Source organism: Sphaerisporangium sp. NPDC051011, assembly GCF_040653595.1.
Classification (GTDB): domain Bacteria; phylum Actinomycetota; class Actinomycetes; order Streptosporangiales; family Streptosporangiaceae; genus Sphaerisporangium.
Genome location: NZ_JBFAGG010000002.1, coordinates 457,955 through 514,311, shown reverse-complemented (window position 1 = coordinate 514,311; position 56,357 = coordinate 457,955). Strand labels below are relative to the sequence as shown.

General features: G+C 71.0%; 52 protein-coding genes, 1 tRNA gene and 1 pseudogene (2 of these 54 running past the window's edge). 17 read left to right on the top strand and 37 right to left on the bottom strand.

Annotated features, from left to right (window positions below; genetic code table 11):
* The 12 genes from AB0H21_RS06475 to AB0H21_RS06420 form a co-directional block, all read right to left on the bottom strand.
* Window positions 1-678: the 5' portion of a hydrogenase maturation protease gene (locus tag AB0H21_RS06475; RefSeq protein WP_358512676.1), read on the bottom strand. Its footprint begins 57 nt before the window's first position; only the first 678 of its 735 coding nucleotides appear in the window; its start codon is at window positions 676-678; the stop codon falls past the left edge of the window.
* Entirely contained in the window at window positions 675-2,084 is a 1,410-nt protein-coding gene (locus tag AB0H21_RS06470) for a hypothetical protein (protein ID WP_358512673.1), read from the bottom strand. Before AB0H21_RS06470 ends, AB0H21_RS06475 begins: the two co-directional genes overlap by 4 nt.
* Window positions 2,081-2,779 carry a DUF6084 family protein gene (locus AB0H21_RS06465; RefSeq protein WP_358512670.1) on the bottom strand — a complete coding sequence of 233 codons (699 nt, stop codon included), beginning with the start codon at window positions 2,777-2,779 and terminating at the stop codon, window positions 2,081-2,083. The genes AB0H21_RS06470 and AB0H21_RS06465 overlap by 4 nt, the downstream gene beginning before the upstream one ends.
* Window positions 2,772-3,497: a DUF5947 family protein gene (locus AB0H21_RS06460; protein ID WP_358512667.1), complete on the bottom strand. Its 726-nt coding sequence runs from the start codon at window positions 3,495-3,497 to the stop codon at window positions 2,772-2,774. The genes AB0H21_RS06465 and AB0H21_RS06460 overlap by 8 nt, the downstream gene beginning before the upstream one ends.
* The gene (locus AB0H21_RS06455) at window positions 3,494-4,036 is read right to left on the bottom strand and encodes a NifU family protein (protein ID WP_358512664.1); all 543 of its coding nucleotides are present in this window, start codon (window positions 4,034-4,036) and stop codon (window positions 3,494-3,496) included. Before AB0H21_RS06455 ends, AB0H21_RS06460 begins: the two co-directional genes overlap by 4 nt.
* Before the next feature lie 121 nt (window positions 4,037-4,157).
* A complete protein-coding gene (locus AB0H21_RS06450) occupies window positions 4,158-5,942 on the bottom strand; it encodes a nickel-dependent hydrogenase large subunit (RefSeq protein WP_358512661.1) in 1,785 nt (594 codons plus the stop codon).
* A 1-nt stretch (window position 5,943) separates the two neighbouring features.
* Window positions 5,944-7,020, bottom strand: a complete 1,077-nt coding sequence (locus AB0H21_RS06445; RefSeq protein ID WP_358512658.1) for a hydrogenase expression protein HypE — start codon at window positions 7,018-7,020, stop codon at window positions 5,944-5,946.
* A gap of 84 nt (window positions 7,021-7,104) precedes the next feature.
* Window positions 7,105-7,860, bottom strand: a complete 756-nt coding sequence (locus AB0H21_RS06440) for an SIS domain-containing protein (protein WP_358512655.1) — start codon at window positions 7,858-7,860, stop codon at window positions 7,105-7,107.
* Window positions 7,853-8,143: a hydrogenase assembly protein HupF gene (locus AB0H21_RS06435; protein WP_358512652.1), complete on the bottom strand. Its 291-nt coding sequence runs from the start codon at window positions 8,141-8,143 to the stop codon at window positions 7,853-7,855. The genes AB0H21_RS06440 and AB0H21_RS06435 overlap by 8 nt, the downstream gene beginning before the upstream one ends.
* Complete coding sequence (locus AB0H21_RS06430) at window positions 8,140-8,808, bottom strand: SIS domain-containing protein (RefSeq protein WP_358512649.1); 669 nt, start codon at window positions 8,806-8,808, stop codon at window positions 8,140-8,142. Before AB0H21_RS06430 ends, AB0H21_RS06435 begins: the two co-directional genes overlap by 4 nt.
* Window positions 8,809-8,988: 180 nt before the next feature.
* On the bottom strand, window positions 8,989-9,669 hold the full coding sequence (locus AB0H21_RS06425; RefSeq protein WP_358512646.1) for a hydrolase: 681 nt from the start codon (window positions 9,667-9,669) through the stop codon (window positions 8,989-8,991).
* A 16-nt stretch (window positions 9,670-9,685) separates the two neighbouring features.
* A complete protein-coding gene (locus tag AB0H21_RS06420; RefSeq protein WP_358512643.1) occupies window positions 9,686-11,698 on the bottom strand; it encodes an erythromycin esterase family protein in 2,013 nt (670 codons plus the stop codon).
* Window positions 11,699-12,374: 676 nt separating this feature from the next.
* Here AB0H21_RS06420 and AB0H21_RS06415 point away from each other — a divergent pair.
* The 3 genes from AB0H21_RS06415 to AB0H21_RS06405 all read left to right on the top strand — a co-directional run bounded on the left by AB0H21_RS06415 (window position 12,375) and on the right by AB0H21_RS06405 (window position 16,579).
* Window positions 12,375-13,790 (top strand): family 2B encapsulin nanocompartment shell protein, encoded by a 1,416-nt coding sequence (locus tag AB0H21_RS06415; protein ID WP_358512640.1) that lies wholly within the window; start codon window positions 12,375-12,377, stop codon window positions 13,788-13,790.
* 133 nt (window positions 13,791-13,923) lie between these two features.
* Entirely contained in the window at window positions 13,924-15,336 is a 1,413-nt protein-coding gene (locus AB0H21_RS06410) for a family 2B encapsulin nanocompartment shell protein (RefSeq protein ID WP_358512637.1), read from the top strand.
* Between the two features lie 208 nt (window positions 15,337-15,544).
* Entirely contained in the window at window positions 15,545-16,579 is a 1,035-nt protein-coding gene (locus AB0H21_RS06405; protein ID WP_358512634.1) for a family 2 encapsulin nanocompartment cargo protein polyprenyl transferase, read from the top strand.
* A gap of 475 nt (window positions 16,580-17,054) precedes the next feature.
* Here AB0H21_RS06405 and AB0H21_RS06400 read toward each other — a convergent pair whose 3' ends face one another.
* The 5 genes from AB0H21_RS06400 to AB0H21_RS06380 all read right to left on the bottom strand — a co-directional run bounded on the left by AB0H21_RS06400 (window position 17,055) and on the right by AB0H21_RS06380 (window position 22,099).
* A complete protein-coding gene (locus AB0H21_RS06400; protein ID WP_358512631.1) occupies window positions 17,055-19,034 on the bottom strand; it encodes a glycoside hydrolase family 6 protein in 1,980 nt (659 codons plus the stop codon).
* Window positions 19,035-19,377: 343 nt separating this feature from the next.
* A complete protein-coding gene (locus tag AB0H21_RS06395; RefSeq protein WP_358512628.1) occupies window positions 19,378-19,869 on the bottom strand; it encodes a MarR family transcriptional regulator in 492 nt (163 codons plus the stop codon).
* Window positions 19,870-20,071: 202 nt separating this feature from the next.
* Window positions 20,072-20,251: a hypothetical protein gene (locus AB0H21_RS06390; protein ID WP_358512625.1), complete on the bottom strand. Its 180-nt coding sequence runs from the start codon at window positions 20,249-20,251 to the stop codon at window positions 20,072-20,074.
* A gap of 124 nt (window positions 20,252-20,375) precedes the next feature.
* Window positions 20,376-20,675, bottom strand: coding sequence for an alpha-isopropylmalate synthase regulatory domain-containing protein (locus tag AB0H21_RS06385; RefSeq protein WP_358512622.1), 300 nt, complete (start codon window positions 20,673-20,675; stop codon window positions 20,376-20,378).
* A 164-nt stretch (window positions 20,676-20,839) separates the two neighbouring features.
* A complete protein-coding gene (locus AB0H21_RS06380) occupies window positions 20,840-22,099 on the bottom strand; it encodes an alpha/beta fold hydrolase (RefSeq protein ID WP_358512619.1) in 1,260 nt (419 codons plus the stop codon).
* A gap of 172 nt (window positions 22,100-22,271) precedes the next feature.
* Here AB0H21_RS06380 and AB0H21_RS06375 point away from each other — a divergent pair, with 172 nt between their 5' ends.
* The 5 genes from AB0H21_RS06375 (at window position 22,272) to AB0H21_RS06355 (ending at window position 27,607) form a co-directional block, all read left to right on the top strand.
* Window positions 22,272-22,898, top strand: a complete 627-nt coding sequence (locus AB0H21_RS06375; RefSeq protein WP_358512616.1) for a TetR/AcrR family transcriptional regulator — start codon at window positions 22,272-22,274, stop codon at window positions 22,896-22,898.
* Between the two features lie 296 nt (window positions 22,899-23,194).
* Window positions 23,195-23,581, top strand: coding sequence for a hypothetical protein (locus AB0H21_RS06370; RefSeq protein ID WP_358512613.1), 387 nt, complete (start codon window positions 23,195-23,197; stop codon window positions 23,579-23,581).
* Window positions 23,582-24,075: 494 nt separating this feature from the next.
* Window positions 24,076-25,416 carry a M1 family metallopeptidase gene (locus tag AB0H21_RS06365; protein ID WP_358512610.1) on the top strand — a complete coding sequence of 447 codons (1,341 nt, stop codon included), beginning with the start codon at window positions 24,076-24,078 and terminating at the stop codon, window positions 25,414-25,416.
* Between the two features lie 185 nt (window positions 25,417-25,601).
* A complete protein-coding gene (locus tag AB0H21_RS06360; protein WP_358512607.1) occupies window positions 25,602-26,417 on the top strand; it encodes a helix-turn-helix domain-containing protein in 816 nt (271 codons plus the stop codon).
* Window positions 26,414-27,607: a cytochrome P450 gene (locus tag AB0H21_RS06355; protein WP_358512604.1), complete on the top strand. Its 1,194-nt coding sequence runs from the start codon at window positions 26,414-26,416 to the stop codon at window positions 27,605-27,607. The genes AB0H21_RS06360 and AB0H21_RS06355 overlap by 4 nt, the downstream gene beginning before the upstream one ends.
* 27 nt (window positions 27,608-27,634) lie before the next feature.
* On the opposite strand, the gene AB0H21_RS06350 is transcribed toward AB0H21_RS06355, so the two are convergent.
* From AB0H21_RS06350 to AB0H21_RS06335, 4 genes are all read right to left on the bottom strand, one after another.
* Window positions 27,635-28,309, bottom strand: a complete 675-nt coding sequence (locus tag AB0H21_RS06350) for a UdgX family uracil-DNA binding protein (RefSeq protein ID WP_358512601.1) — start codon at window positions 28,307-28,309, stop codon at window positions 27,635-27,637.
* 49 nt (window positions 28,310-28,358) lie between these two features.
* Window positions 28,359-29,036 (bottom strand): hypothetical protein, encoded by a 678-nt coding sequence (locus AB0H21_RS06345; RefSeq protein WP_358512599.1) that lies wholly within the window; start codon window positions 29,034-29,036, stop codon window positions 28,359-28,361.
* A 723-nt stretch (window positions 29,037-29,759) separates the two neighbouring features.
* Window positions 29,760-30,521 carry an SDR family oxidoreductase gene (locus tag AB0H21_RS06340; protein ID WP_358512595.1) on the bottom strand — a complete coding sequence of 254 codons (762 nt, stop codon included), beginning with the start codon at window positions 30,519-30,521 and terminating at the stop codon, window positions 29,760-29,762.
* Entirely contained in the window at window positions 30,514-31,404 is an 891-nt protein-coding gene (locus AB0H21_RS06335) for an NAD(P)-dependent oxidoreductase (protein ID WP_358512591.1), read from the bottom strand. Before AB0H21_RS06335 ends, AB0H21_RS06340 begins: the two co-directional genes overlap by 8 nt.
* A 267-nt stretch (window positions 31,405-31,671) precedes the next feature.
* Between AB0H21_RS06335 and AB0H21_RS06330 the strand changes: the two genes are divergently transcribed.
* The 3 genes from AB0H21_RS06330 to AB0H21_RS06320 are packed head-to-tail and all read left to right on the top strand — an operon-like array spanning window position 31,672 to window position 33,849.
* On the top strand, window positions 31,672-32,307 hold the full coding sequence (locus tag AB0H21_RS06330; RefSeq protein ID WP_358512588.1) for an SgcJ/EcaC family oxidoreductase: 636 nt from the start codon (window positions 31,672-31,674) through the stop codon (window positions 32,305-32,307).
* A 50-nt stretch (window positions 32,308-32,357) separates the two neighbouring features.
* Window positions 32,358-32,909: an SgcJ/EcaC family oxidoreductase gene (locus AB0H21_RS06325; protein WP_358512585.1), complete on the top strand. Its 552-nt coding sequence runs from the start codon at window positions 32,358-32,360 to the stop codon at window positions 32,907-32,909.
* A 4-nt stretch (window positions 32,910-32,913) separates the two neighbouring features.
* Window positions 32,914-33,849: an NAD(P)H-binding protein gene (locus AB0H21_RS06320; protein WP_358512582.1), complete on the top strand. Its 936-nt coding sequence runs from the start codon at window positions 32,914-32,916 to the stop codon at window positions 33,847-33,849.
* A gap of 137 nt (window positions 33,850-33,986) precedes the next feature.
* Here AB0H21_RS06320 and alaS read toward each other — a convergent pair whose 3' ends face one another.
* The 4 genes from alaS to AB0H21_RS06300 all read right to left on the bottom strand — a co-directional run bounded on the left by alaS (window position 33,987) and on the right by AB0H21_RS06300 (window position 39,594).
* Window positions 33,987-36,656 (bottom strand): alanine--tRNA ligase, encoded by a 2,670-nt coding sequence (gene alaS / locus AB0H21_RS06315; RefSeq protein WP_358512579.1) that lies wholly within the window; start codon window positions 36,654-36,656, stop codon window positions 33,987-33,989.
* Window positions 36,657-36,910: 254 nt separating this feature from the next.
* The gene (locus AB0H21_RS06310; protein ID WP_358512576.1) at window positions 36,911-38,086 is read right to left on the bottom strand and encodes a zinc-dependent alcohol dehydrogenase; all 1,176 of its coding nucleotides are present in this window, start codon (window positions 38,084-38,086) and stop codon (window positions 36,911-36,913) included.
* A gap of 10 nt (window positions 38,087-38,096) precedes the next feature.
* On the bottom strand, window positions 38,097-39,017 hold the full coding sequence (locus tag AB0H21_RS06305) for an SRPBCC family protein (RefSeq protein WP_358512573.1): 921 nt from the start codon (window positions 39,015-39,017) through the stop codon (window positions 38,097-38,099).
* Between the two features lie 367 nt (window positions 39,018-39,384).
* A complete protein-coding gene (locus AB0H21_RS06300) occupies window positions 39,385-39,594 on the bottom strand; it encodes a hypothetical protein (protein WP_358512570.1) in 210 nt (69 codons plus the stop codon).
* Window positions 39,595-39,863: 269 nt separating this feature from the next.
* On the opposite strand from AB0H21_RS06300, the gene AB0H21_RS06295 reads away from it, so the two are divergent.
* From AB0H21_RS06295 to AB0H21_RS06285, 3 genes are all read left to right on the top strand, one after another.
* Entirely contained in the window at window positions 39,864-40,799 is a 936-nt protein-coding gene (locus AB0H21_RS06295) for a cysteine synthase family protein (protein WP_358512567.1), read from the top strand.
* A gap of 99 nt (window positions 40,800-40,898) precedes the next feature.
* Window positions 40,899-41,024, top strand: coding sequence for a hypothetical protein (locus AB0H21_RS06290; protein WP_358512564.1), 126 nt, complete (start codon window positions 40,899-40,901; stop codon window positions 41,022-41,024).
* 1 nt (window position 41,025) lies between these two features.
* On the top strand, window positions 41,026-41,289 hold the full coding sequence (locus AB0H21_RS06285; RefSeq protein WP_358512561.1) for a transposase: 264 nt from the start codon (window positions 41,026-41,028) through the stop codon (window positions 41,287-41,289).
* 86 nt (window positions 41,290-41,375) lie between these two features.
* Here AB0H21_RS06285 and AB0H21_RS06280 read toward each other — a convergent pair whose 3' ends face one another.
* From AB0H21_RS06280 to AB0H21_RS06250, 7 genes are all read right to left on the bottom strand, one after another.
* Window positions 41,376-41,525, bottom strand: a complete 150-nt coding sequence (locus AB0H21_RS06280) for a hypothetical protein (protein WP_358512558.1) — start codon at window positions 41,523-41,525, stop codon at window positions 41,376-41,378.
* Window positions 41,526-41,669: 144 nt separating this feature from the next.
* Window positions 41,670-42,923 (bottom strand): MFS transporter, encoded by a 1,254-nt coding sequence (locus tag AB0H21_RS06275; protein ID WP_358512555.1) that lies wholly within the window; start codon window positions 42,921-42,923, stop codon window positions 41,670-41,672.
* A gap of 26 nt (window positions 42,924-42,949) precedes the next feature.
* Window positions 42,950-44,212 (bottom strand): hypothetical protein, encoded by a 1,263-nt coding sequence (locus AB0H21_RS06270; RefSeq protein ID WP_358512552.1) that lies wholly within the window; start codon window positions 44,210-44,212, stop codon window positions 42,950-42,952.
* The gene (locus tag AB0H21_RS06265; RefSeq protein WP_358512549.1) at window positions 44,209-45,507 is read right to left on the bottom strand and encodes an ATP-grasp domain-containing protein; all 1,299 of its coding nucleotides are present in this window, start codon (window positions 45,505-45,507) and stop codon (window positions 44,209-44,211) included. The genes AB0H21_RS06270 and AB0H21_RS06265 overlap by 4 nt, the downstream gene beginning before the upstream one ends.
* Window positions 45,504-46,208 (bottom strand): serine O-acetyltransferase EpsC, encoded by a 705-nt coding sequence (epsC, locus tag AB0H21_RS06260; protein WP_358512546.1) that lies wholly within the window; start codon window positions 46,206-46,208, stop codon window positions 45,504-45,506. The genes AB0H21_RS06265 and epsC overlap by 4 nt, the downstream gene beginning before the upstream one ends.
* The gene (locus AB0H21_RS06255; protein WP_358512543.1) at window positions 46,208-46,432 is read right to left on the bottom strand and encodes a tautomerase family protein; all 225 of its coding nucleotides are present in this window, start codon (window positions 46,430-46,432) and stop codon (window positions 46,208-46,210) included. Before AB0H21_RS06255 ends, epsC begins: the two co-directional genes overlap by 1 nt.
* A 46-nt stretch (window positions 46,433-46,478) precedes the next feature.
* On the bottom strand, window positions 46,479-50,351 hold the full coding sequence (locus tag AB0H21_RS06250; protein WP_358512540.1) for an amino acid adenylation domain-containing protein: 3,873 nt from the start codon (window positions 50,349-50,351) through the stop codon (window positions 46,479-46,481).
* Between the two features lie 493 nt (window positions 50,352-50,844).
* On the opposite strand from AB0H21_RS06250, the pseudogene AB0H21_RS06245 reads away from it, so the two are divergent.
* Window positions 50,845-51,007, top strand: a pseudogene (locus tag AB0H21_RS06245) (winged helix-turn-helix domain-containing protein); the annotation flags it as partial.
* 241 nt (window positions 51,008-51,248) lie between these two features.
* Here AB0H21_RS06245 and AB0H21_RS06240 read toward each other — a convergent pair.
* Window positions 51,249-51,325 (bottom strand) — tRNA-Lys (locus tag AB0H21_RS06240).
* 239 nt (window positions 51,326-51,564) lie between these two features.
* Here AB0H21_RS06240 and AB0H21_RS06235 point away from each other — a divergent pair.
* Window positions 51,565-51,711 (top strand): hypothetical protein, encoded by a 147-nt coding sequence (locus AB0H21_RS06235; RefSeq protein WP_358512537.1) that lies wholly within the window; start codon window positions 51,565-51,567, stop codon window positions 51,709-51,711.
* Window positions 51,712-51,744: 33 nt separating this feature from the next.
* Here the strand turns inward: AB0H21_RS06235 and pdhA are convergent, their stop codons facing one another.
* Entirely contained in the window at window positions 51,745-52,842 is a 1,098-nt protein-coding gene (gene pdhA / locus AB0H21_RS06230; RefSeq protein ID WP_358512534.1) for a pyruvate dehydrogenase (acetyl-transferring) E1 component subunit alpha, read from the bottom strand.
* Between the two features lie 188 nt (window positions 52,843-53,030).
* Window positions 53,031-53,795: a nuclease-related domain-containing protein gene (locus AB0H21_RS06225; RefSeq protein WP_358512531.1), complete on the bottom strand. Its 765-nt coding sequence runs from the start codon at window positions 53,793-53,795 to the stop codon at window positions 53,031-53,033.
* A gap of 227 nt (window positions 53,796-54,022) precedes the next feature.
* Here AB0H21_RS06225 and AB0H21_RS06220 point away from each other — a divergent pair, with 227 nt between their 5' ends.
* Window positions 54,023-54,655, top strand: a complete 633-nt coding sequence (locus AB0H21_RS06220; protein WP_358512528.1) for a TetR/AcrR family transcriptional regulator — start codon at window positions 54,023-54,025, stop codon at window positions 54,653-54,655.
* Window positions 54,656-54,725: 70 nt separating this feature from the next.
* Here AB0H21_RS06220 and AB0H21_RS06215 read toward each other — a convergent pair whose 3' ends face one another.
* Both AB0H21_RS06215 and AB0H21_RS06210 read right to left on the bottom strand, forming a co-directional pair.
* The gene (locus AB0H21_RS06215; RefSeq protein WP_358512526.1) at window positions 54,726-55,880 is read right to left on the bottom strand and encodes an acyl-CoA dehydrogenase family protein; all 1,155 of its coding nucleotides are present in this window, start codon (window positions 55,878-55,880) and stop codon (window positions 54,726-54,728) included.
* Window positions 55,877-56,357: the end of an acyl-CoA dehydrogenase family protein gene (locus AB0H21_RS06210; RefSeq protein ID WP_358512523.1), read on the bottom strand. Its footprint extends 698 nt past the window's final position; the window shows 481 of its 1,179 coding nt (coding positions 699-1,179); its start codon lies beyond the right edge, outside the window; it ends in the stop codon at window positions 55,877-55,879. Before AB0H21_RS06210 ends, AB0H21_RS06215 begins: the two co-directional genes overlap by 4 nt.

Below are 56,357 nucleotides of genomic sequence, written 5' to 3'. Positions count from 1 at the left end.
TCGAGTTTCGGGAGTGGTTCGAGTTTCGGGAGTGGTTGGTCCTGCCGAGCTTCGCCGGAGGCCGCCCGCCCGGCCGGTCACATGCTCCTGATCTGCATGTACCGCTTGATGTCCGGAATCGACTGGTAGACCATGACGCCCGCCACCACCATCGCCGAGAGCATCACCAAACGCTTCATCGTGATCGTTCTCCTTCCGGCCGGCGCCGCGCGGCGCCGGGGTCATCTGTTCCCGGACCAGGTCGAGCACCAGGTCCGCAGCGGCGCCCACCGCCTCGGCGACGGGCGGGCTGAGCTCCATGCCGGGCGAGAGGTCCGCGGGCTCGCACCCGAGGACCAGCACCCGGCCGGGCCCGCCGCCCAGCGCGCCGGTCAGCGCCAGCACCGCGTCCGGGGTCATGTCGTGGGCGTCCGCGAAGACCGGCGGGGCCTCCCCCGGCTCCGGCCGCAGGACGTACAGCGTCCCCGGCGCGCCGCCCCGGGAGACCGCGTCGAGCAGGATCACGCCGTCGTAGGCGCCGCCGGTCAGCTCGTAGGCGAGGTGGACACCGCGGATGCCGAAGTCGCCGACCACCACCCCGTCCGGCAGGTCCGCCCCGGCCAGGCGGCGCGCGACCGCCACGCCGAAGCCGTCGTCCCCCAGGAAGACGTTCCCCACCCCCGCCACCAGGACGTTCACGCGCCGGCCTCCCCGTCCGGCGCCACCGGCTCCACCTCGTCGGGCGCGAAGTACAGGTAGCGGCCGTGGGAGCGGTGCAGGTCGGCCCCGAGGTCGTCCTCCAGCGTGACGGCCAGGTGACGCGCGCCGTCCACGTCGAGCAGCACGGCCTCCACACGGGCGGTCCTGCCCGCCAGGAACATGTCGTGGGCGTCGGCCCGCCGCCTGCCGGGGGAGAGCCGGACACGGCTGCCCCGGGCGACCTCGACGCCGGCGACGGTCACGCTGTCGGAGCCGGGCGACACCTCGGCCTCCGACATCGGATCCCACCACGGCAGGGGCTCGCGCCGCGCGGGCTCGCCCAGGTGCCGGATCGCGCCGTGCAGCCGTTCCATCATCTCGGGCGGCAGGTCCCCCGCCATCCGGATGATCTCCGCCGCCCGGGGGTCGGTCGCCCGCGCCTCCCGCTTCTCGTCCTCGGTCAGCGTCCGGGTGCGCAGGTGGAGCATCTCGTCGATCTCCGTCGCGTCGAACAGGTCGCCGGGGCTCTCCGGGGCCACGCGCGGGTGGTCGTACAGGATGATCGGCGAGGACAGCACCACGTCGCGGTGCCCCGGCTCGCCCACCAGCACGGGCCAGGTGTTCTCGTTGACGCAGCCCGCCGCGGCGGCCCGGGCCCACTCGGGCGGGTCCGACAGCGAGACGAACCTCCCGGCGGTGACGCCGATGAGCAGGTGCGCGGCCACCAGCGAGCGCAATAGCGCATGTTCGCGCGTGCCGTCGCCGGTCCACGCGGTGGCGTTCTCCAGCCGGACGCGCAGCCGCGTCAGGCCGTACGGACCGGCGCCGCTCTCGGCGGTCACGCGCAGCACGGCCCGCAGCGGCCGGTGCTCGGTCACCACCCGTCCGAGCGGCGCGGCCCCGTTCCCCGTCGGGATGGGCTCCTCGGCGTGGTCCCCGGGGATCGCGACCGGCACCGTGCGCTCCACGCCGAGCAGGGCCGGCATGGCGAGCACGACCTCGACCTCGCGCTCGGTGGCCTCGTCGAAGGTCAGGTACGTCGTGCCGCCCGCCTCCAGGCGGGGCACCGGCACGAAGCCGTCCCCCTCCGCGAGCTCGACCCTGCGCTCCTTGACGTGCAGGAACCGCAGGCGCACCCGCACCAGCGCGTTCGAGGCCCCCTCGACCAGGCACTCGGTCACGCTCGCCGACGGCTCGGCGGTCTCGACGTACGCGGGCGGGACGAGCACCCCGAACTGCCAGCGCAGCCGGTTCTTGGCCGCCGAGGCGCGGTAGGGGTACAGCAGGTACCCCTCGTACAGGACGGCGTCGGCGACCTTGCGGGCGGTGTCCATGGCCGTGCCGGCCGCCGTGCCGGCCGCCATGCCGGCCGCCGTGCCCGGCCCCGCACCCGTCCGCGCGCTCATCCGCGCGCCTCCTCGAGCAGGACCTCGACCGTCTCGTCCCAGGTCGCCAGGGCGCGGCGGGACTTGAACCGCTGCAGCGCCCGCAGCGTGTCGCGGTGCAGCCGCAGCCAGCCGCCGCCGGGGAAGTAGCGGTCCATCAGCTCGCGCCACACCCGCACGGGCAGCGACGCGCGGGCCTCGCAGTGCCACGGGATCTGGCGCACGACGAAGCCGTCCCCGGACCTGGCGAATATCGTGCCGCTGAACAGCAGAAGCATCGGCACCTCGCCGTCGTCCAGCGAGGCGAAGTACTTCCCTGCCGCGACCTCCAGGTCGTAGCCGCACGGCACCGGCAGGTCGACCTCGGTGGAGCCGGTGAACCTCGGCACCATGACCGACACGTCCGCGAACCGCAGCGGCCTGACCGTCTCGCCCCACCGGGACGGGTCCCCGAACAGGTCCGCGAGCAGGGCGCTCTCGCCGACGTCGTAGCGGCGGCCCTGCGGCTCGATCCGGATCTGTGTGTGCAGCGCGATGGCGTGCACGGACTCGCCCACGGGCTCGGTGACGCCGATGCGGAAGCACAGCGTCGGGAACACCGCGTGCGGGTCGGCCCGCACGCCCAGGCATCGGAAGGCGATCTCGGGCCCCGCGCCCGGGGCCGCCCCGGCGCCCGTCCCGTTCGCGAAGTTCATCCCTGTGCCGGTCTCAGACACGGTCGTCCTCCCTGGCCTCTCCCCCGGCGCGGGCGCGCAGCTTCGCGAAGAAGCCGTCGATGGCCTGCCACGCCTCACGGCCACCGTCGAACCCCTTCCAGTGCAGCCTTACGAGGCCGACCAGCTCGTAGCAGGCGTCGATCGGCACCAGATGGCAGACGAAACCCTCGGGACGGCGGTCCACCAGGTACGCCTCGACGTCCGGCTGCGGGCGCGCGGCCTCCGGGTTGGCGTCGAGCACGCGGTCCCAGGCGCCGAGCGGCAGCGGCGACTCCGTGGCCCCGGCCGGGCTCGGGTAGAACCCCACGTACCGGTCCAGCGCCGAGTTGCGGAAGAAGAAGGCGGTGCGCACGGGGATCCGCATCTCGTCCCAGTCCGCCGGGGTCAGCCGGAACGCCGGGAAGTACAGGTAGCGCTCGGGAACGCCCCGGTACCGGGCACCTGGGCCGCCGCCCCTCGGCATCAGCAGGGAGCAGCCCCGGCAGGTGCACAGCAGCGCCCGGGTCTCGACGTTCACGACGTGGCCGTGCCGCTCGTCCAGCGGCTCGGCGCACATCTCGCACCGCGACACGCCCTCCGCCGCGGGCTCGCGGAAGCGGCGCAGCCCGGCCATGCTCGCCATGCTCGCCGGGCCCGCCATGCTCGCCGGGCCCGGCGCCCCCGCGTGTGCGGGCCGCTGTGGGGCGCTCCCGGGCGCCGTCTCCCGGTCGGCGGTCATGGCGCGGCCTCCTCGGGCACCGGGCACGGCCCGGGCGGCCTGCGCCCGATCTGCAGCAGCGGCGACGGGGCGTCCGCCACCCCCTCGACCTCGACCCGGGACACCTCGGGCGCGGCCCCGAGCACCGCGCGCTCGATGGAGTCGCTCACGGTGACCCGCGAGGACGCGCACCCGTGACAGCTCCCGGACAGGCGCAGCCGCACCACCCCGTCGTCCACGCCGAGCAGTTCCACCCCGCCCTCGTGCAGCCCGAGATAGGGACGGACGCCGTCGAGCGCGGCGCGGACGCGCTCCTCGGCGCCCAGCGGGTGCAGGTCGTGCAGGACGAGCAGGCCGGACACGACGTCGTCGGCGGTCAGCCGGCGCAGCACCTCGCCCGCGTCGCAGTCCACGACGACGTCCATCACCCGTTCGAGGCCCGCGCCGTACAGGCCGACGAGCAGGCGCACGAGCTCCTCGGCCTTGCCCCGGGCGGCAGGGTCGGCGAGCGCGCCGAGCTCGTCGATCAGCGCCTCGGCGCGCTCACCCGCACGGCGCACGTCGAAGGCGGGCGCGCCGCCGGCCCCGGGAGCCGGCGACGTGCCTGCAACGACCGGGCCTGCAACAACCGGGCCCGCAGCGACCGGGCCTGCGGTGACCGGGCGGGGGGCGCCCGGCGGGTCAGCTCGCACCGAACGCGTGGGGGCTGTGCAGCTTGCGCACTTCCCTGCCCCCACCGAGGTACATGTGCACCCCGCACGGAAGGCAGGGGTCGAAGCTGCGGACCGTGCGCATGATGTCGATGCCCTTGAATCTCTCCGGCGGGTTCTCCTCGAAGATGGGCGTGTTCTGCACGGCGTCCTCGTACGGGCCCGGCACGCCGTTGCTGTCGCGGACGCTGGCGTTCCACGGCGTCGGCGGGTACGGGTGGTAGTTGGCGATCCTGCCGTTCCTGATCACCATGTGGTGGGACAGGGCGCCGCGCACCGCCTCGGTGAACCCGCAGGAGATGGCCTCCTCGGGCACCTCGAACGGCTCCCAGGTCTGGGTGTGCCCGCGCCGGACCTCGTCCAGCGCCTGCTCGGCGAAGTACACCGCGCACGCGGCGGCGTACGCCTGGAAGTAGGACCTGGCCCGGTTGCGCTCCAGGGCGTTGGACAGCGGCTCGCCGTTCCAGTGCGGGATCTTCCACTCCAGGGTCTTCTCCGGGAGGGTCGCCGTCTTCGGCAGGGTGATCCGCACGCTGGTGCCCGTGGCCTTGACGAAGCCGATGTCGACCTTGCCGTTCAGCGCGGTGGACCACAGCCGCGCGAGCGGCCCGCCGCCGGTGTCCAGCGGCAGCAGGTTCTTGCCGTCGAACCAGCGGGGCGACATGACCCAGCTGTACTTGTCCTTGAAGTCGCGTTTCTGCGGCCGCGGAATGGTGTGCTGGTTCCACGGGTGCCGCATGTCGACCGGGTTGCCGAGCGGGTCGTGGGTGACGAACGGCTCCTGGTCCTGCCAGTCGTCGTAGTACGAGCTGCCGAGCAGGATGCGCATGCCGAGGTTGATGTCGACCAGGTCGTTGGTGACGAGGTTCCCGTCGACGATGATGCCGGGGGTGACGAACATCCGGTGGCCCCAGGCGTTCATGTTGTCGTAGGTGTAGTCGCAGTACGCGGGGTCGTTGAGCGAGCCCCAGCACCCGAGCATCACCCGCCGCCGTCCCACCTGCTCGTACCCGGGCAGCGCCTCGTAGAAGAAGTCGAACAGGTCGTCGTGCATCGGCACGACCTTCTTCATGAACTCGACGTAGCGCATGAGCCGGGTCAGGTAGTCGGTGAAGACCTGCACCGTCGCGACCGTGCCGACCCCGCCGGGGTACAGCGTGGAGGGGTGGACGTGGCGGCCCTCCATCAGGCAGAACATCTCGCGCGTGAGGCGGCTCATCACCAGGGCCTCGCGGTAGAACTCGCCCTCCAGCGGGTTCAGCGAGCGCATGATGTCGGCGATGGTGCGGAAGCCGTGCTCGCCGGCGTGCGGGCACTCGGTGCGCTGGGCGAGCTCCCAGACGCCGGGGTTGGTCTCGCGGACCATCTTCTCGCAGTAGTCGACCCCCACCAGGTTCTCCTGGTAGATGGTGTGGTCGAACATGTACTCGGCCGCCTCGCCCAGGTTGATGATCCACTCGGCGAGCGCGGGCGGGCGCACCCCGTAGGCCATGTTCTGCGTGTACACCGAGCAGGTCGCGTGGTTGTCCCCGCAGATGCCGCAGATCCGGCTGGTGATGAAGTGCGCGTCGCGCGGGTCCTTGCCCTTCATGAAGATGCTGTAGCCGCGGAAGATCGACGAGGTGCTGTAGCACTCCGCGACCTCCTTCTTGGCGAAGTCGATCTTGGCGTAGATGCCCAGGCTGCCGACGATCCGCGTGATCGGGTCCCAGGCCATCTCGACGAGGTCGCTGTTGCGCTCCGGTGAGGTCGTCATGTCAGCTCCACGGGGCCTTGTAGCCGGTCAGCAGCGCGCGGCCCTTGGCCCGCCACCTCGGCTCCTTGTCGACTGTCCTGAACGTGATGTCGCGCAGCCTGCGGACGACGCCGCCGTACATGGCGCTGACCGTCGAGGACACGCGGGCCCCGGGCGGCTCGTCCATGAACGGCATGAACTTGTCGGGGAAGCCGGGCATCGTGCAGGCGATGCAGATGCCGCCCACGTTCGGGCAGCCGCCGATGCCGGCCATCCATCCGCGCTTGGGGACGTTGCACTTGACGACCGGACCCCAGCAGCCGATCTTGACCAGGCACTGCGGCGCGCCGTACTCGAGGGTGAACTGGCCCTGCTCGTAGTACCCGGCCCGGTCGCAGCCCTCGTGAACGGTCTGACCGAACAGCCAGGTCGGGCGCAGCGCCTCGTCCAGCGGGATCATCGGGGCCTGCCCGTTGAGCTGGTAGAGCAGGTACAGCATGGTCTCGGACATGTTGTCCGGCTGGATCGGGCAGCCCGGCACGTTGACGATCGGCACGCCGGCCTTCGACCGCCACTCCCAGCCGAGGTAGTCGGCCACGCCCATCGAGCCGGTCGGGTTGCCCGCCATGGCGTGGATGCCGCCGTACGTCGCGCACGTGCCCGCCGCGATGATCGCGGTGGCCTGCGGCGCGAGGCGGTCGAGCCACTCGGGCAGGGTCATCGGCTGGCCGGTCTCGGGATTGTTGCCGAACCCCGACCAGTAGCCCTCCTGCTTGATCGACTCGTTCGGAACCGACCCCTCGACGACCAGCACGAACGGCTCCAGGCCGCCCTCGGCCGCCATGAAGTACCACTCGATCATGGCGTCGGACCCCTGCATCGGCCCGCTGTGCATGTCCAGCAGCGGCCAGTGGACGTCGACCTTCGGCAGCCCGGGAAGGGTGCCGAGGAAAATGTCCTCGATTGCCGGCTGCATCGCCGCGGTGAGCGCGACGGAGTCGCCGTCGCAGCTCATCCCCGCGTTCAGCCAGAGGATGTGGACGACGGGCTCGTCCTGTTCGCGCGCCGCGCCACCCGCTGCCTTCGCCGTCGTTGCCATATCGCCTCCCCGTTCTTCCCGATCTCCCGGCCCCTCGGCCGGACTTGGACGAGGCCGAGGCCTCACCCCGGCGCCTCCGGGCGGTCACCCTCCCGGCGGCCCCGCCCCGTCGCCGGGGTCCAGCAGCCGCTGGGTGATCTCCCAGAGCACGTGGTAGACCGTCGTCTGCGCCTCCTGGATGCGGTGCACCGACGACGACGGGATGACGAACAGGTGGTCCAGCACGTCGAGCTCGGCCAGCTCGGCGAGCCGCCCGCCCTGGTAGCCGGCGAGACCGACCGTCAGCATGCCGACGCGGCCGGCCTCCTGGAACGCCTGCACGAGGTTGAGGGAGCCGCCGCTGGTCGACAGGCCGACGGCCATGTCACCGGGCCGGCCGTAGGCGGCGATCTGCCGGGCGAAGACGACGTCGAACCCGACGTCGTTGGACAGGGCGGTCACCACGGCGACGTCGGCGGTCAGCGACAGCGCGGGCAGCGGGCGACCGTACGGCGGGTTGAGGTAGCAGGTCGCCATCTCCTGCGCGTCCGTGCTGCTGCCGCCGTTGCCGAACGTGAAGAGCCTGCCCCCGGCGGCGAACCGCTCCGCCATCTCGGCGGCGCACACGGCCAGCCGCTCGGCGTACATCTCCCCCACCTGGCGGCGCAGCCGCACGATCTCGTCGGCCTTCACCTCGGTGGACCAGACCGCGTGCCCGGCCGTCCGCCGCGCCGGGTCTGTGCCGCCGGCGGTACGCCCCCGGCAGCCGTCCTCCGCGGGCGCGCGGCTGTCCGCGTCCCCGCCGCCGTACAGGAACGGGTAGAGACGCCGCACCGCCTCGGCGCGCGCCTCCTCAACCATGGCCCTGTCCATCATCGGCGCCGCCGCCCTTGGCGATCACGGCGATGGCCTCCTTGGCGTGCACGAGGACCGTGTCGCCGGGCCCGCAGTCGACCAGGGCGACGCTCACCTGCTCCTCGACCTCCTCGGCCTCTCTGGCCTCCTTGGCGCCCTCCGCGCACGCGGTTCCCCGGACCCGCACGACCGCGAGGCCGGAGCCGGTCAGCCGGAGCACGAGGGCGGGCAGCGCCTCGTCCGAGCAGGTCAGGCAGGCGTCCGCGCGCGGGTCCTGGCGCTCGCTCATCTCACCGCCTCCGCGCCACCGCGCGCGGCGGCCTCGGGCTCGACGGCCGGGGTCCTGGCGGGCCCGGGCGGGACGGTCTGGGCGAAGAAGACATGAACCAGCTCCCACAGCACGTGGTAGGTGGTGACGTGGATTTCCTTCACCACCGCCGGGTCGCAGGACCTGGCGATCAGCGCCTGGTCGACGGCCGGGCTCCGCGCCACCGCGCCGCCGTCGCCGCCCACGAGGCCCATCGTGTACAGACCCAGCTCGCGGGCCGTCTCCAGCCCGCGCAGAACGTTGGCACACCGGCCGTCGGGCGAGATCCCGAGCGCGATGTCCGCCGGGTCCGCCCAGTGCCGTATCTGGTGGGCGAAGACCTCGGAGAACCCCTCGCGTGCGCTCACGCCCGTGACCGTGGCGGCGTCGTTGCCGAGGGCCATCGCCGGCAGCGCCCGCTTGCCCACGACGACCGGATGCATGAACTCCACCGCGACGTGCGAGGCGTCCGTGCCCGCGCCCCCGTTGCCGAAGACGATCAGCTTGCCGCCCTGGTGGAATCTCGCCGCCATGTCGCGACACGCTTGCGCGATGCGCTCCGCGTCCTCCGCCAGGCGGCGGCCCGCGGCTTCCCGCCGGGCGAACGCCTCGCCGACGGCCAAGCGCGTGCTGGATGTCACAGGCATGTGTACGCTCCGTTATGTACCGTAGTCGCCAGGCTACGGTGCGTACGCACGGGACCGACACCCTAAGCGGGACAACATGAAGCAAAGGGTTGATCGCGGCACCTAGGCGGTCTCACCCCGATACGCCCTGCGTCGTCCGATCAACGATCTTCCTGCACGCCCGTCCGAAGTACCGGGCGGCTACGTCAGGGGATGGATCTGGCGGTGCGGCACGCTCTTCAGGCGCCGGCGGAACCAGTCGCGGGCCAGGTGCGCCACCTGGTCCAGGGCTCCGGGCTCCTCGAACAGGTGCGTGGCGCCGGCGACCACGGCAAAGGCCGTCTCGCCCTTCAGCAGTTCCATCGCCTCGCGGTTCAGCTCGATCACCACCGGGTCGAGCTCGCCGACGATCAGCAGGGTCGGCTGGCGTACCCGGTGCAGGTGGTCGCCGGCCAGATCCGGACGGCCGCCCCGCGACACGAGCGCCTGCACCGAGACGGGCCGCTCCGCCGCGGCGACCAGCGCCGCCGCCGCGCCCGTGCTCGCGCCGAAGAGCCCGATGCCGAGCTCGGCCAGCGGCCCGTGCCGCCCTGCCCAGTCGACCAGCGCGACCACCCGCTCCGCCAGCAGGCCGATGTCGAACCGGAGCGCCGCCGTGAGGGAGTCCACCCGCTCCTCCTCGGGGGTCAGCAGGTCCACCAGGACGGTCGCCAGCTCCGCGACCTGGAGCTCGACCGCCACATGACGGTTGCGGGGGCTGCGCCGGCCGCTGCCGCTGCCGTGCACGAACAGCACCACACCATGGGCGGGGCGCGGCACCACGACATCCGCGTCGAGCGAGACCCCGGCCGCGGGAATCGAGACGGTTTCGGTGACTGTCATCGCGTCCTCCTCACACTCAGACGCCTGCGGGGTAGGTCTCGGGAAGCTCCCCGGCCGCCCAGCGCGCCGCGTCGTCCAGGGGCTCCACGGCCCGGGTCTCGTCCACGTGGACGACGGCGTCGAACTGGTCGGCCAGCCGGGCGCGGAAGTAGTGGCTCCTGCGCTCCGAGCGCGGGCGGTAGACGGCGCCCACCATGCGCTCCAGCCGCGCGGAGCCCAGCACGTCGCGCGTGCGCGGCGCCGTCCTGAACGCGGCGAGGAACTCCTTCTCCCCCACCTCGTGGAAGAGCTCCTCCACGCTGTCGGACAGGGCCGGCCTCAGCCACTTGCGCCCGGCCGGGCCCTCCCAGCGGTCGGCGGCGGTGACCGTGCCCGTGTAGGTGGTGAGGCCGACGATGCGGCAGTCGTCCCCGTGCCGTTCGCGGACGAGCCCGCCGAGGTCGATCTCCCCGCGGCAGGCCGCCTCGGTGGCGCGCGCGTCGCCGACGTGCGCGTTGTGGGCCCACACCACGATCTTCGCCGGGCGTTCCCGGTGACGGCCCAGGTGCTCCAGCAGGGCGTCCAGCGTGTCGGCCATGTGCCGTTCGCGCAGGTTCCAGGACGCGATCCGCCCGGAGAACATCGAACGATAGTGCTCGTCCGCCGACTTCACCGCCAGCGCGTTCAACTCGGCGACGAACAACTCGTCCTCGGGGAGCAGCCCCTGGCGCCGCACCGACCGCATCGCATCGCGCCGCCGGCCCACCAGGAGTTCGACCACCTCGTCCTCGCAGTCCTCCCCGGCCCCGCAGGCCGCCGTGAAGCCGTACGCCTGGGCCTCGCCGCTGCCGAGGTGGTCGAAGCAGGCGTAACGCTCGCGCGCGCACGCGGCGGCGGCCGGGTCCACGCCCTCCAGATGGGCGACGATCTCGCGCATCGCCTGGTGCATCCCGAACATGTCGAGCCCGTAGAAGCCGGTCTTGTGCGGGTGCTCCCCGAGGATCCGGTCGTTGTGCTCGCGCAGCCAGGCGACGAAGCCGAGCACCACGGTGTTGCGCCACATCCACACCGGGAAGCGGCGGAAGCCGCGCAGCGCCTCCTCGGGCGTGGCGTCGTGGCCGTGCCCGAGGCCGTACCGGTTGACCCGGTAGGCGTCGGGCCAGTCGGCCTGCACCGCGACGGCGCAGAAGCCCTTCTCCTCGATGAGCCACCGGGTCATGGCGGCGCGGGCCGCGTGGAACTCGTGCGTGCCGTGGGAGGCGCCGCCGACGAGCACCAGGCGCGCGTCCCCGACCACGTCGGCGAGCACGTCCGGGTGCGGGACGCCGTCCGCCGTCGGCAGCGCCTCCGCGCGCACGGCCGCGACCTCGCCGGAGCCCGGCGGCCCGGCCCGGGCGGGCAGCGCGGCCGCCGACGCGCGCAGCAGGTCCCGGACGTCCTCGACGGTGATCTCGGTGAAGTCCCAGTAGGACTGGTCGACGGCGAAGAACGGCGAGGGCGTGGTGGCGTAGACGACCTCGTCCGCCTGCGCGGTCAGGTCCTCGCAGGTGGCCTGGGCGACTGCCGGGAGGGCGACCACGACCCGCGCAGGGCCCGAGCGGCGCAGCGCCTTGACGGCGGCGCGCAGGGCGGCCCCGGTGCTCAGGCCGTCGTCCACCAGGATCACCACCCGGCCCTCGATCGGGCGCGGCGGGCGGTCCTGCCGGAAGTGCCGTTCCCAGCGGGGGATCTCGCGGCCCTCCCAGTCGGCGACGTGCTCCACCACCTCGGCGGGGATGGCGAGGCCGCGGATGACGTCGTCGTCGAGCGCGATCACGCCGTCGCCGGCGACCGCGCCCATCGCCAGGTCCTCCTGGCCGGGCACGCCGAGCTTGCGGGCGAGGAAGACGTCGAGGGGCGCGCCCAGCGCTCTGGCCACCTCGAAGCCGACGGGGACTCCGCCGCGCGGCAGGGCGAGGACGAGGACGTCCGGCTCACCTCGATATCGGTCGAGCAGCCCCGCCAGCGCGCGACCGGCGTCTCTGCGGTCGCGGAACAGGTGGTCGGACATGGCTGGCCCCTAACGTGCTCGGAGGCGGACCACCCTGCGCGCACGACGCCGCCGGCGACTCCGGCGTCTGTGCCGGTGCCGATGTCGCCACCGGGCGGACCTGGGCCCTCTACAGAGCCTACGCTGCCCGCCCGCCGGGCCCCTCGCCCGCCGGACACCGGGCGCCCGGTGGGGTTAGAGACACCGACCGGTGGGGCATAAGTGGCATTTGACCAAGCTATTCGGAAACGACCCCTCTGTTCCGAAATATCTGGCGTCAGCCTTCTTTTCCGTAGATTCGCACTATCGCAAACCACCGGGTCAACCAACGCGGACCAGCAATTGACACGCGAAAGATCGGCACCGCATAATTGCAGCGGCCCGGCGACCATGAACAACACGCACAACGGCAGAGCGTCCGCACGTCAACCCCCGCGACAAACCGACGACTCCTCTCACGGCGAACAGCCCACGTAGCGTTCGACCATTCACGCACGACATTCTTACGACAATTCCGATGAGCGGTCAACGGCGACAACGGATTCGCACCCGTCGATCGGCGGTCAACCGCGCCCGGAATCAGGTACACGCTCAAGCACGCCGACGACACGAACTCACTGCGCACGGCCTCCCGGGCCGGACTAATCCAGGCGATCGTATCCCCCGTTCAAGGCTCTACGGATTGGTGGTGTGGGTTGTGACCGAGACAACCGATATAACGCCCGGCGGCGACCAGGCCCAGGCACAACAAGCCCTGGCCACCGCGGCCGCACGCAACCTGGCCACGACGACCAAGTCGCAGCCACAGATGCAGAACATCTCCTCCCGATGGCTGCTCCGCATGCTCCCCTGGATCCACACCAGCGGCGGCACCTTCCGCGTCAACCGCCGCCTGTCCTACGCCATCGGAGACGGACGCCTCAGCTTCACCAGCCAAGGCACCGACATCCGCGTCATCCCCCCAGAACTCCGCGAACTCCCCCTGCTACGCCACTTCGACGACGACTCCACCCTCGAAGCCCTCGCCAACCGCTTCACCCAAACCACCCACGACCCCGGCGACACCATCACCCAAACCGGCCAGCCCGCCGACCGCCTCATCCTCATCGCCCACGGCAAGGTCAACAAAATCGGCACCGGCCCCTACGGCGACTCCACCACCCTGGCCGTCCTCGCCGACGGCGACTACTACGGCGACCACACCCTCACCACCACCACACCCACCCCCACCTGGGACCACACCATCCAGGCCGTCACCCCCACCACCACCCTCACCCTCACCCGCCAAGCCTTCAACGAACTCCTCGCCCAATCCCAAACCCTCCGCAACCACCTCCAAACACAACAAGACACCCCCAAACCCCCACAAAACAAACACGGCGAAGCCCTCATCCAAATCACCTCAGGCCACCAAGGAGAACCCCACCTCCCCGGCACCTTCGTCGACTACGAAACCACCCCCCGCGAATACGAACTCTCCGTCGCCCAAACCATCCTCCGCATCCACACCCGCGTCGCCGACCTCTACAACCAGCCCATGAACCAAACCCACCAACAACTCCGCCTCACCATCGAAGCCCTCCGCGAACGCCAAGAACACGAACTCATCAACAACCCCGAATTCGGCCTCCTCAACAACGCCGACCTCAAACAACGCATCCACACCCGCACCGGCCCACCCACCCCCGACGACCTCGACGACCTGCTCGCCCAGGTGTGGAAGGAGCCGGCGTTCTTCCTCGCCCACCCGCTGACGATCGCGGCGTTCGGGCGCGAGGCCAGCCGCCGGGGCGTCTACCCGCAGAGCACCGACCTGCACGGCCACTCGATCCCGTCCTGGCGCGGCGTCCCGATCCTGCCGTGCAACAAGATCCCGATCAGCGAGAGCCGGACCAGCAAGATCCTTCTCATGCGTACCGGCGAGCACAACCAGGGCGTCATCGGCCTGCACCAGACCGGTCTCCCCGACGAGTACGAACCCGGCCTGTCGGTGCGTTTCATGGGCATCAGCGATCAGGCGATCATGTCGTACCTCATCTCCACCTACTACTCCGCCGCCGTCCTGGTCCCCGACGCGCTCGGCATCCTGGAGAACGTCGAAATCGGCCACTGAACCGGCCATCGCGTACACCGCCCCGCGGACCCGCCACGGCCTCCCGGCCCGGCGGGTCGCCGGGGTCTCGTATTTCTCCTCCCGATACCGCGCCGACCGGTGGTTCGCGGCGCCTCAGTGATTGGTGTGGGTTGTGACCGAGACAACCGATATAACGCCCGGCGGCGACCAGGCCCAGGCACAACAAGCCCTGGCCACCGCGGCCGCACGCAACCTGGCCACGACGACCAAGTCGCAGCCACAGATGCAGAACATCTCCTCCCGATGGCTGCTCCGCATGCTCCCCTGGATCCACACCAGCGGCGGCACCTTCCGCGTCAACCGCCGCCTGTCCTACGCCATCGGAGACGGACGCCTCAGCTTCACCAGCCAAGGCACCGACATCCGCGTCATCCCCCCAGAACTCCGCGAACTCCCCCTGCTACGCCACTTCGACGACGACTCCACCCTCGAAGCCCTCGCCAACCGCTTCACCCAAACCACCCACGACCCCGGCGACACCATCACCCAAACCGGCCAGCCCGCCGACCGCCTCATCCTCATCGCCCACGGCAAGGTCAACAAAATCGGCACCGGCCCCTACGGCGACTCCACCACCCTGGCCGTCCTCGCCGACGGCGACTACTACGGCGACCACACCCTCACCACCACCACACCCACCCCCACCTGGGACCACACCATCCAGGCCGTCACCCCCACCACCACCCTCACCCTCACCCGCCAAGCCTTCAACGAACTCCTCGCCCAATCCCAAACCCTCCGCAACCACCTCCAAACACAACAAGACACCCCCAAACCCCCACAAAACAAACACGGCGAAGCCCTCATCCAAATCACCTCAGGCCACCAAGGAGAACCCCACCTCCCCGGCACCTTCGTCGACTACGAAACCACCCCCCGCGAATACGAACTCTCCGTCGCCCAAACCATCCTCCGCATCCACACCCGCGTCGCCGACCTCTACAACCAGCCCATGAACCAAACCCACCAACAACTCCGCCTCACCATCGAAGCCCTCCGCGAACGCCAAGAACACGAACTCATCAACAACCCCGAATTCGGCCTCCTCAACAACGCCGACCTCAAACAACGCATCCACACCCGCACCGGCCCACCCACCCCCGACGACCTCGACGACCTCCTGTGCAGGCGCCGGCGGTCACACCTGTTCCTGGCCCACCCGCTCACCATCGCCGCGTTCGGCCGCGAGTGCAGCCGCCGGGGCATCTACCCCCAGACGAGCGAGCTGGAAGGCCAGACCGTCGCCTCCTGGCGCGGGGTCCCCCTGCTGCCCTGCGACAAGATCCCCATCAGCGACACCGGCACGACCTCGATCCTGGTCATGCGTACCGGGCAGGAGGACGAAGGCGTCATCGGCCTGCACTACACCGGCCTTCCCGACGAGTACGAACCCGGCCTGAATGTCCGCTTCATGGGCATCAACGACCAGGCCGTCATCTCCTACCTCGTCTCCACCTACTACTCCGCCGCCGTCCTGGTCCCCGACGCGCTCGGCGTTCTCGAGAACGTCGAAATCGGCCACTGAGCCCGCGACCGAACCGGCCACGAGCCACGAAATACGGGGAAAACAGGGGGCCGTTCTCCCGCCCGCTCCCGCCGTCCCGGCCAGGGACGCCAGGCTTCTGCGGACATGACGGAGATCGCCCCCGGTAAATGTGATGAAGTCGATGAGAATCTTCCCCGGCGCCCTCCCCCCAGTGCGCCGGGTCCGGACTCGGACGGAAGGGGCGCGCATGGCCAGGGTGATGACCACGGGCCGGCAGGCACACGAAGTGCTGGCCTGGAGCCGTGAGCAGGTCGGTCCCGCTCTGCGGACCACCGTCGAGACGTTGTCCCCGTCGATGCGGCGGATCGCGGGATACCACTTCGGATGGCTCGACCAGCACGGCATGCCCTCGGCGGGCGGCGGCGGGAAGGCCGTCCGCCCCGCGCTGACGCTGATGGCCGCCGAGGCGGTCGGCGCCGTTCCCGGCACGGCGGTCCCGGCGGCGGTCGCCGTCGAGCTGGTACACAACTTCTCGCTCCTGCACGACGACGTGATGGACCACGATGTGACCCGGCGGCACCGCCCGACCGCGTGGAGCCTGTTCGGGGTGAGCGGTGCGATCCTCGCCGGCGACGCGCTGCTCACGCTCGCCTTCGACGTCCTCGCCGCGAGCGGCCACCCGGCCTCCGCCGAGGGCGCGCGCCTGCTCGGCGCCGCCGTCCTGGACCTGATCGAGGGCCAGAGCGCCGACACGTCGTTCGAGACGCGGGACGACGTCGGCCTCCAGGAATGCCTCACCATGGCCGAGGGCAAGACCGGAGCCCTCCTCGGCGCGTCCTGTTCCCTGGGCGCCCTGTTCGGCGGCGCCACCGCCGAGCGCGTCGAGCACCTGCGCGCGTTCGGCGACCGCCTCGGCCTGGCGTTCCAGTTCGTGGACGATCTGCTCGGCATCTGGGGCGACCCCGCGGTGACCGGCAAGCCCATCCACTCCGACCTGCGCAACCGGAAGAAGTCGCTGCCCGTCGTCGCGGCTCTCACGTCCGGGTCACCGGCCGGCGAGGAGCTGGCCGCGCTGTACGGGCGCGAGGAGGCGCCGTCGGGGTCCGATCTCGTGCGCGCCGCCGAGCTGGTCGAGCTCGCGGGCGGGCGCGCCTGGAGCCTGCGGCAGGCCGACGAGCTGCTGCGCGAGGCCCTCGGCCACCTCGCCGTCGCCTCTCCGACCCCGCGCGCCGCAGCCGAGCTGCACGCCCTGGCCGACCTGATCACCCACCGCGACCACTGACCGCCTCATCACCTGCCGCGGCCACCATCCCGGCGCGCCGGGCGGATCTCACCGACGGGCGAGGGCGGCGAGGCTCCGATGGAGCGCGGCCACGTCGGCGGGGTCGAGGCCAATGCCGCCCATAGGCCGATTTATGCCGATGAGCTGCTGATATATCTCCCGACGTCCGGGGAAGACCAGTGACGTGGGGGCGTGCGATGGCCGGTCACCCGCGACGAGCCCCGTCCAGGGGCCGTTGGAGGGTGCCGTGTAGCGCGTTCGGGCCGGGCTCCGCCGTCGCCGCGCTCAGGGGGACAGCGGCCGGCCATGGCATGCCGCGGCCGGAGTGGTACGGCCGCCGCACGCGTGCGCCTCGTGGCTGTCCCCCATCGATCTCGGACATGGGCGCCCCGAACCCGGCGACGGCCATGAACAGGGCCCCGCCACGGTGCCGCGTGGCGGGGCCCTGCTGTTCAGGGGGCCAGGGAGTTGAGGGTCAGGGGATGGACGGGTAGGCGTTGGCGAGGAGCTGGCGGAACTGCGCCGAGAACCACTGGCCGGAGATCGGCGCGTTGGGCAGCGCGCCGGTCAGGTTGTTGCCGTTGCGGGCGTTGCCGGTGTAGGTCGGGTCGCACATCCGGTCGAAGCCCTTGCCCTCGTTGTTCGGGATCTCCGAGCTGGAGCCGTCCGACTCGCCCGGGGGCTTGATCCAGACATAGGCGTCCAGACCGGTGGCCGGGTTGGCGCGGGGACGCTCGCCGAGGCCGGCGCCGCTCTGGTTGCACCAGTTGCCGGCGTGGATGCGCCGGTCGACGCGGGACTCGTTGACGAAGGTGTTGACGTCGGTCGAGGTGCTGGCGCGGGTCGGCCGGGCCGAGCCGCCCCAGCCGTTGCGGGAGGTGTCGATCAGCATGCCGATGTTGGACAAGAAGCCCTCGGTGATGAGCCGCTGGCGGAACGCCTGGGCGTAGCTGAGCTCGTCGACGTAGAAGTTCCAGTCGACCCAGCGGGACTGGCGCACCGACTGGCCGCCCGGCTGGCTGTTGATGGTGAAGTACGGCTCGGTCAGCGCGGAGTAGTTGGCGGTGTTGGTGATGAAGCCGTCGACGCTGGCGAAGCCGGCGGTGGTGCCGCGGACCGTGCTGGCGAAGAGCTGCGCCGACGGGCCGAAGTTGGTGTCCCAGCCGAGCCAGCCGTGGTGGGCGGCGTCGATGTAGGTGTAGACGTTCGGGATCGCGTGCAGCTTGTTCAGGGCGTACTGCACACCCTGGACGTAGGCGCCGCTCTGCTGCGCCTCCTGGCACGCGGCGATGTTGGTGTTGGTGATGAGGTTCGGCAGCGAGTCGATCTCGATGATCGTCACGATGCGGAGCTGCGAGTACTTGGACTGGCCCATGATCGCGGCGATCGGGTCGATGTACTCGGTCTTGTAGCGGTTCAGGCCGTTCTCGGAGATCTTCAGCTCACCGTTGGAGGCCAGGGCGGAGCAGTCGCGGTTCGGCAGGTTGTAGATGACGAACTGGATGGTCAGCGGCGCGCTGCCGTTGGCGGCGTCCTGCTGGAGGGCTGCGTCGAGGTGCGCGGCGAGACCCTTGGCGCTGGAGGTGCCGGCGATGGCGGCGATGCGGTCCAGCCACACGCCGGTGGAGATGTTCGCCACGGCGGAGCCGCCCGGCTCGGCGACGGCCTTGGCCGACCAGTCGGAGTTCACGTAGCCGGTGGCGCCGGCGTACGGGTTGTCCACGTGCGTGCCGGGGTCGCCGCCGCCGGTGTCGTCGTCGGCCTCGGTGGCGGTCACCGTGACCGAGGTCAGCCCCGCAGAGGAGACGGTGATCGTACGCGAGCCGTTGGTGGTGTCGGCGTCCTGCGCGGCGGCCAGCGTGACGGTCTGCGGGGTGTTCCAGTTCGCCGAGGTGAAGGTCAGGCTCGATCCGCCGGAGACGGTGATGTCGGTGTCACCGCTGCCCGCGGTGGAGGTCACCGTGACGTTGGAGGTGGGCTGCGCGGCGAGCTTCACCGAGTACGTCGCGGTGCCGCCCTCGGGGACGCTGACCGAGGTGGGGGTGACGATCAGGCCCTGCTGCGGGCCGGGGCCGCCCTGGCCGGTGCAGGTCGTCCCGTTGATGGCGAACGTGGTGGGGTTGGCGTTCGTGCCGCTGAACGTGCCGTTGAAGCCCAGCGTCCAGGAGGCGCCGGTGGCCTGGGAGCCGTTGTAGGACAGGCTTCGGGCCGTCACGTTGCTCCCGGACTGCGACCAGTCGGCGCTCCAGCCGTTGGTCACCTGCTGGCTTCCGGGGAAGGCGAAGGTCAGCGCCCAGGACGTCAGGGGGTCGCCCAGGTTCTTGATCGTGATGTTCCCGCCGAACCCGTTGCCGCCTTCCCATGCCTTCTGGTAGGTGACCTCGCAGGCGACCGCGGCGTGCGCCGAGGTCTGGCTGACGGCGAGCCCGACGGCGGAGAGCAGTAGGACTGCCACCGCCGTGAAGGCTCGACGCCAGGAACTCTTGTGGGGTCCCATCGTCTGTTTTCTCCCTTATGAAACTTATGGGTCCGCCGCCTTCTTGAGACGGCCAAGCAGCGCCCCGCTCGACATGCGGCGGTGGGAGCGCTCCCATAGTCAGGTCGTTTCAGGAGGATGTACAGCACATTGCACGCGGGGGCGCCCGCACGGCAGGCCCGATTCCGGCCCGGCCGCGGCTTCCGCCCGCTGGCCTCGGCAAACTCGGCGGCGTCCGCCTCCGCGCATCCCGCCGTACACGCGGATCCGATGAAACATTCATCCGGAGGTCCGCGGAGCTTGGGAGCGCCCCCCGGGCGCGCTACCGGCCGCGGACGGCGACGTGGCCGGTCACGTCGCGCACGCCACCGATCTCGGACGGGGCCATGGCCACCGAGCGGCTGAGAAAGTCGAGGATGACGGCGAGCTGGTCCTCGTCGTAGGCCTCGAGCAACCCCTCCACCCGCCGGCCGGTCGCCTCCAGCGAGGCGTGGATCGGCAGTTCGTTCTCGGGGATCGGCACGATGATCACGCGGCGGCGGTCCTCCGCGTCACGGACCCGGCGGACGTAGCCCGGCTTCTCCAGGCGGTCGACGACGCCCGTGATGGCGCCGGTCGTGAGGCCGGTCAGCTCGGCGAGCTGGCCCGCCGTGATGGGCCCGGTCCTGCTCAGGATGTCCAGGCAGCGGGCGTCGGTCGCGTTCAGCCCCAGCCGGTCGGCGATGGCCTGGCTGAACAGCACCGAGTTGGCGGTGTAGGCCCGCAGAGCCTCCTGGATGCGTGCGATCAGCGGCGAACGGGAGTTCTCCGGCATTGACTTCCCATCCCAATTTCCTAGCACACTAAGAGACTTCCCTTAGTGAACTGAACTACGTCTATCCCGAAGAGAATACTTCGGCCGGGCCTTCCCAGCCTCTGCCCACGATCAATCAGAGTCCGAAATGTCCGCAACGCCGTCCGGCGCCCCGCGCCCTCGCCGCGCCTGAGCCGCCGGACGCCGCCGTGATCGGCGTCTTCTACGCGGCCGGCCGGGCTCGCGCGGACCTCGGCACCTGGCATCCGCTGCGGTCGATGGTCCTGGCCGGAATCGGGCTCGCGTGCGCCTCGGCGGCCATGGTGGACATCACGCTCGCCCGGGTGATGCGGCACGCGGGATCGTCCGGCGCGGTGACCAGGACCGGCCCGGCGGCCGGCATCGCGGGAGCCGGCGCGGGGCGAGCTTGCTGCTACCGCGCCCGGGCCGGGCCGAGGTCAGCCCTGGACCCCTGTGAGAAGGGTGCGGGGTCCGCCGCAGACGGTGGCGCGTGCCGCACCTTTCCGTCAAGTGCTGTACGCACGGTTGAGCGCGCTCGCGACACCTTTGAACAAGGCGACGGTGCTGTTGGCGTCGATTCCGACGCCCCAGAGGACCGTCCCGCCGATCTCGCATTCGACGTATACGGCGGTGTGCGGGCAGTCCTCGCCCTCGACCGGATGTTCGGCGCGGTCCAGGACACGGACCTTGACGCCTCTGTCGCTCAGTGCGCCGATGTACGCCGACAACGCGTCATCGACGGCCGTGCCCGGTTCGCCCGCGCCGCCGCCGATTCGCGGCACCGGGGCCTCGTCCAGCTGCTTCACACGTACCGCCCCTCGCCAATGGGCAGCGATATATGTCCATTTTCCATAAATTATTCTGACTCAAATAGCCGCCAGATGAAGACCCGGGAAACTCCGTCCCTCACCCGTAGCGGGAAACGGGGACACCCCTTCCCCGTGCCCCCGTCCCCCGCCGTCCCGGGCCGTCAGACCCGGCCCGCCGCCATGTCCATCAGCCGGGACAGCACGCGGTCGCCCGAGGCGCGCACGCCGTCGTGCTCCCACTCGTTGGTGGCCCAGTACCGCAGGTTGCCCACCGACCGGGCCGTCCGCAGCGAGAGCTCGGCGTCGACGTACATGTCGTCGAGGTACACGACCGCCGCCACCGGCACCGTGTTCGCCGCGAGCCGCGCGGGGTCGTACAGCGCCGGCCAGTCGCGCGTCTCGGCCAGCGCGTGCGCCGCCTCGGCGAAGGGACGCAGGCCCGACAGCTCCTCGAACATCCACGGGTAGAACATCTCGCCGGTGAACAGCAACGGGTCGGCGTCGGGCGCGAACTCGGGGCGGTCGCGCAGCGCCCGCTCGGCGGCCCACGCGGTCGGCGTGGCACCCTGGGCGTAGATGACCTCCTGGAGCACGCCGTACAGCGGGCCCTCGGCATACGACGTCAGCGTCATGACCTGCCGCAGGAAGGTGTCCGACGGCGCCGAACCGTCCCAGGCCTCGTCGAACAGCCAGTGCAGCCGCTCGGCACCGTCGCCCATGCCGAGCAGGATGCCGAGCGTCTGGAGCCGGCGCACGGTCAGCCGGTCGCCGTCGGGCAGCCGGACGTCGGTGGCGGCGAGGTGGTCCGCCATCGCCCTGACCGTGGCGACGTCGCCGGGATACCTCGCGTAGAAGCGCTCGACCTTCTCGCGCACGCGGGGGTAGGTGTGGGCGTACACCTCGTCGGCGCCGGCGGTGAGCCCGGAGAGACCGCCCGTCACGTAGCAGGCGCGCAGCCCCTCGGGCGCGTGGGACAGGTACGTCAGCGTCAGGAACCCGCCGTAGCTCTGCCCGAGCGTCTCCCAGGGCCGGTCCCCGCACAGGGCACGGCGGATGTGCTCGGCGTCGGCGACGATGGCGTCGGCGCGGAAATTGCGCAGGTAGGCGGCCAGCCCGTCGCCGAGCCGCGCGGCGGTCGCGGCGGTGACGGGGGTGCTGCGGCCGGTGCCGCGCTGGTCGAGCAGCAGGACGCGGTGGGTGCGCAGCGCGTGCGCGAGCCATCCGTCCGGCCGGGTCGGGCGGGGCGACTTGCCGCCGGGGCCGCCCTGGAGGAAGAGCAGCCAGGGCAGATCCTCCCCGGCGCGGACGGGATCGGCGACCTCGCGGGCGAACACGGTGATGGCGGGCCCGCCCGGGTCGGCGTGGTCCAGCGGGACGGTGAAGTGGTGGTCGGTGACCGCCATCCCGGGCATGCGGATCATGTGGGGTTCCTTCCTCCGACGGCCTCCGGCGGCCCGCGACGACCGCCCGCGACGAGGCGCCGGCACGCGGGCCGCCAGCCACCCTATCCGCAGCTCCGATCATCGGGCCCGGCTCGCGGGGCGCCCCCTGGGGATCGGGGCGCCGCGTTCGCCTGCCACTACACTCGGTGCGATGGTTCAGCCAACACGTCCGGGCACCTCCGAGCAGGCGGGTGACGCCTCCGTCGCTCCGGCGCCCGCGGCGGCCGGGCCCGACCGGCCACGACGGGCCGACGCGCGGCAGAACCGCGCCCGCATCCTCGCGGCCGCCCGCGAGGCGTTCGCGACCGAGGGCAGCGACGCGCAGATGGGCCCCATCGCCCGCCGCGCCGGCGTGGGCGTCGGAACGCTGTACCGCAACTTCCCCACCAAGGAAGCCCTGATCACCGAACTGGCCCGGGTCTGGACGGTCGAGCGCGCCGACGACGCCCTCCGGGCCCTCCGCCTCGGCGACCCCTGGCAGGCCCTGACCGCGTACGTCGAGAGCCACGCGTGGGCCGTGCGCGACAGCGCCGGGCTCCAGGCCATCTTCGATGAGGTCCAGTCCCGCGAGGCGGCCTCGGACGAGGGGCGCCGCCTCGCCGCCGCGCTGTCGGAGCTGCTCGGCCGGGCCCGCACCGCCGGCGTTCTGCGCGAGGACATCGTGCTCGGCGACTTCCAGGCCCTGCTCTGCGGCGTGTCGGCGGCCATCGCGCACGGCGGCGACCCGCGCCGCTGCGCCACCGTCCTCCTCGACGGAATGCGTCGCGCCACGGCCTGACGCCGCCTCTTTCGGTGGCCATGTTCGAGAATCAAGTCCCTGTATGACAATGAAAGCGCATCCTGTGAGAACATGTCCGAATACGGGGAATACCGTGCCGCCCGGCTAATGCGGGGCCTCCGGTCGCGCGACGCGCGGGAATGCCGTACCGGGCGCGAATGTCCAGCGTTCGGGTGGCAGGAAGTGGATATCCCCGGGCAACTTGATGAACTCCGTTCATCTGGCCCACCAACCCCGGGCGCCGCACAGTGGATTCAGCGAGATGAAATCCGCAGCCCAGAAAGGGGTTGGTCAAAATGGCTCACCCGCTCGGCTCCAGCTCTGCCGCCGCTTCCGGTCACGATCCAGCGGCCCCGGACCGGCAGAGCGTCTGGGATCGCCACAAGGTCTGGGACCGGTACGAGCTCTGGGACGCTTTCGACGTCTGGGACGCGCTGAAGCTGTGGGACGCCTACAGGACCTGCGACGGGCAGCAGCCATGGGACGCCGTAGAGGTTTTGGCCGGCCTGAAGGCCTGGGACGCCCACGCCATGTGGGACGGCCTCACGGTGTGGGAGGAGTTCACGGTCACGCGCGACCGTGAGGGGTCGAGTGAGCTCCCGGCGTGGGACGAGCCGGCGGTCTGGGACGACCTCGATGTCCTGGAGACGCGCGCGATCTGGGACAAACGGCAGCTCAACTGAGGCTTCGCGACGCTGACCAGCGACGCGTCCAGAGCGGGCCCGGCCGCCGGCCCCTCTGACACCGGGCGCGCACGGCCGCTCCCCCGCCGTCGCCGCCCGATTGGCGTCACCCGTTCCCACCAGGCGTGCGGGCACCGCAGTGGAAGTCCCCCTCCACACCGGTGCCCGCACCTTTCATTCCCGGCGCCGAATGCGGAAATGCCGGTTAATACGCGTCCGGCTCACGAACCCCTCGAACACGTGCCCGAGAATTGAAAGACCCATTCCGATTACCCGCCGCAGGTCACGCGGACGAGCGGCCCCCGGCCGTCCTCCCGGCTCGCGGCGGGAAGCCACGGCCCGTCGCCGGCGGCCGTCCTCACCGGCCTCGCGGGCCGCCGGTCGTTTCGCACCGCCCTGGCGTGCACGAAATTGCTCGTTGACTGGCATTTGACTAGCAGTTACGTTCACGTCGGCAGCGCAGGGGTTCTTGGATCGAGAGGAGATCCGTCCCGATGGTGCGACGTTTCCTGTTCGCGGCGATCGCAGCTGTATTCTTCCTGCTCTGGGGCAGTCCACCGGCGGCGTTCGCGCTCGACGCCACCCGCACCCCCGCCTCACCGTCCTACACGGTGACCCTGACCAGCGACGCGTCGGGCAGCACCTGGACCGGGCACGAGAGCGTCACCTTCAGCAACCCGTCGGCCGACCCGCTCCCCGAGGTCTACCTGCGGTTGTGGGACAACGCCCACGGCGCCTGCCCGTCCACGCCGATCACCGTGACCAACGTGACCGGCGGCACGCCGTCGGCTCTGTCCGTCAGCTGCACCGCGCTGAAGATCACGCTGCCGGCGCCGCTCGGCCAGAACCAGAGCGCGACCATCGGATTCGACCTGAGCATCGTGGTGCCCGCGGGCGCGGACCGCTTCGGCCGGGACGGCTCCTACAACTTCATCGGCAACGCGCTGCCCGTCCTCGCGGTGCGCGACGGCGCCGGATGGCACCTGGACCCGTACACCGACAACGGCGAGTCGTTCTACGCCGTGATCAGCGACTTCAACGTCACCCTCGACCACCCGACGTCGCTGCTGGTGCCCGCCACCGGCACCTCCGTGGACACGCCCGGCGCGCCGGGCCGGACGATCACGACCGCGACCGCTAACAAGGTGCGCGAGTTCGCGTGGGCGGCCGGGCCGTTCGTCAAGACGACGAGCACGACCACCACCGGCGTCACCGTCAACGTGTACCGGACGAGCGCGATCAGCGCGAGCAGCGCGAGCTCGATGATGACGACCGCCAAGAACGCGCTGGTCGCCCACGCCGGGCGGTTCGGCGCCTACCCGTACGGCGAGGCCGACGTCGTGCTGGACAACAACTTCTGGTTCGGCGGCATGGAGTACCCGGGCTTCGTGCTGGACGTGATCAGCTCCACGGCGCTGGCCCACGAGCTGGCGCACCAGTGGTGGTACGGCATCGTCGGCGACGACGAGTACAACAGCCCGTGGCTGGACGAGTCGTTCACCGACTACGCGACCGACCTGTACAACAACGTCCAGGGCACCAACTGCTGGAACAGCGTCACCTGGCAGTCCTCCGCCGAGAAGATCAGCAACTCGATGGCCTACTGGGACGCCCACTCCAGCCGGTACGGCACCGTCGTCTACACCTACGGCAAGTGCGCGCTGCACGACCTGCGCCGCGTGATCGGCACGACGGCGATGCAGAACCTGCTCAAGAACTACGCGGCCTCCCACTGGTACGGCGTCTCGACCACCGCCGAGTTCAAGGCCGCCGCCCAGGCCGCCACCACGGTCGACCTCACGTCCTTCTGGACGACCCACCGCATCGACGGCTGACACGCGCGGCCGCGCAGACCGGCCGCGCAGACCGCGTGACCCCCGAGGGCCGCCGCGACTCCCGCGGCGGCCCTCGCCGCTGTTCCCGGCCGGACGGCCCGGCTTGTCCGCGCGGCGGCGGAGGCGTACGGTTGACTTGTTGACCGGATTCGAAATCTGGTCAACAAGTCAGGAAGGAGCGTACGGTGCCGGGACGACCACGGCAGGACCTCAACCGGGCGGATCGCATCCTCGACTCCGCGGCCGAGCTGCTCGTGCGTCTCGGCTACCGCAAGGTGACGATCGAGGACATCGCCCAGCACGCCGGCATCGGCAAGGGCACGGTCTACCTGCACTGGCGCACCAAGCAGCAGCTCTTCGAGGCCCTGCTGCTCCGCGAGGCCATCGCCTACGTCGAGGGGCTCGTGCACGAGCTGCGCCGCGACCCGTCCACCGTGCTCCCCCACCGCCTGCTGGCCGCGTCGTTCCTGATCATCCACGACAGGCCCGTGCTGCGGGCCGTGTTCACCGGGGACACGGAGGAACTGCGGGACCGGCTCGCCGGCAGCCCCGTGCGCGGGCACGAGCTCCTCGCCACCGCCAGGCTCTTCGAGCTGCTGACCCGCCACGGCCTCTTCCGCGACGACGTGCCGGACCTGGCGTACGCGCTGACGGCGACGCACGCCGGTTTCCTCCTCATGGACGACCACGGCGAGATCGACCCCCGGGCCGCCGCGCCGGACGTGCGGGCGAGGGCCGGCGCGCTCGCGCACGTCGTCCGGGCCGCCTTCGAGCCGCCCGGCCCGCCGGACCCCGAGGCCGTCGCCGCGGCGTCCGCCGAGCTCCTGGACGTCGTCGCGGACGTCATCCCGCCCTACCGCGAGCGGATCTACGGCTACCGGCGCGCGCAGGAGCCCGCGGATCCGCCGGGCACTCGCCCCGAGAGCCCGCGCACGCGCCCCGAGAGCACGGCCGCGCGCGAACCCTTTTCCAGCGACACCGGTCGAAGGAGACCGATATGACCAAGCCCGTTCCCGCCGCGGCGCCGCTCCTTCTGGAGCGGCCCAACCACTTCGACCCGCCCGCGGCCCTGGGGCGGCTCCGCGAGACGGCCCCCGTCAGTCCTCTCGCCTACCCCGACGGCCACACGGGATGGCTGGTGACCGGCCACGCCCTCGTCCGCGCCGTGCTGGCCGACCCCCGCTTCAGCGCCCGGGCCGAACTCAACCACGTGCCGATCGCGCGGGACGGCCGCGTGGGCGACCTCCGTCCGGCGCCGCCGGGCATCTTCACCCGGATGGACCCGCCGAGCCACACGCGCTACCGGCACCTGCTCACCGGCTGGTTCACCGTCCGCCGCATGCGCGCCCTGACGACGCGCGTCCAGGAGATCACCGCCGAGCATCTGGACGCCATGGAGCGGCACGGCCCACCGGTGGACCTGTTCGAGGCGTTCGCGCAGCCCGTCCCGGCGCTCGTGATGTGCGAGCTGCTCGGCGTGCCGTACGCCGATCGCGAGCACTTCCAGCACCACACGGCGGTGCTGATGCGCCTGGACAACACGCCGCAGGAGATGATGGCCTCCTACACGGCGCTGCAGGAGTTCATGGGCGAGCTGGCGCGGGCCAAGCGCGCCGAGCCCGGCGACGACCTGCTCAGCGGCCTGACCACCTCCGACCTCACCGACGAGGAGCTCGTCAACATCGGCTTCGTGCTGCTGGGCGCGGGCTTCGAGACCACGGCCAACATGCTGGCCCTGGGCGCCTTCGCCCTGCTGAGCCATCCCGGCCAGTTCGCGCTGCTGCGCGACGAGCCGGAGGCGGGCGACCAGGCGGTGGAGGAGCTGCTCCGCTACCTGAGCGTGGCCGCCTTCACGACCCGGACGGCGCTCGAGGACGTCGAGCTGGACGGGCATCCGATCAAGGCCGGCGAGACGGTGACGGTGTCGATATCGGCCGCCAACCGCGACCCGCGCAAGTTCGCCGATCCGGACGCGCTGGACCTGCTCAGGCCCACCGCCGGGCATCTGGCCTTCGGCCACGGCGTCCACCAGTGCCTGGGCCAGCAGCTCGCCCGGGTCGAGATGCGGGTCGGGTACCCGGCGCTGCTCGCCCGGTTCCCCACCCTCCGCCTGGACATCGCCCCCGAGGACGTGCCGCTGCGCACCGACATGCTGATCTACGGCGTGCACCGCCTCCCCGTCGCCTGGTAGACCGGCCCACGCCAGGTGACGTGGCGGTCAGGTCAGCAGCCCGGCGGCGGATCTCAGGTCGGACAGCAACCCCGCGTACATCGCGTCGCGGTCCTCGGCACGCAGCACCGCCGAGGGGTGGATCGTCGCCACCAGGTACGCCTCGGCGTCGCCCATGGCCTGCCTCCACGGGCCCGGCGCGTCGCCGGGGAAGGGCACCGGCACGCCGCGCCGCTCGCTCACCCGGAAGGACGGGCCCAGCAGGGCCCTGCCGGCGGTGGCGCCGAGGGCCACGATCAGGCGGGGGCGGACGACCCGCATCTCGGCGGCCAGCCACGGCTTGCAGGCCGACACCTCGCGCAGGCTCGGAGGCTTGTGGATACGTCTTTTGCCGGCGCCGGTCACCGTGAACTTGAAGTGCTTGACCGCGTTGGTGATGTAGGTGCGGCCGGGGCCGATGCCGGCCTCGGTGAGCGCGCGCTCCAGCACGCGCCCGGCGGGTCCCACGAAGGGACGGCCCTGCCGGTCCTCCTGGTCGCCGGGCTGCTCGCCCACGAGCATCACGTGCGCGTGGGCGTCGCCCTCGCCGAAGACGGTCTGCGTGGCGGCGCGGTACAGCGGGCAGCCCCGGCAGCAGGCGGCGGCGCCGGCCAGGGTCCGCAGGTCGGCGCCGGCGGGCACGTACGGCGAGGCGTCGTACGCGTCGGCGGTATCCCCTGTCATGGTCTCCTCCTGCCCGGCCACCATGCGCGGATACCCGCGAATTCCGGCGTCAGTTCGGGCGGGACGCCCCCGGCGACCGGCGGGAGCGGAACGCGCGGCGGGCGCGCGGGCCGAGGAACGCCAGCAGGATGGTCATGACCGCGGCGAGCGCGTACCAGAGGCCGCCGCCGGTCACCTGGGGCCGGGCGGCGGTGTACGTCGCGGCGGACGGCAGGCGGTCGAGGTCGGTGGCGCAGATGATGGGCCGCTTCTCCTTCTTGATGGAGGCGCAGACGACGGCGGCGAGCCGCTGGAGTTGCGCGGGGAACGACCCGACCTCGACGGCCACGCTGAGCCGCTCGGTCTTCCCGGCGGGCACCGCGCGCTTCCACGCGATCCGGCCGCTTGAGACGGTGCCCTTGGGCGTCGAGGACAGGACCTTGAGGCCGGGCCCCAGCATCTGGGTGAGCAGCAGGTCGGGCGAGTCCTTGACCCCGGTGTTGCTGATCTCGATGGTGTAGGTGAGATGCTCGCCGGGCCGCACGCTGGTGTGCCCGTTCTCGATGCCGATGCGCAGCGCGTACGACTTCTCGGGCCCGGCCGGGTGCGGCCCGGCCGCGTGGGCGGCTGCGGCGGTGCCGAGCGGCAGCGCGGCCAGGGTGGCGGCCATCGCCCACCGGACGTGGACGGCCCGCGGCCGGGCTCCGCGCGCCGCGGCCGTGCGCGCGGGTGTGACGGTAGAAAGCATGCGTTCAACTATCCCTTTTCATGGCGCGGGGCCGTTCCGCCCAGGCCATGGCGAGTGAATTTCACCCATGATGAATGGTAGATGCCGGCGGTGTTCTCTACCGGCACCACCTTCGGCGCGCCGCGCGCCCGGAAAAACGATGGCGAAACCTTTGCCGTCCCGGGGCGGCCACAACGTGGTGGCCACGTAATCCACAATTCCGCTGCAGGGCAGAGAGATACCAGGAGATGGGGTTCGCCGCGGTGGACACAGCGGCCAAAGGGTAAAAGCCAGAAGATTCAATGGCCAATTGACCATGACCGAGGATACTTGTGGAAATGATCGCTAGGCGCTCCGTCGCGGCGCGTGGTGTGTGCCACGGCCGTGATCGAGTGGGGAAGGGGGTCACTCTCCTCCGTACGCCATAGCGGGTCCCCGACCGCCCTCATCGATACCGTGGTTCACCGGTGCGTGGACGGATCATCCATGCCCCACAGGCGCCGCTCCGCGCGCCGCGGCCGTGCGCGCGGAGCCCGGCGCCCCGCGAGGGCTTCGGCCCCCTGCTACGCCACCGCCTTCGGCGACTCCCTCCGCTTGCGCCCCGCTCCTACAGCGCGGCCGCCCTCACGTCCGCCGTGTCCCGGTGACATTGATGGCGATTCGTCACTGTTTCAGGCGTGTCCGGGCCGCCCCGGCTCAGGGGCGGCCCGGAGGTGCGAGGATCACCCCCGCGCGGTCACCCCCCTACCACGGGACCGGGCCCTCGCCGCCGAAGCAGCACCCTGTGGGGCCGTCGGCGGGCAGGGTGGCGAGGTGGACGGCGATCGCGGCGCCGTCGGCGGCGGTGCGGGTGAGGCCGGGAACGTCCCTGGTGAAAGCGGTCGCGCACGGCCCCGGGTCCGCCGCGTTGACCAGGATTCCGTGCGGGCGCAGTTCCCGGGCGTACTGCACGGTCAGCGAGTTGAGCGCGGTCTTGGACGGGATGTAGGCGACCGAGGCGGGCCGCCCGGCGAACGGCCCGGCGGGGTCGCTCATCAGCGTCAGCGAGCCGAGGCCGCTGGTGACGTTGACGACGCGCCCCGCCGGTGACCGCGTCAGCAGCGGGAACATCGCGCTGGTCACGCTGATCACGCCGAAGACGTTGGTCTCGAAAACGTCCCTGACCACGTCCAGCTCGGCGGTCTCCGGGGCCTGCCCGGCGCGGTCGCCGAGAATGCCGGCGTTGTTGACCAGGACGTCCAGCACGCCGAAGTGGCCGTCCACGTACTGCGCTGCGGCCTTCACGGACGTGCCGTCGGTGACGTCGAGCTGGATCGCCCGCACGTCGCCGCCGGCGGACCGCAGGGCGTGCGCCGCCTCCTCGCCCCGGTGCAGGTCGCGCGCGCCGAGCAGCACGGTCATGCCGCGTGCCGCGAGCCCGGCCACGATCTCGCGTCCGATTCCCTGGTTCGCCCCGGTGACCAGCGCCGTCACCGGACGGGCCGCGGGACGGCGGCGCTCAGGCATGGACGGCGAGTCCCGGGCGGGGGCCGCGGCCGGCGCGGACCAGCTCGACGATGGCCGCGATGTCGGCCTCGGCGGACGTGTGCCGCGCCGCCTCCTCGTAGCGCCGCTCGACGAGCCGCGCGATGGGCAGCGGCAGGCCGTTCGCCTCCGCGACCTCGGCGACGAGCCGTACGTCCTTGGCGCCGAGACGGGTGCTGAACCAGCCGTGGTGGTCGCCGCCGATGGTGTCGTCGATCCGGTTGAACAGGCTGGGCGGGACGGTGGGCCACTTGTGGAGGGCCTCGCGCAGCAGGCCGGTGTCAAGGCCGGCGGCCTCGGCCGTGGCCACGACCTCGGCCATGACGGCCATGGCGGAGATCAGGAGGTAGTTGTTGAGGAGCTTGAAGGTGGTCGCGGCGCCCGGGTCCTCGCCGCAGTACTGCGTGCCGCAGAACAGGCCGGACCAGACGGGCTCCAGCCGGTCGGCCAGGCGCCGGTCGCCCGCGACCAGGCACGTGGCCTTGCCGTGGCCGATGGTCTGCGGGGCTCCGATGATGGGGGCGGCCAGGAACCGGCCGCCGGGGACCATGTCCCTGACCGCGCGGGAGGTGCGCGGGGAGACGGTGCTCATGTCGGCCAGGATGGGGGCGTCCTCGCCGGATCCCATCTCGCTGAGCCGTGCGGCCACCTCCATGACGGCCGCGTCGTCCGCGAGGGACATGAGCACCGCGTCGGCGCCCTTGGCGGCGTCCTCCGGCGTGGAGGCCTCGGACGCGCCGGCCTCGACCACCTGAGCGGCCTTGCCCTGCGTCCGGTTCCATATGGTTACGTGGAGTTCGTGGTCGAGCAGCCGCAGTGCCACGGCTCGCCCCATGTTCCCCATTCCGAGTACGGCTATGTGCATATGTCACTCCCCCTCGCCCGGCATCCTTCCCGCGCCCCCCGGGGAGCAATCAGGGGAGAATCACAAGCGAAGTGCCAAAACCGGCATTCCTGGGAATACCCACAGGGAAGCCGCAGGAGAATCAGAAGAAATCGCCCACGCGCCCGCCACGAACCCCGCCTGTACGCACAGGTTGCCGAGTCATAACCGGGCGCGTGATCGTTTCAACGGTCGATAAGGGGAATCGCCTATACGTTCGCTCCAGGTGCACATCGAACGGGGGCATGCATGGACATTCGTCGATACACCAGGAGAACGATCCGCCTGGCCGTCGTCGGCGGGCTCGGCGCCGCGCTCATGACGGGCCCGCGGCCGGTCGGCGCCTCGACGCCGTCGGACACCACGACCGCCGCCGCGCGAACACCGGCCACCGCCGCCGATTCGGACCTCGCCGCCCTGAGACACATCTGGGAGCGCCAGGCGGAGGCCTGGGCCCGGGGAGACGCGCTCGCGTACTCCAGCATCTACACCCCGGACGCCGATCTCGTGAACATCAAAGGCGAGCATCTGCACAACCGCCATGTCATCGCCGCCCGAATCCAGCACTACTTCAGCGGCGACCTGAAGAACACGCACATCTTGCGGATCGACGAGCGGGTCCGGCTCATCTCGCCCACCATGGCGATCATCGTGCGCAAGGACTGCGTCCTGTACGGCGCCGAGAAGGCCTGCCGGCCCGACAACCTCTCGATCAACACCAGCGTCGCCGTCAAGGACGCCGGCCAGTGGCTCATCACGTCCTTCCACAACACCCTCGTCCAGGCACTCGACCAGGCGCACCGGCCGTTCCGCGGCATCGTCCCGGCCACCCGGGAACAGCCGCCGACGCTTTCTGGCGAGGCCGCGAGCGGGTCCGCCCAATGACACACCACATCACCGCATCATCACCGCATCGATCTCGGACGGGGGCACAGATGGGCATCCATACGTACGCGAGGGGACCGATCCTCCTGGTTCTCATGGGCGGGCTCGGGCTGGCGCTGACCGGCGCGGTCACGCCGGCGCAGGCCGCGACCGGCGACGGCCGGGCGGCGCCGGCCCTCTCCCCCATGAGGCCGGGCACGACCGACCCCGACCTCACCGCCCTCGCGCAGCTCTGGCATCGCCAGGCGGAGGCCTGGGCGCGGGGGGACGGGCACGCGTACGGCGCGACGTACACGCCGGATGCCGACTTCGTCAACGTCACCGGCGAGCACATCCACACGGGCCGCGAGATCGGCGTGCGGTTCCAGCGGTATCTCGGCGCGCAGCTCAAGGACAGCCGCATCATCACGCTGGAAGAGAAGGTCCAGATGCTGTCCCCCACGCTGGCCTACATCATCCGCAAGGGGTGCGTGTTCTTCCGCAAGGAGACGAGCTGCCACCCGAACACGACCTCGTGGAACACCAGCCTCGTGGTCAAGACCGGCGGCCAGTGGCTGGTCCGCTCCTTCCACAACACTCTCGTCAAACCACCGCAGAAGTAACGCCATGGCCGACGACCGGCCGATCCTGGTGACCGGCGCCGCGGGCGGGGTCGGCGCGGTGGGCCGTACGGTGGTCGAGGCGCTCCGGCGGGACTCCCTGCCCGTGCGGGCCCTCGTCCACCGGGAGGACGAACGGGCGGAGGCGCTGAGGGCCACTGGCGCGCAGGTCGTGGTGGGCGACCTCGCCCGCGCGCCCGACGTCGCCCGGGCGGTGGACGGGTGCCGCCGCATGTACTTCGGCATGAGCGTCTCCGCGCGTTACCTGGAGGCGGCGCTCACGACCGCGGTGGTGGCACGCCGGTACGGTGAGCTGGACGCGTTCGTGAACATGTCCCAGATGACCGTCTCGCAGATGGACCTGACCAGCGTCCAGGAATCGGCGCAGCAGCGGCACCACTGGCTCGCCGAGCAGGCGCTCGACTGGTCGGGCCTGCCGGTCGTGCACGTCAGGCCCACCGTGTTCATGGAGAACCCTCTGTTCACGTCCTTCGCCGACGCCTCGATCGCGCGGGACGGGACGATCCGGCTGCCGTTCGGCACGGGCCGCACCTCCCCCGTCGCGGCCGGGGACGTCGCCGAAGCCGTCGCCGCGATCCTGCGCGACCCCGCCCCGCACATCGGCAAGGTGTACGAGCTGACCGGCCCGCGCTCGCGCGACCTGCACGAGGTGGCCGGGGAGTACGCACGCGCGCTCGGCCGTCCGGTGTCCTACGTCGATGTGCCGCTCGAGCCGTGGATCGAACACGAACTGCGCGGCCTCGGCCCGCCCCCGCACCTGTTCGACCATCTCGCCACGATGGCGCGCCTGCACGCCGCGAACCGCTACGACCGCGTCACCGGCGACGTCGAGCTCCTCACCGGCAGACCACCGTCCGACCTGCGGGAATTCGTTGAGACCCATCCCTATCTCTTCCCGGCGACCCAGGCGCGTACCTTCTGAGCGAAGCGCAGCCGTCCCACCGGTCAGGCCGTCCCCCGGCCGGACTCGCTCGTCGGCCGGTGGGACTCGTCGGGCGGTGGGACTCGTCGGGCGGTGGGACTCGTCGGGCGGTGGGACTCGTTCGCCCGATGAGGCCGTCAGGCGGTCTCGGCGATCAGGCGTTCGACGGCGGCCATGGCCTCGCCGACCGCCTCGGGGTTCTGGCCGCCGCCCTGGGCGATGTCCGGCTTGCCGCCACCGCCGCCGCCGAGCGTCTTCGCCGCCGTCCGGACCAGGTCGCCCGCCTTGAGACCGCGCTCGCGGGCGGCCTCGTTGGTGGCGACCACCGTCAGCGGGCGGCCGTTCGCCGTGGAGAACAGCGCCACGACGGCCGGCCGGCCCCCGAGGATGCGGTCGCGCACGTCCAGGACGAGCCTGCGCAGGTCGTCGGCGTCCGTGCCGTCCGGCGCGCGGCCGACGACGACCGCGACGCCCTTGACGTCCGCGGCGCCCGCGGCCAGCCCCGCGGCCGCCTGCAGGACCTTCTCGGCGCGGTACTTCTCGATCTCCTTCTCGGCGTCCCTGAGCCTGCCGAGCATGGTGGAGACGCGCTCGGGGAGCTCCTCCGAGCGGCCCTTGACCAGCTCCTGGAGCTGGGCGACCACGGTGTGCTCGCGGGCGAGGAAGTTGTAGGCGTCCAGGCCGACCAGCGCCTCGACGCGCCGCACGCCGGAGCCGATCGAGGACTCGCCGAGCAGCTTCACCAGGCCGAGCTGGGCCGTGTTGCGGACGTGTGTGCCGCCGCACAGCTCCTTGGAGAAGTCGCCGATGGTCACGACGCGCACGCGCTCGCCGTACTTCTCGCCGAACTCCGCGATGGCGCCCTGCCGCTTGGCCTCGTCGATGCTCATGACCTCGGCCTCGACGTCGAGCTCGCGGGCGAGAACCTCGTTGATCTTCTGCTCGACGTCGGCGAGCACCGTGCCGGGCACGGCGGACGGGGAACCGAAGTCGAAGCGGAAGCGGCCCGGCGAGTTCTCCGACCCCGCCTGCGACGCCGTCGGCCCGAGCGCGTCGCGCAGGGCCTGGTGCGTGAGGTGGGTCGCGCTGTGGGCGCGGGCGATCGCGCGGCGGCGGCCGACGTCGATGGCGGCGAACGCGGACGCGCCGAGCGTCACCTCGCCGACCTGCACGACCCCCTTGTGCACGCTGACGCCCGGAACCGGCTGCTGGACGTCGCGGACCTCGATGACGGCGCCGGAGTCCAGCTTGATGCGCCCCTGGTCGGCGAGCTGGCCGCCGCCCTCGGCGTAGAACGGGGTGCGGTCGAGGACGACCTCGACGGTGTCCCCCTCGACCGCGGCGGGCGACGGCACGCCGTCCACGAGCAGGCCGACGATGGTCGACTCGCCCTCGGTCGCGGTGTACCCGGTGAACTCGGTGAAGCCGGAGGCGTCGGCCACCTCGCGGTAGGCGGACAGGTCGGCGTGACCGGTCTTCTTCGCCCGCGCGTCGGCCTTCGCGCGCTCGCGCTGCTCCTTCATCAGGCGGCGGAAGCCGTCCTCGTCCACGGACAGGCCCTGCTCGGCGGCCATCTCCAGGGTGAGGTCGATCGGGAAGCCCCAGGTGTCGTGGAGCTGGAACGCCTTGTCGCCGGCGAGCACGCCGCCACCGGACGCCTTGGTCTCGGTGACGGCGGTGTCGAGGATCGCGGTGCCGGCCTTGAGCGTCTTGAGGAAGGCGGCCTCCTCAGCGAGCGCGACCGCCTCGATGCGCTTGCGGTCGGCCACGAGCTCGGGGTACTGCTCGCCCATCGACCTGATGACCGTGTCCACCAGGTCCAGGACGACCGGTCCCGTGGCGCCGAGCAGCCGCATGTTGCGGATCGCGCGGCGCATGATGCGGCGCAGCACGTACCCGCGGCCCTCGTTACCGGGGACGACGCCGTCGCCGACGAGCATGACGGACGTGCGCATGTGGTCGCTGACGACGCGCAGCGAGACGTCGGAGGCCTGCGCGGCGCCGTAGCGGACGCCGGTGAGCTCGGTGGCGCGGTCGATGACGACCCGGGAGGTGTCGATCTCGTACATGTTGTGCACGCCCTGCAGGATCATCGCGAGGCGTTCGAGGCCGAGCCCGGTGTCGATGTTCTTGGACGGCAACTCGCCGAGGATCGGGTAGTCCTCCTTGCCCTCGCCCGGCCCGCGCTCGTACTGCATGAAGACGAGGTTCCAGATCTCGACGTACCGCTCGTCGTTGACGGCCGGGCCGCCCTCGGGGCCGAACTCGGGGCCGCGGTCGTAGTTGATCTCCGAACAGGGCCCGCACGGGCCGGGAACGCCCATGGACCAGAAGTTGGGGCCCATGCCCAGACGCTGGATACGCTCGGCCGGGATGCCGATCTTCTCGCGCCAGATGCGCTCGGCCTCGTCGTCGTCGAGGTAGACGGTGATCCAGATGCGGTCCGGGTCCAGGCCGTAGCCGCCGTCCGCCAGGGAGTTCGTGAGCAGCTCCCAGGCGTACTGGATGGCGCCTTCCTTGAAGTAGTCGCCGAAGGAGAAGTTTCCGCACATCTGGAAGAAGGTGCCGTGCCGGGTGGTCTTGCCGACCTCTTCGATGTCCGGCGTGCGCACGCACTTCTGCACGCTGACGAGCCGGGGATGCGGCGCCTTGACCTCGCCGAGGAAGTACGGCTTGAACGGGACCATGCCCGCGGGCACCAGCAGCAGCGTGGGGTCGTCGGCGATCAGTGATGCCGACGGCACCACGGCGTGCCCGCGCTCCTCGAAGAATCGCAGCCAACGCCGCCGAATCTCGACCGACTCCATCAGGGGTCCCTCCCCAGCGCGACACGCCCCCCGCCGGACGGGCGGGGCTCTCAGAAAAGGGGCGGAAGATCCGGCCCCGCTCCTAAGACTAGAGTCGCCGCGGAGCCTCGCGAACCGATTAAGCGCGCCGCCCGGCGCGGAGGAGCGCGTTCCTCCGCGCCGGGCGGCGCTACGACGAGGAGACCTCCGGGAACGCGACGCCGTGAGCGAGGTCATGGACAGCGGCCGATGAACTGCGCGGCCTCGTGCGGCGCCTACGCCCAGGGGCGCAGGAGGACCTTGTTGCAGTGGTTCTCCTTGTTCTTGAACATCTCGTACCCACGCGGAGCCTCATCCAGAGGCAGGTGATGGCTGATGACGAAGCTGGGGTCGATGGCGCCCTCACGGATCCTGTTGAGCAGAGGATCCAGGTAGCGCTGGACGTGGCACTGGCCCGTCTTCATCGTGAGCGACCGGTTCATGAAGGAGCCCATCGGGAACTTGTCCACCAGGCCGCCGTAGACGCCGCTGACCGAGACGATCCCGCCGTTGCGGCAGGCGAGGATGGCCTCGCGCAGCGCGTACGGCCGACCGGTCTCCATGCGGGTCGCCTGCTTGGCGCGGTCGTATGCCTGGACGGCCCGAACGGGATAGTGGGCCTCCATGCCCACGGCGTCGATGCACGCGTCGGGGCCGCGCCCGGCCGTCATGTCGCGGAGCGCGTCCAGGACGTCGACCTCCTCGTAGTTGAGCGTCTCGGCGCCCGCCCGCGCGGCGATCTCCAACCGGTACGGGAAGCGGTCGATGCAGATGACCCGCTCGGCCCCCAACAGGTACGCGCTCGCGACCGTGAACTGGCCCACCGGGCCCGCGCCCCACACGGCGATGACGTCGCCCTGCTTGATGTCGCACATCTCCGCGCCCATCCATCCGGTGGGGAAGATGTCGGACAGGAACAGCACCTGCTCGTCCGGAAGGTCGTCCTCGACCTTGATCGGCCCGAAGTCGGCGAACGGCACGCGCGCGTACTGCGCCTGGCCGCCCGGGTAGCCGCCCAGCATGTGGGAGTAGCCGAAGATGCCCGCGGGAGCGTGTCCCATGAGCTTCTCGGCCATGCCGGCGTTCGGGTTGGAGTTCTCGCACACCGAGTACATGCCGTCCGCGCAGGCCAGGCAGTCACCGCACGCGATCGGGAACGGGACGACGACGCGGTCGCCCACGCGCAGCGTCGTCACCCGCGGGCCGACCTCGACGACCTCGCCCATGAACTCGTGGCCGAGGATGTCGCCCTTCTTCATGGTCGGGATGTACCCGTCGTACAGGTGCAGGTCCGAGCCGCAGATCGCGCTGGAGGTGATGCGGACGACGGCGTCCCTGGGGTTGAGGATCCGGGGATCCGGCACCTCCCGGACCTCGACGGTGTTACGGCCCATCCAGCAGTTCGCTTTCATGGGATCCTCCTCATCTCACCGGCTGGGCCAGGCGCTGGAAGAGCTGCCGCTGCGCGCGGGTGCCCTCCGGGCTGCCCTCGGATCGGGTGACCTCGCCGGTCTCGATGACCTGCTTGAACCGGCGCAGGTCGTCGCGCACCTGCTGCTCGGGGTGCTCCCCCATCAGCCGCGCGAACGCGAGGCCGAGCCTGCCCGCCGGCGCCTCGTAGTCGATCCGCACGCGGACCTCCGTGCCGCGCCCGCCGGGGGCGTCGGTGAAGCGCACCCAGCCGCTGTTGCGCACGGTCGCGCCCTCGATCGACCTCCAGGCGATGAGCTGGTCCTCGCGGTCCTCGATGATCTCCGCGTCCCATTCGATGACCTTGTGCGCCGGGCCGCGGACCTGCCAGTGCGAGTACCCGCCGCCGATGGACTCCACCGACTCCAGGTGGATCATGAACCGGGGCAGGTTCTCCAGCGTGCGCCAGAACTCGTAGGCCTCCCGGCGCGGGCGGTTGACCGTGACGGCCGCGCGCAGGTTCGTGGTGGCTTCGGGGCCCGCGCCCGGCATCGACCGGTTCGCACGCATCGCGGTGTAGAAGTCGGCCAGCGCGATGCCCGCCACCGCCACCGTGGCCGCCGCGGCCCGGCGGCGCCTGTCCCCGTCCCTGTTGGCCACGGCACGGCCCAGCATCGTCAGGTCCATGGCGTCGCCCGCGACACGGGTCCATGTCATGGGAGCCGGCCTGCGGGTGCCCAGCAGGGCGGCCGCGTGGAGCAGCTCCCGTACTCCGACGAACCGTATGGCCTTGTCCGCCCACGGCGAGTCGTCGATGCCGCTGAGACGGCTGATCGCGCCCGGCGCGGCGAGTTGGACCACGCCCATGCCGAGGCTCGCCCACCCCAGCGCTGTGGCCAGGCGCCCGGGCATGCGGTGATTCTTTTCGCTCATGTGAACCTCACATGGCTGATTACCTCAGATCCGGCCCACCGCCGGCTCACCCCGGAACACGCCCGCAAAGGCGCCCTTCAGGCCCGGCCCACGACGAACCCTCGTATACCAACAAGCCGTACCCCCCTGACCTGGGCTAACACTGATCCCGGAACCGCGATGCCGGAGCCCCGGCACCGACGGCGAAACGGCCCAAGGATTTCCACCCACCCCGCCTCTCCGGACCCTCCACAAGAGGGAGGATTGCCACTCGCTCAGGACGGCTGATGGGTTCTGATGCGGGGGATGCCGGAGAGCAGGTGCTCCCGGAGGGTGCATTCACGGATGCCGATCTCAGGGAAGTCGCCGGCGCGGAGGGCGCCGGTGATCAGGAGTTCGGGGACCAGGAGGCTGGTGAGCGGGGCATCGGGTGCCGGGTCGACCGGGCCGCCGATGGGAGCGGTGGGCAGGTCCAGGGAGGCGGGGGCGAGGGTTCTGCCGTGAGGGTGCCGGTGACCAGGTCGGGGCGGAACTCTCTCCAGAAGATCGACACCGTGGTCCGCAGATCGCCGTGGATCATCACCAGCTTGTCGGTCATGTCGCCTTCGGGCCGGCGAAGAGGGCGATCAAAGAGAGCACGCTGGAGGATGTGCGGACGGTACGGGCGAAAATACCGTTGTGCGACCTCACCCACCGGTAGAGCATCCGTGATCCGCGGCTCGATCACGGTCAGGCTCCGGACCTGGTCTTCGGCCCGCTGAAGCGAGCCGGGCCGAAGCGAGCCGAGCCGTGTCGAGCCGCACCGCATCGCCTGAGCGCCCTCGAACCAGCCACACCCCAACACCGGCCCCGTACAGAGGAGTCTGGATGGTATCCCTGATCGGCAGCGATATCGCGACCAAGATCGACGACCTGATCGGCAACACCCCCCTGCTCCGCCTCGCCCTCGACGGCCTCCCCTCGACCACCACTCTGCTCGCCAAGCTGGAGTCGGCGAACCCGCTGTCGAGCATCAAGGACCGGGTGGCCCTGCGCATGATCGAGGAGGCCGAGGCGTCCGGCGCGCTGAAGCCCGGCGCGACCGTGATCGAGTCGACCTCGGGCAACACCGGCATCGCCCTGGCGGCGCTGACGGTCAGCCGCGGTTACCCGTGCATCGTCGTCATGCCGGACAACGCGTCGCGGGAGCGCACGCTGACCCTGCGCATGCTGGGCGCCCAGGTGGAGTTCACCGACCACGCCCTCGGTTTCCAGGGATGCGTCGACCGGGCGCAGGAACTGCACGCCGCCCTCCCCGGGTCGTGGTACGCCTGCCAGCACGAGAACACCGCCAACATCATGGCCCACTACTCGACCACGGGCCCGGAGATCTGGGAGGCCACCGGCGGCAACGTCGACGTGCTGGTGTGCGGGGTCGGGACCGGCGGCACCCTCACCGGAACGGGCCGCTACCTCCGCGAGCGCAACCCAGGGCTGCGCATCGTCGCGGTGGAGCCGGAGGGATCGCCCCTGCTGTCCGGCGGCGACCCCGGACCGCACAGGATTCCCGGACTCAACGGCGGCTTCATCAGCCCCGTCACCGACGTCACCATCATCGACGACGTCGTCAGCGTCTCGGACGACGACGCGGCCGGCATGACCCGGGCCATCGCCGCCACCACCGGGCTGCTGGTCGGGGTCTCCTCGGGAGCGGCCGCGTACGGCTGCGTCGAGCTGGGCCACCGCCACGACCTGTCGGGCCAGACGGTCGTGACGATCTTCCCGGACACCGGTGAGCGCTACCTCAGCTGGTGGCCCGCCTAAGGTGACTGGTGTTTTCCGACGATCTCGCGGTGACCTCTCCTTGTGTGCCAGGGTGATCGTCGCTGGTCACCGAGAGCGGGGAGAGGTCGAGGAACGGCAGTGGGCCAGACTCCGACGCAGCCGGGGTTGCTCTCCTCCACGGTGAGTTTCCGCGAGTGCCGGCCGGCGCCGAGCTCGATCTACGCGGTGCTGTACCGCGAGTGCCGCACCCTGTTCCCCCGATGAGATGTTCGCCGACCTGTTCGCCGAGGACGGCCGCCGCTCGGTGCCGCCGATGATCGTGGCGGTGGTCATGGTGCTGCAACGCCTGGAAGGGCTCTCGGATACGGAGGCGGTGGACCGGTTCGCCTTCGATGTGCGGTGGAAGTACGCCGCCGGCGGGGCCGGACTCCGATCATCCCGCCTTCGTGCACACCGTGCTGGTGGACATGCGCGCCCGGCTGGCCGCCTCCGACCGGCCGAACCAGGCGAGGACTCAGCGCGGGGCTGAGCGGGCCACCCGGTTCGACACCGCGTTCAGGATGACCCGCTTAACACCGGTCACCTAGTCCGGTCGCAGGCCCGCGCAGCAATACGTTACTTCGCGGCCACCAGCAGGTATTCGTGCGACCGGTTGGTCACCATCGGGTCGTCGTCGCTCACCGGCCGGTCGTAGCAGTGGACGCGCTCGTCGCCCAGGGTCAGATGCCGGCCGAGCACCCGGGCGACGTCCCAGGCCAGCGGCACGAACACCCCGGCCGGCCGGCGGTTAGCACGGCCGGCACCGCCCGCGCGGCGCATGACCTTCGGATTCGACGACCACTGAGGACGCCGGGCACCCCCGGTGGCCGTCCACCTTCTTCGCCGCTCACCGGCGTGGTCGCGACCGGCTCAGCCGTCCCCGCGAAGCGGAGCCACAGGCTCGCGTACCTGCTCTTCCGGGGGGTCCGGCACGGCCGGCGCGTTCGGATGGACGGCCCGGGCGGGCAGCCACCGTTCCAGGCGGACCAGGGTGAGGGCCGAGCAGGCGACGACCACCGCGAGCAGGAGCCACATGGAGGTCACCGACCAGCTCAGCAGTGCGGTCAGCACGGCGGGAGCCAGCGCGGTCGGGATGGCCCAGGAGAACTGGTAGACCGCCATGTACCTGCCGTGGGTCTCCTCGGGAGCCGCACTGGACACCAGCGCGGACAGCGGCGCGCCGTGCAGCATCTCCCCCAGCGTGAACAGCGCCGTCGCGGCGAAGACCCCGACCAGCTGGACCGACGGCACGGAGACCCCGGCCAGCACGGCGAACGTCACGAACGCCACCGAGAACATGGAGGCGCCGATCGCGGCGGTGCGGGTGCGCCGGTACCGGATCAGGCGGCGCGTGACCGGGATCTGGAACAGGGCGATGCCGACGGTGTTGACCGCGTACAGCACTCCGACGAGCGACGGCGAGGCGCTCAGTTCCTGGGTGACGTAGACGGGCAGCGCCACCGACAGCACCATGTAGCCGAAGGCGGTCGGCACGTTCTGCAGGGTCAGCACGAGGAACGTCCGGTCGCGCAGGACGAGCCGGTAGCCTCCCCCCTTCCGGGGAGCGGTCGCCGTCTCCGTCCGCACGCGTGCGCGGGGGACCGGGATCGTGCGGAGGATCAGCGCGGCGCCGACGAACGCGGCCGCGCTGACGAGGACGATCCCCTTGTAGGCGGCGTCGCTGTCCAGGCCGAGCGCGGCGCCCGCGATGAGGCCGCCCGCGCCGAGGCCGGCGTTGCGCAGGCTGCGCTGCGCGGCGAGGAGCTTGTCGCGGCCGGAGCCCTGCGCGATCGCGGCGACGAACGACTGGATCGACGGCGGGTACGAGCCGTCGCCCAGCGCCACCAGCGCGACCGCCAGGAACATCGTCACCGGCGACTCCACCAGCGGGTAGGTCGCGAATCCCACGGCGCGCACCAGGTAACCGCCCACGACGACGGCTCGCGCGCCGAAGCGGTCGACGAGCGCGCCCGCGATCGGGTTGCTGACCAGGCTGAGCAGCGCCGCCGCGGTCATGATGACGCCGACACGCTCGATCGGCAGCCCGGTGACGTGGTGGAAGAACAGCAGGGACAGGGGCAGGTACATGCCGTTGCCGGTGGCGTCGATCACCATCCCGGCCATGTAACGCACTTGCGTCGAGGGGCGCCTCACGACGGGACCGCCACGACCCGCACCTGCTCCTCCAGCCGCGCGCCGAGCGAGCGCAGCCTGCGCTCGCACTCCGCGCGCGTCGGGGCCGAGGCGATGACGACGGTGAGGAAGTCGGCGGATCCCGCGGCGGGCGGCACCACCTGGCCCGTCCGGGCGTAGAGGTAGAAGTGCTCCACCCAGGGCTCCTGCGGGGCGTCGGGCAGCGAGTGGATCAGCCCTGGCCGCTTCATCATCAGCACCTGACCGGCCATGCGTGCCGGCTTCGGCCGCCGCCCGGAACGCACGACCTGCTCCACCTCGGGCAACGGCAGGCCGAGCTGGGCCCGGATGGAGCTCTCCGCGAGGTTGACCCCGAACAGGGTGTGGAACACCTCGCGGATCTTCCCGCCGCCGGACCGGCAGGCGATCTCGCACAGCACCAGCCGGTCGTCGGGGGTGTGGAAGATCTCCGCGTGGAAGGCGTGGTCGCGCAGGTGGCCGCCGGGCGACCGCAACCCCGCGAGCGTCCGCTCGGTGAGCTCCAGCAGGCGCTCGGTGAGCGGGTCGTCGGGGTCGAGCGCCAGGTCGACCCGGGAGCCGGGGTCGGTGCCGAACGAGGCCAGCTCGTACTGGTACTGGGAGGGCCAGGCCAGCACGGTCTCGCCGTTCACCACCAGTCCGTCGACGTGGCACATGCGGCCGGGGATGTACGCCTCCAGCAGCAGGTCTTCGCGCGGTGCGCCGTACGCCTCGGCGAGGAAGGCCGTCAGCGCGTCCTGGTCACGCAGGATGCGCAGGCCGATGGAGTTGAAGCTGGTCCTGTTCTTGAACACCAGGGGGAATCCGTGTACCTCGGCGAAGGCCAGCACGTCCGCCGCGGTGTGCGGGACGGTGTGCGGCGCGACCTCCACGCCGGCCCGTACGGCGTGTTCCTTCATCAGGGCCTTGTCACGGAACGGCAGCACGTCGGCGGTCCGGGGTCCGGGCAGCCCGAGTCGCTCGCGCAGGGTTGCCACGCGCAGCACGTCCGCCTCGTGTTCGCCGATCAGGTGCGTGGTGCCGTACTCGGCGGCGAGCTGTACGACCCGCTCGGCCACCTGGTCGTCGTCGTCGAAGGTCTCCAGGTGCGTGTAGCCGAGGTTCCCGACCGGCACCTGCTCGCCGAACGGCTCGAACCTGTCGCGGGCGGCGAGGATCACCACCGGGCCCTCGTAGTCGCGCAGCCAGCGGTGGTAGGGGAACGGCTCCAGCGGGCTCCGGTGCACGATGATGACGCTCATGCCCGCACCCCCGCCGGTGATCCGACCTCGGCCACGTTCGCGAGCCAGACGCGCCCGTCCTCGCCGGCCACCCAGATCCGGATGGTCTCGTCGATGACCTCCGCGCCGCGCCGGATCGCCGCGGTCGTGTCCGGGCCGGTCGCCGCGACCAGGCCGAGCCGGTCCCAGTTGTCGCGTATCGAGTGCACGGTGTCGCCTGGTTTGGCGGTGATGCGCACGTCCAGCACGCCGTCCTGCGCGGCGGCGTCGCCGACGCCCTCGACCGACTCGACCCGTCCCGGCTCGCTCACCAGGAACCGCACGCTCGCCCCGGCATGCGCCTCGGGCCGGTCGGGCAGCTCGGCGACCAGCCCGAACGGCCAGCCCAGCGCGTACAGGCTCAGGTCGATGCCGTAGGCGCCGCGCACCAGCTCCGGGATCGCGTCACCGGCGATGCGGTTGTGGCTTTCGATGATCACCGGGCCGCGCGGGCCGATGCGCACCTCGGTGTGCGAGACGCCGTCCCTGAGCCCGATCAGGTCCAGGAAGCGGCCCACGCTCGCGCGGATCTGGTCCTGCGCCGGCTCCTCCAGCCGGGCGGGCAAGGCGTGGCCCAGCTCCGCGAAGCGCTCGGCGTGCACGAACTTCTCGGTGATCGCCACGACGACGTGGCGGCCCGCGAAGCTGAACGCCTCGACGCTGAACTCCGGTCCCTCGACGTACTCCTCCATGAGGAAGTCCTGCAGGAGGTACATCGTGGAGATGCGGTCGGTCCGGGTACCGCGCAGGCCCTCCACCGTGGCCCAGACCTGCTCGGCGTCCTCGGGCCCGCCGACCCGGTAGACGCCGATGCTGGCGGTCGCGTCGGTCGGCTTGACGATGAACGGGTAGCCATGGGCGGCTCCGAAGGAGTCCAGGTCCTCGCGCCGCAGGAGCGGCGCGGCGGCCACCGCGGACGGGTCGAGCTCGGCGAGGTGGCGGCGCATGGCCAGTTTGTCGCGCAGTCTCCTGGTGACCTCGTAGCCGGTTCCGCCCAGCCCGAACAGGTCGTTGACCCGTCCCGCGTTCTCCAGCCCGGGCTCGGTGATGGAGACCGCGACGCGGAACCCCGGCTCCTCCCACAGCTCCCTGGCGACCGGCTCGACGGCCGCCCAGTCGGTGTAGTCCACGACGCGCAGGACGTCGGCGAGCTCCTCCTGCTCAGGGCTGACCTTGGTGGGGTGCTGGAGCAACAGGATGGTCAGGCCGAGCTCCTTGGCCTTGCGTACGGTCTCATCGGTGGCGCCGACTATCAGGACCGTGTTATCCGGATTCATCGATCCATTCCTTTCGTCGGGTGGTCGGACAGGTGGGCTCGGGCGGGAAACCGATCTCCGTCCCGTGACGGCCGGCGCCGCGTCAGACCGGCCAGGGGACCTTCCACGGGCGACGCGGTCCTGCGGCGGGGTGACACGGCCCCCTGGGGGGCGACGGCGCGCGCGCCGGCGGGGATGTCCCCGAGGACGAGCGCCCGCGCCCCGACGATGGCGTCGTCTCCGACGTGCACCGGCCCGAGGACGGTCGCCCCGACGCCCAGCACCACGCGGGCGCCGATCACCGGGTGCCGCCGTTCCCCCTGCGCACGCCGGTTGTCGCGCCACCAGCCGACCGCCCCCAGGGTCACCTGGTGGTAGATGGTCACGTCGTCGCCCACGACGGCGGTCTCCCCGATCACCACGGCCGCGCCGTGATCGACGAACACCCTGCGCCCGAGCACCGCGCCGGGGTGGATCTCCACCCCGGTGACCCCGCGCGCGAGGAGCATCAGCAACCGGGCCGGCAGCCGCCGGCCGCCCCGGTGGAGCAGGTGGGCGACCCTGTGCAGCCACATCGCCGGCAGCACAGGGTGCAGCAACGCCTCCAGCCGGCTGCGGACGGACGGATCACGCTCGGCGATCGTCCGCAGGTCCTCCGCCAGGAGCCGCAGCAGCCCCGGCGGTCGTTCTCCGCGCGGTACCAGCGCTTGTCCGTCGGTCATCAGTAGTTCGGCGTCTTACGCAGCAGGTGCCTGCGTCCGACGATCTCCGGCTCGTAGACCCGCCCGTTCCACTCTTCTTCGGCGACGGGTTCGAGGGCGATCGATATGACGCCCTCGTCGCATCCGAGGGCGTTCCGTACGGCTCCGCTGACCTCGGCGACCAGGGCGGACTCCTGTTCCTCGGTCAGCGGCTGCGGAAAGTACTTGATATTCACATGCGGCATGTTCGGCTCCTCGGTATCCGCCCCCGCGCGGATTGTCGATGACACTTCACGCGCCGAGCGCGCGACGGGCGGTTCGCAGCAACTCCTGCAGGCCCGGTTCCTTGAGAGTGCTGTAGTGATCGGCTTCGAGATGGACGACGGCGGGCGGCTTCGAGAAATATCCGCCGCCGTCCTCGATGAACGACGGTTCGTCGCCCTGGGCTTTCAGTATCGTGATCGGAGCTTTGAGCCGCGGCCCCTCCGGATCCCCGAGGTGATATTTCATCTGATAGGTCCCGCGCACCGTGCGGACGATTCTTCGCACCAGATCCGGGTCGAGCCCCGGGAAGTTCGCGACCACGAACGACACGAAACCGTCCTCGTCCTCGACGTCCTTCAGACAGTCGTCGAGCAGCGGCACGTCGATGCCGCCGGCGAAGACCGAGAAGAGGATCGTCAGGTACTTCCGGTTGGCGTAGACGGGCGCGTCGTCACCGCCGGGGTCGTCGCCCGCGCGGACCCGCGGCGACCCGGGGGCGATGAGCAGCAGACCCTCGACCTCCTCGCCCATCTGCTCAAGCTGGCAGGCCGCCTCGAAGGCGACGCGCGCGCCGAAGGAGTATCCCCAGAGCATGTACGGGCCCTCCGGCTGGAGCCGCCGCATGGCCCTGATGTCTTCCGCGGCCATCTCCTGGACGGTGGAATACGGAGGCTCATTCTCATTGATCCCGTAAGCCTGCACACCGTAGAAAGGCCGGTCGACGCCTATCTTCTCCGCCAGCGGCCTCAGATTCATGGCATAACCGCCGAGACCGGGCCAACAATAGACGGGATTCTTCGATCCTGCGGTGTTCAGCCCGACCAGACGCGAGGAAGGCTCTCTGGCGTCGGCGTCCACCTCGATCAGGAGTTTCTCCACGGTCGGTGACCGGAACACCACCTGCATCGGAAGCGAGCACCGGAACTCCTCGTTGATTCCGCTGACGAGCGCCATCGCGATCAGCGAGTTTCCCCCGGACACGAAGAAGTCGTCCCGCACCGAGACCTTTTCCCGCTTCAGCACCTTCCGCCATACGCGGGCGATCCGCTCCTCGTCCTTCGTCCGGGGAGCGACGAAAGGCTGGTCGTCGGATACCGCGTCGGCCAGGTCGAGCGCCTCCAGCGCCTTCGAGTCGATCTTCCCGCTCGCCGTGCGCGGCAGGCGGTCGAGGATCACGACCCTGTTCGGCAGCATGTAGTCCGGCAGGAAACCGATCAGATCATCTCTGATCATCTCCGTCGGGCCGCTCATGTGGACGGCGTCCTCATTCATCCCCGTGCTCAGCAGCTGCTCGTCACTGACACGGCCGCCGACGGCGAAGTAGAACGGGCCCGGTTCCGCGCCGCAGGCGCGCAGGATGCTCTTCATCCGCCGCGCCGACGGCAGGTCGTCGCCGGTCCTGGAGCTGTAGCCGGAGGACATGAACCCGAGGCCCAGGTCGTTCATCTGCAGGCGGTGGAGCTTCCTGCCGAGGTCGACGTAGCCGAGCCAGTGCGGACCAGCTCTCCCGACCAGCGCGACCCCGAAGCCGGACCGCTGGTAGACCTTCTGGTTGATGGCCACGACGTGCTTTCGCAGGATCATGTCGCCTGAGATCCTGAGCAGATCGCCGGCCGTGTACCGGTAGAGCCCTTCGGCGAGCCCGGTCACCTTTCCGGGGTGGGCCTGCACGTAGACGTCGAGCGAGTCATCGGGCCTCGGCCCGGCATACGGCACCGCCTCGAACGTGCCGAGATACTCGTCCTCGTCCGCGCACTCCAGATGATCCTTGGTCTCGGGCGCGTAGCCGAGGGCCCTGATGTCGAGACCGTGTTCAGGGAGGATCTCCTCGAACAGGCCGACCATGTGGCCGGCCTCCATTTCGAGGACCTCCCGGACGTTCTTCTTGTAGATCGGCTCGATCGCCCGTCGCTTGCCCACGAAGTGGATCCTCAGCTGCGCGGACGGCTCCGCCGGCTTCTCCCGGATCAGGATCAGCTCATGCCGTACGGGGTGGTAGTAGTGATATCCGGGCCGCACGCCGTCGAGCCCGCTGACTTCGAGGTACATCTGCGTCGCGTAGAGGGACCCGGGAGAGGCGTAGCCGTACTTCGGCAGCAGCCGGTCCTCGCTGGAGAACTGCCCGAAATATCGAAGGATCTCCCCCAGCTCCGCGAAGCGCAGCGTGTCCAGGCCACGCGGACGCGCACCCGTGCCGCTCCTCCCCAGCAGCCGCACGATGTCGTCCTTGGTGACGTCGCCGCCCTCGAAGAAGCGGTAGGTCTTGCGGGCGAACACCCGCCTGCGCTGCTCGGGGGTCGGCGTCCTGCCGGGGAGGCCGGTCACCGTCTTGCCCCTGGTCTCCGCCTCGTCCCTGCACCCCCCGTCCGAGAGCTGCGCCATCACCTGGAGCCTGCTCTCCTTCGACAGGTGGTGGTTGCCGTGGTCGCCCTGGTCCATCAGGGCCGCTTCCTTGGGATTCAGCTCGACATAGGCGACGAGGTGCTGGAAGCCGGTGACGGAGTCGTCCTTGACGACGACCGCCGCGTTCCTGACCCAGTCGTGGCTCTCGATGCCGAGCCTGATCTCGTCCAGCTCGATCCGGAAACCCCGCAGCTTCACCTGGTTGTCGACGCGGCCGACGAACTGCACGGTGCCGTCGGCGTTCCAGTAGGCCAGGTCGCCGGTCCGGTAGAGCCTGGAGTACCCGTGATCCCCGTGGAACGGGTTGTCGACGAACCTCTCCGCTGTCAGGTCCGGCCGGTGCAGGTATCCCCGCGCGAGCTGGACGCCGCCGATGTACAGCTCGCCGACCTCGCCGGGGGCCACCGGCGAGCGATCGCCGTCGAGAACGTAGAACCGCGTGTCGTGCGCCGGCGTGCCTATCGAGATGGTATGGACGCCGTCCGCGACGGAGTCCCTGTCGACGGTGAAGCTGGAGGAGTTGATGGTGCACTCGGTCGGGCCGTAGAGGTTGACCAGCTCGCAGCCCGGCAACACGTCCAGGCAGCGCAGTGCGAGGGACCGCGAAAGGGCCTCCCCGCCGCTGAAGAGCTGGGTGAGCGACGTGCACTCCCCCAGCCGCTCGGTTTCCAGCAGCGCCTGCAGCAGGGTCGGGACGCACTGCAAGGTGGTCACGCCGTGGGCCACGACGGTGTCGACGAGCCGTTCGGGGTCGCGGTAGAGGCCGGGGCCTCCCATGACGACCGTGCTGCCGCACGCGGGTGCGAGGATCTCCCACTGCGCCGCGTCGAAGCTCATGGGGGTCTTCTGCAGGATGATCCGGTCCTGGTCGATTCCGTGGACGGTGTTCAGCCACCGCATCTGGTTGACGATCGCGCGGTGCTCGATCACCACCCCCTTCGGCCTGCCCGTGCTGCCGGAGGTGTAGACGACGTACGCCGCGTCGCCGGGGTGGATGCCGACATCGCTCTCCCAGGCCCCTTCCGGCGATGCGGCGGGCTCGAACGCGTCCGCCGCGTCCAGGACGACTATCTTCGTTCCCTGCGGCGCCAGCTCGGCCAGCCGTGCCACGAGGTCCCGCTGGGTCAGGATGATCCCGGTACGGGAGTCCTCGATGATGTAGCGCAGCCGCTCCTCGGGATACTCCGGGGAGAGCGGCAGGTAGGCGCCGCCGGAGCACAGGATCCCCCACACGCCCGTCATCAGCTCGATGGACGGCTCGACGAACACCCCGACGCAGTCGTCGGCGCCCACGCCGAGGCTCCGCAGGTGGGCGGCCAGGTCCGCGCCGCGCTCCGCGAGCTCGCGGTAGGTGAGCCGCTCGTCCCCGTAGACGCACGCCGTACGGCCGGGCTGTGACCGCACGTGCTCCCGTAGCAGTTCCGGCAGGCATTCGCCGCCGGAGGCCCGGCGTCGTGCCTCGTCGAACTCGACCAGGTTCTGTCTGTTCGGCGTCATCGGGCGCACGGCCTCGCCGCCCGCCGCGATGACGTCCTGCGTACCTGATGTGTATTGTCAAGGCTCATATGGCCTCCTCGTTCGGCCGTGGCCCACACCACGGTTCACCGGGACGCCGGTACACGCCCGGCCCTCTGCGGGGAGATCGGCGGCTCGTCGGGAGAGCAACCGATGACACGTGGCGTCCGGCGTCCCCGATGCCGGGCCGTTCACGAATGACCTGAAGGTCCGAGAACTCCGCATGTCGGGTCGAACAGGCCCCCGCCGCCTCATCCTCGCGTGTCCGGTTCAGCACGCAACTTCCAGAGTGTGAACATGCTGATCATCGTGGACGGGTCCGGCTGGGAGCATCTTCCTAAGTGCGGAGATGCGACCGCTTTTTCCGGGGAACCCCGAGGAGCCGCCGCGCCTGAGGAACGCCGGGTCGAACAGCACGGGCAGGGTGGCCGGCGTCGCCCCCCACCCGGGAAGCGACCGGCGGCGGAGCGTCGGCGGGGCGGTGGTCTCCGCCAGGACACTGCTGGAGAAGGTGTGGGACGAGCAACATCGACCCGTTCACCAACACCGTGAGGACGGCGATGATGAAACCCCGACGCGAGATCGGCGAGCCGGCGGTCATCGAGACCGTCACCGGGGCCGGGTACCGCATCCCATGAAGAACAACGTGCGGCTAGGGCTTCACCGAGGACCGCCCCCGCTGCGTCATTTGGTTCGTCCTGTCCCCACGCGACCTGGACAGTGCAAGCGGGAGCCTGCTGTGTGAGGTCTCCTACGTCGCCTTCGTCGACTCCTACGCCGGTGGCGACCGCAAAGCCGGCAACGACCCCGCACAGGCCGGGAAATGACTGTGGGCACCCTCCCCGATAGGGAGAATGCCCAGGTCATCGGTGTTACCCGTGGTGCGCCGCCAGGGACTCGAACCCCGGACCCGCTGATTAAGAGTCAGCTGCTCTAACCAACTGAGCTAGCGGCGCTGGAAGCAGGACAACATTAGCGCACCCTGTGGGCGTCATCGTACGCATCGGGCGGGTCAGGCTAGAACATCGTTCGGGTCGAGGACGGGAGTGCCGATGGCGTCATGGTTCAGCTCGCCCGCCGAGGCCAGGGAGCGGCTCGCCGGGGTGGGCTACCTCGCCGGGGACAGCGTCGCGAGGAGGACGTAAGGCCCCGCCGTGAGGCGCGGCTGGTCGATATCGAGGCCGGGGACACCCTCGTGGCAGCCAGCCTCTCGGGCCCCGCCGCCTGCTTGGCGGGGCGCCTCGCCGGCGCTCTGCCGGCCGGTCCCGGACGCCAGGCGTGGTTCTCCTGCATCGAACGCCGCGACCCGAGCCAGCTCGCGGCGTTCATCGAGGACCCGTGAGGGACCGCCCGGCGGCCGCGGCCGTCAACGGAATCACTCCGAAGAGTCACCGAACCCGTCCAGATACGCGGCGTACTGGAGGCGTTCCTCCTCGACGAGGCGGTGGTGGTCGACGTAGACGTGGTCGAACATGGCCATCGGGTCCGGATCGGGCATCCCCAGGCAGCGCTTGCGGACGTCCCGGCCGAGGTCGTCGGCCTCGGCGTCGATCTCGTGGAAGAACTGCTCGCCGGCGAGGTCGCCGGCCATGAGGTACGCCCTGACCCGGGCGAGGGGGTCGCGCGACCTCCAGGTCTCCAGTTCCTCGCCCAGGCGGTAGCGGGTCGGGTCGTCGGAGGTGGTGTGGGCGCCCATGCGGTAGGTGTACGCCTCGATGAGCATGGGGCCGGCGCCGGAGCGGGCGGCGGCGAGGGCCTTGCGCGTCACGGCGAGGCAGGCGAACACGTCGTTGCCGTCCACCCGGACGCCGGGGAAGCCGAAACCGTCCGCGCGGCGGTGCAGCGGGATGCGCGACTGCCGTTCCATCGGCGCGGAGATCGCCCACTGGTTGTTCTGGCAGAAGAACACCACCGGCGCGTTGAACGCCCCCGCCCACACGAACGCCTCGTTCACGTCGCCCTGCGAGGTGGCGCCGTCCCCGAGGTAGGCGAGGACGGCCGCCTCGGCGCCGTCGCGCTGGATGCCCATCGCGTACCCCACACCGTGCAGGGTCTGGCTGCCGATGACGATCGTGTACAGGTGGAAGTTGTGCTCGGCGGGGTCCCAGCCGCCGTGGTTGACACCGCGGAACATGCCGAGCAGGTCCACCGGGTCGACGCCGCGGCACCAGGCCACGCCGTGCTCGCGGTAGGTGGGGAAGGCCATGTCGGCGTCGGTGAGTGCCCGTCCCGAGCCGATCTGGGCGGCCTCCTGGCCGAGACAGGAGGCCCAGAGGCCGAGCTGCCCCTGGCGTTGCAGGGCGACCGCCTCCTGGTCGAAGCGGCGGACGAGCACGAGGTCGCGGTAGAGGGACGTGACCTCCGCCGCGGTGAGGGTCAGCTCGTAGTCCGGGTGGTCGCGCAGCGTCCCGTCCGGGGCCAGCAGCTGGACGTACTCGGAATCGGCCTGGGTGCCCGGCCTCGTCGGCTCCATATGCGTGTGCCTGCCTTTCAGTCATCCGATCCCCGGCGTGTTGCGCCGCGGAACGGGACCGAGCGAGGCACGGCGCGGATAGAAGAACGGCGATCAGGTCGCCGGAGCACAAATATAGCCAGCCTCGGTGAGGGCGCGCTGGAGACACCCCTCGCCGCGCGGGCGGCGCGGCGAGGGTCACACGCGGGTCAGAGCATGCGGCGCAGGATGCGCGCGGCGGTACGGGCCAGGACCTCGACCTGCTCGTCGGTCAGCTCGGCGTGCGCGTCCCCGAGGATCCACTTGGACGCCCTGCGCGGCAGGAACAACGTGAGTCCCTCGGCGCTGACCGCGGGGCCGTTCACGCGGCCTCCGTGGACGACGAGCAGCGGCGAGATCTCGATGGGGATGCCCGTCTCCTTCGACAACAGGCCGGCCATGGAGGCGGCGGCCTCGACGAGCGGCTTGGACACCGTGACCCCGGACCGTTCGCCGAAGAACAGCTTGCCGCCGTACGCAGCGATGTGGGTGTCGGGGGGCCATGCCTCGTTGTCCAGGATCCAGATGCCGCCCGGACCGATGACGAGGTGGTCGATGGACGCCTTGCCCGGCACGGCGCGCCCGTCGAGCACGCGGTATCCGTGCTTGGTCAGCCCGCGGCGCAGGAGCTTGCCGGTGCGGACGGCGCCGCTGCGCTTGCCGCGCCAGACGGCGGTGGCCTCGAACATGCGCCAGGAGATGAAGGCGTCGACGCCCCACACTCCCGCGCCGCCGAGGATGCCGATGAGGAAGGGGACCGGGAAGGACCGGTAGAACGCGAGCGCGGTGATGAGGACGAAACCGGCTCCGGCCATGATGTTACGCCTGCGGCGGCGTTCTGACCTGGTCTCGCGCCAGCGGAGCTCGAACATCACCGATGGCGAGCCCCACTTGAACTTGTCGTCCGGCGGCACGTAGATGGACCCATTAGGCACCTGAAACCCCCACGATTTCGGGCTCAGTCGGATTACGTTTGGTGGATACCCAACCCGGGGCTCCAACCTGTCAAAAGGTTATGTAAGTACGCCACCGGCGACACAGCGGGGACGTACCGAATGTCCGCCAGGAGGCATTACCGGACACTCGGGGAGACCAACGTCACAGCCAACCGACCGACCAGTCGGTACGCTGAGGGGGATCGACATTCAGGGAGGACTGCGAGATGAACGGCTCGGCGGCGGGAACGCCCCGGGAGAAGGACGAGCCCGTGCGCCGGCGGCTGCTCGGGGCGGCGACGCGGCTGTTCGCCGACAAGGGGTTCGAGGGCACGTCGGTGCAGGAGATCGTGGCGGCCGCCGGGGTCACCAAGGGCGCGATGTACCACTATTTCGGTTCCAAGGATGACCTGCTGCGCGAGATCTACGCCCGCGTGTTGCGCATGCAGACCGAACGCCTCGACCGGTTCGCGGACGCGCCCGGGCCGGTCGCCACGCGCGTGTACGACGCCGCCGTGGACGTCATCGCGACCACCATCGAGAACCTCGACGACTCCAAGATCTTCTTCAGGTCGATGCACCAGCTCACGCCCGAGACCCAGCAGGCCGTACGAGCCGAGCGCCGCCGCTACCACGAGCGGTTCCGCGACCTCGTGGCCGAGGGGCAGCGCACGAAGGTCTTCCGCGACGACGTGCCCGCCGACCTGGTGGTCGACTTCTTCTTCGGCTCCGTCCACCACCTCGGGCTGTGGTACCACACCGAGGGGCCGCTGTCGGGGGTGGAGATCGGGCGCCACTTCGCCGGGCTGCTGCTCACCTCGCTGCGCCCCGGCGACGACCCCGGGCCGGCGTCGGGCTGACCCGGGATCTGCGCACCACGTCATGGACCTGGCCTCGGGAACCGTCATGGGCTCAGGAGCCGTCATGGGCTCAGGGGCCGGACGGCGCCGGGACGTCGGCCAGGACGGCCAGGGCGTCGCGGTGGTCGCCCGGCGTGCCGAGCGCGATCTCGTCCGCCTTCGCGCGCTTGAGGTAGAGGTGCACGGGATGCTCCCAGGTCATGCCGAGGCCGCCGTGCATCTGCACGCACTCCTCGGCCGCGCGCACCGCGACAGTCCCGCACCACGCCTGCGCGACCGCGACCGCCGTCGCCGCGTCGTCCGCACCGCGCCCGTCCGTACCGGCCCCGTCCGTACCGGCCCCATCCATACCGGCCTCGCGCCGCATGGCGGCGGCCAGCGCGTCGGCGGCGTTACGGGCGGCGGCGCGCGCCTGCACGATCTGCGTCCACAGGTCGGCGAGCCGGTGCTTCAGCGCCTGGAACGAGCCGATGGGCCGGGCGAACTGGTGCCGCTCCTTGACGTAGGCGACCGTCGTCGACAGGCACCACTCGGCCACCCCGAGCTGCTCGGACGCCAGCAGCCCCGCGCCGAGCTCCAGCGCGGCGCGCAGGGCGGTGAGGTCGGCGGAGAGCGGCGTGGCGGGGACGCCGTCCAGCGTCACGGTGGCGATCGGGCGGGTCAGGTCCAGGGACACGACCGGCTCGACCAGGACATCGGCGGCGGCGACGGCGTACAGCTCCCGTCCCGCGGGGACGAGCAGCACGTCGGCGGTCTCGGCGCCCACCGCGGCCGTGACACGTCCGCTCAGCCCGCCCGGCCCGGCCTGCACCGGCCCGGCGGGCACCCGGTACGGGAACGTGGCGAAGGACACCGCGAGCGCGGCGGTGGCGTCACCGGAGGCGAGCGAGGTGAGAAGCTCCTCGGCGGCGTCGGACCGGGCGGCGAGCAGGGCGCGCGTCGCCATGACCGAGCTGGTCAGGAACGGCACGGGCGTGACCGCGCGGCCGAGCTCCTCCAGCACGACCGCGGCCTCCCGCGCGGACGCGCCCGCGCCGCCGTACCGCTCGGGGATCAGCAGCCCGGCCGCGCCGATGTCCCGGGCCAGCGACTTCCACAGCGCGGCGTCGTACGGCGAACCGCTCTCGGCCCGGGCGAGCACCGTCGCGGGCGGGTACCTGTCGGCCAGCAGGTCGCGGACGGCGGCCCGCAGCTCCTCCTCGACCTCGGAGTACAGCAAGGTCATCGCGGCAGGTCCTTCCAGGGGACGTTCTTGTCGGCGCGGGGTTCGGCGGGCAGGCCGAGCACGCGCTCGGCGATGATGGTGCGCAGGATCTCGGACGTACCGCCCTCGATCGAGTTGCCCTTGGCGCGCAGGTAGCGGTAGCCGGGGCCACGGCCGAAGAAGTCGACGGACTCCGAGCGCCGGAACGTCCAGTCGTCGTACGCCAGCCCCTCCTCGCGGCGCATCTCGACGTCGAGGCCGGAGAGCTCCTGGTTGAGCCGGGCGAAGGCGAGCTTCATGCCCGAGCCCTCGGGTCCGGGGGCTCCGGCGGCGAGCTGCTCGCGCAACCGCGCCCCGGCCAGGCGGGTGACCTCCGCCTCGACCCACAGGCCGAGCAGGCGCTGGTGCAGCGCGTGCGTGCGGACCTCCGGTCGCGCGCGCCAGGTCTCCAGCACCGCGCCCATCATGCCCCCGCCGCGCCGCACGGGCGAGCCGCCG

Coding starts and splice junctions, on each gene's coding strand:
- AB0H21_RS06405 (WP_358512634.1), top strand. CDS start 15,545: ATGGCCAGGGTGATGACCACGGGCCGGCAGGCACACGAAGTGCTGGCC.
- AB0H21_RS06435 (WP_358512652.1), bottom strand. CDS start 8,143: ATGAGCGAGCGCCAGGACCCGCGCGCGGACGCCTGCCTGACCTGCTCG.
- AB0H21_RS06450 (WP_358512661.1), bottom strand. CDS start 5,942: ATGACGACCTCACCGGAGCGCAACAGCGACCTCGTCGAGATGGCCTGG.
- AB0H21_RS06440 (WP_358512655.1), bottom strand. CDS start 7,860: ATGGTTGAGGAGGCGCGCGCCGAGGCGGTGCGGCGTCTCTACCCGTTC.
- AB0H21_RS06345 (WP_358512599.1), bottom strand. CDS start 29,036: ATGCTTTCTACCGTCACACCCGCGCGCACGGCCGCGGCGCGCGGAGCC.
- AB0H21_RS06355 (WP_358512604.1), top strand. CDS start 26,414: ATGACCAAGCCCGTTCCCGCCGCGGCGCCGCTCCTTCTGGAGCGGCCC.
- AB0H21_RS06305 (WP_358512573.1), bottom strand. CDS start 39,017: ATGAGCGAAAAGAATCACCGCATGCCCGGGCGCCTGGCCACAGCGCTG.
- AB0H21_RS06300 (WP_358512570.1), bottom strand. CDS start 39,594: ATGACCGACAAGCTGGTGATGATCCACGGCGATCTGCGGACCACGGTG.
- AB0H21_RS06270 (WP_358512552.1), bottom strand. CDS start 44,212: ATGAGCGTCATCATCGTGCACCGGAGCCCGCTGGAGCCGTTCCCCTAC.
- AB0H21_RS06340 (WP_358512595.1), bottom strand. CDS start 30,521: ATGCCTGAGCGCCGCCGTCCCGCGGCCCGTCCGGTGACGGCGCTGGTC.
- AB0H21_RS06310 (WP_358512576.1), bottom strand. CDS start 38,086: ATGAAAGCGAACTGCTGGATGGGCCGTAACACCGTCGAGGTCCGGGAG.
- AB0H21_RS06420 (WP_358512643.1), bottom strand. CDS start 11,698: ATGTCCGACCACCTGTTCCGCGACCGCAGAGACGCCGGTCGCGCGCTG.
- AB0H21_RS06395 (WP_358512628.1), bottom strand. CDS start 19,869: ATGCCGGAGAACTCCCGTTCGCCGCTGATCGCACGCATCCAGGAGGCT.
- AB0H21_RS06265 (WP_358512549.1), bottom strand. CDS start 45,507: ATGAATCCGGATAACACGGTCCTGATAGTCGGCGCCACCGATGAGACC.
- AB0H21_RS06220 (WP_358512528.1), top strand. CDS start 54,023: ATGAACGGCTCGGCGGCGGGAACGCCCCGGGAGAAGGACGAGCCCGTG.
- AB0H21_RS06380 (WP_358512619.1), bottom strand. CDS start 22,099: ATGATCCGCATGCCCGGGATGGCGGTCACCGACCACCACTTCACCGTC.
- AB0H21_RS06460 (WP_358512667.1), bottom strand. CDS start 3,497: ATGACCGCCGACCGGGAGACGGCGCCCGGGAGCGCCCCACAGCGGCCC.
- AB0H21_RS06215 (WP_358512526.1), bottom strand. CDS start 55,880: ATGACCTTGCTGTACTCCGAGGTCGAGGAGGAGCTGCGGGCCGCCGTC.
- AB0H21_RS06390 (WP_358512625.1), bottom strand. CDS start 20,251: ATGCCGGCCGCCGGGCCGGTCCTGGTCACCGCGCCGGACGATCCCGCG.
- alaS (WP_358512579.1), bottom strand. CDS start 36,656: ATGGAGTCGGTCGAGATTCGGCGGCGTTGGCTGCGATTCTTCGAGGAG.
- AB0H21_RS06325 (WP_358512585.1), top strand. CDS start 32,358: ATGGGCATCCATACGTACGCGAGGGGACCGATCCTCCTGGTTCTCATG.
- AB0H21_RS06250 (WP_358512540.1), bottom strand. CDS start 50,351: ATGACGCCGAACAGACAGAACCTGGTCGAGTTCGACGAGGCACGACGC.
- AB0H21_RS06425 (WP_358512646.1), bottom strand. CDS start 9,669: ATGACAGTCACCGAAACCGTCTCGATTCCCGCGGCCGGGGTCTCGCTC.
- AB0H21_RS06255 (WP_358512543.1), bottom strand. CDS start 46,432: ATGCCGCATGTGAATATCAAGTACTTTCCGCAGCCGCTGACCGAGGAA.
- AB0H21_RS06330 (WP_358512588.1), top strand. CDS start 31,672: ATGGACATTCGTCGATACACCAGGAGAACGATCCGCCTGGCCGTCGTC.
- AB0H21_RS06370 (WP_358512613.1), top strand. CDS start 23,195: ATGGCTCACCCGCTCGGCTCCAGCTCTGCCGCCGCTTCCGGTCACGAT.
- AB0H21_RS06430 (WP_358512649.1), bottom strand. CDS start 8,808: ATGCCTGTGACATCCAGCACGCGCTTGGCCGTCGGCGAGGCGTTCGCC.
- AB0H21_RS06285 (WP_358512561.1), top strand. CDS start 41,026: ATGTTCGCCGACCTGTTCGCCGAGGACGGCCGCCGCTCGGTGCCGCCG.
- AB0H21_RS06445 (WP_358512658.1), bottom strand. CDS start 7,020: ATGGCAACGACGGCGAAGGCAGCGGGTGGCGCGGCGCGCGAACAGGAC.
- AB0H21_RS06365 (WP_358512610.1), top strand. CDS start 24,076: ATGGTGCGACGTTTCCTGTTCGCGGCGATCGCAGCTGTATTCTTCCTG.
- AB0H21_RS06320 (WP_358512582.1), top strand. CDS start 32,914: ATGGCCGACGACCGGCCGATCCTGGTGACCGGCGCCGCGGGCGGGGTC.
- AB0H21_RS06335 (WP_358512591.1), bottom strand. CDS start 31,404: ATGCACATAGCCGTACTCGGAATGGGGAACATGGGGCGAGCCGTGGCA.
- pdhA (WP_358512534.1), bottom strand. CDS start 52,842: ATGGAGCCGACGAGGCCGGGCACCCAGGCCGATTCCGAGTACGTCCAG.
- AB0H21_RS06350 (WP_358512601.1), bottom strand. CDS start 28,309: ATGACAGGGGATACCGCCGACGCGTACGACGCCTCGCCGTACGTGCCC.
- AB0H21_RS06275 (WP_358512555.1), bottom strand. CDS start 42,923: ATGGCCGGGATGGTGATCGACGCCACCGGCAACGGCATGTACCTGCCC.
- AB0H21_RS06470 (WP_358512673.1), bottom strand. CDS start 2,084: ATGAGCGCGCGGACGGGTGCGGGGCCGGGCACGGCGGCCGGCATGGCG.
- epsC (WP_358512546.1), bottom strand. CDS start 46,208: ATGACCGACGGACAAGCGCTGGTACCGCGCGGAGAACGACCGCCGGGG.
- AB0H21_RS06375 (WP_358512616.1), top strand. CDS start 22,272: ATGGTTCAGCCAACACGTCCGGGCACCTCCGAGCAGGCGGGTGACGCC.
- AB0H21_RS06295 (WP_358512567.1), top strand. CDS start 39,864: ATGGTATCCCTGATCGGCAGCGATATCGCGACCAAGATCGACGACCTG.